The 45,115-nt window shown below is 28.8% G+C and carries 49 protein-coding genes (1 of these 49 cut by a window edge); 23 read left to right on the plus strand and 26 right to left on the minus strand.

Features of this window, described 5'->3' with window-relative positions; all coding sequences use genetic code 11:
* The 7 genes from proB to ACY2RW_RS07545 all read right to left on the minus strand — a co-directional run.
* Positions 1-477 carry the 5' portion of a glutamate 5-kinase gene (proB, locus tag ACY2RW_RS07515; RefSeq protein WP_490122098.1) on the minus strand. It extends 288 nt beyond the left edge of the window, so only the first 477 of its 765 coding nucleotides appear in the window; the start codon lies at positions 475-477; the stop codon falls past the left edge of the window.
* A 151-nt stretch (positions 478-628) separates the two neighbouring features.
* Positions 629-1,825 (minus strand): glutamate-5-semialdehyde dehydrogenase, encoded by a 1,197-nt coding sequence (locus ACY2RW_RS07520; protein ID WP_490122099.1) that lies wholly within the window; start codon positions 1,823-1,825, stop codon positions 629-631.
* A gap of 51 nt (positions 1,826-1,876) precedes the next feature.
* On the minus strand, positions 1,877-3,010 hold the full coding sequence (locus ACY2RW_RS07525) for an aspartate aminotransferase family protein (RefSeq protein ID WP_490122100.1): 1,134 nt from the start codon (positions 3,008-3,010) through the stop codon (positions 1,877-1,879).
* A gap of 34 nt (positions 3,011-3,044) precedes the next feature.
* Complete coding sequence (proC, locus tag ACY2RW_RS07530) at positions 3,045-3,839, minus strand: pyrroline-5-carboxylate reductase (RefSeq protein WP_490122101.1); 795 nt, start codon at positions 3,837-3,839, stop codon at positions 3,045-3,047.
* Between the two features lie 218 nt (positions 3,840-4,057).
* Complete coding sequence (argC, locus tag ACY2RW_RS07535) at positions 4,058-5,041, minus strand: N-acetyl-gamma-glutamyl-phosphate reductase (RefSeq protein ID WP_490122102.1); 984 nt, start codon at positions 5,039-5,041, stop codon at positions 4,058-4,060.
* Between the two features lie 93 nt (positions 5,042-5,134).
* Positions 5,135-6,310 (minus strand): argininosuccinate synthase, encoded by a 1,176-nt coding sequence (locus tag ACY2RW_RS07540; RefSeq protein WP_490122103.1) that lies wholly within the window; start codon positions 6,308-6,310, stop codon positions 5,135-5,137.
* The gene (locus tag ACY2RW_RS07545; RefSeq protein WP_490122104.1) at positions 6,307-6,924 is read right to left on the minus strand and encodes a GNAT family N-acetyltransferase; all 618 of its coding nucleotides are present in this window, start codon (positions 6,922-6,924) and stop codon (positions 6,307-6,309) included. The genes ACY2RW_RS07540 and ACY2RW_RS07545 overlap by 4 nt, the downstream gene beginning before the upstream one ends.
* Positions 6,925-7,533: 609 nt before the next feature.
* Between ACY2RW_RS07545 and ACY2RW_RS07550 the strand changes: the two genes are divergently transcribed.
* From ACY2RW_RS07550 to ACY2RW_RS07625, 16 genes are all read left to right on the plus strand, one after another.
* Positions 7,534-7,947, plus strand: coding sequence for a DUF2141 domain-containing protein (locus ACY2RW_RS07550; protein ID WP_490122105.1), 414 nt, complete (start codon positions 7,534-7,536; stop codon positions 7,945-7,947).
* Between the two features lie 31 nt (positions 7,948-7,978).
* Complete coding sequence (locus ACY2RW_RS07555) at positions 7,979-9,343, plus strand: 2TM domain-containing protein (protein ID WP_490122106.1); 1,365 nt, start codon at positions 7,979-7,981, stop codon at positions 9,341-9,343.
* Positions 9,343-9,666: a 2TM domain-containing protein gene (locus ACY2RW_RS07560; RefSeq protein WP_490122107.1), complete on the plus strand. Its 324-nt coding sequence runs from the start codon at positions 9,343-9,345 to the stop codon at positions 9,664-9,666. Before ACY2RW_RS07555 ends, ACY2RW_RS07560 begins: the two co-directional genes overlap by 1 nt.
* Entirely contained in the window at positions 9,644-9,955 is a 312-nt protein-coding gene (locus ACY2RW_RS07565; protein WP_490122108.1) for a 2TM domain-containing protein, read from the plus strand. The genes ACY2RW_RS07560 and ACY2RW_RS07565 overlap by 23 nt, the downstream gene beginning before the upstream one ends.
* 3 nt (positions 9,956-9,958) lie before the next feature.
* Entirely contained in the window at positions 9,959-10,546 is a 588-nt protein-coding gene (locus tag ACY2RW_RS07570) for a 2TM domain-containing protein (protein ID WP_490122109.1), read from the plus strand.
* Position 10,547: 1 nt separating this feature from the next.
* Positions 10,548-10,880 (plus strand): 2TM domain-containing protein, encoded by a 333-nt coding sequence (locus ACY2RW_RS07575; RefSeq protein ID WP_490122110.1) that lies wholly within the window; start codon positions 10,548-10,550, stop codon positions 10,878-10,880.
* Between the two features lie 88 nt (positions 10,881-10,968).
* On the plus strand, positions 10,969-11,424 hold the full coding sequence (locus ACY2RW_RS07580; RefSeq protein WP_490122111.1) for a DUF2306 domain-containing protein: 456 nt from the start codon (positions 10,969-10,971) through the stop codon (positions 11,422-11,424).
* A gap of 1 nt (position 11,425) precedes the next feature.
* Positions 11,426-12,181: a LytR/AlgR family response regulator transcription factor gene (locus ACY2RW_RS07585; RefSeq protein WP_490122112.1), complete on the plus strand. Its 756-nt coding sequence runs from the start codon at positions 11,426-11,428 to the stop codon at positions 12,179-12,181.
* Between the two features lie 243 nt (positions 12,182-12,424).
* Positions 12,425-13,840 carry a sensor histidine kinase gene (locus tag ACY2RW_RS07590; RefSeq protein WP_490122113.1) on the plus strand — a complete coding sequence of 472 codons (1,416 nt, stop codon included), beginning with the start codon at positions 12,425-12,427 and terminating at the stop codon, positions 13,838-13,840.
* Positions 13,837-14,577, plus strand: a complete 741-nt coding sequence (locus ACY2RW_RS07595) for a LytR/AlgR family response regulator transcription factor (protein ID WP_490122114.1) — start codon at positions 13,837-13,839, stop codon at positions 14,575-14,577. The genes ACY2RW_RS07590 and ACY2RW_RS07595 overlap by 4 nt, the downstream gene beginning before the upstream one ends.
* A gap of 250 nt (positions 14,578-14,827) precedes the next feature.
* Complete coding sequence (locus tag ACY2RW_RS07600) at positions 14,828-16,399, plus strand: helicase HerA-like domain-containing protein (protein ID WP_490122115.1); 1,572 nt, start codon at positions 14,828-14,830, stop codon at positions 16,397-16,399.
* 45 nt (positions 16,400-16,444) lie between these two features.
* Positions 16,445-17,011, plus strand: coding sequence for a hypothetical protein (locus ACY2RW_RS07605; protein WP_490122116.1), 567 nt, complete (start codon positions 16,445-16,447; stop codon positions 17,009-17,011).
* A 185-nt stretch (positions 17,012-17,196) separates the two neighbouring features.
* Positions 17,197-17,568, plus strand: coding sequence for a cupin domain-containing protein (locus tag ACY2RW_RS07610; RefSeq protein WP_490122117.1), 372 nt, complete (start codon positions 17,197-17,199; stop codon positions 17,566-17,568).
* Between the two features lie 5 nt (positions 17,569-17,573).
* Complete coding sequence (locus ACY2RW_RS07615; RefSeq protein WP_490122118.1) at positions 17,574-18,443, plus strand: LytR/AlgR family response regulator transcription factor; 870 nt, start codon at positions 17,574-17,576, stop codon at positions 18,441-18,443.
* 102 nt (positions 18,444-18,545) lie between these two features.
* Positions 18,546-19,112, plus strand: a complete 567-nt coding sequence (locus tag ACY2RW_RS07620; RefSeq protein WP_490122119.1) for a hypothetical protein — start codon at positions 18,546-18,548, stop codon at positions 19,110-19,112.
* Between the two features lie 81 nt (positions 19,113-19,193).
* Positions 19,194-20,225, plus strand: a complete 1,032-nt coding sequence (locus ACY2RW_RS07625; RefSeq protein WP_490122120.1) for an AI-2E family transporter — start codon at positions 19,194-19,196, stop codon at positions 20,223-20,225.
* Here ACY2RW_RS07625 and ACY2RW_RS07630 read toward each other — a convergent pair.
* The 12 genes from ACY2RW_RS07630 to msrB form a co-directional block, all read right to left on the minus strand.
* Positions 20,222-21,130 carry a YitT family protein gene (locus tag ACY2RW_RS07630; RefSeq protein ID WP_490122121.1) on the minus strand — a complete coding sequence of 303 codons (909 nt, stop codon included), beginning with the start codon at positions 21,128-21,130 and terminating at the stop codon, positions 20,222-20,224. The genes ACY2RW_RS07625 and ACY2RW_RS07630 overlap by 4 nt on opposite strands.
* 5 nt (positions 21,131-21,135) lie before the next feature.
* Positions 21,136-22,011 (minus strand): bifunctional methylenetetrahydrofolate dehydrogenase/methenyltetrahydrofolate cyclohydrolase FolD, encoded by an 876-nt coding sequence (folD, locus tag ACY2RW_RS07635; RefSeq protein ID WP_490122122.1) that lies wholly within the window; start codon positions 22,009-22,011, stop codon positions 21,136-21,138.
* Positions 22,012-22,075: 64 nt separating this feature from the next.
* Positions 22,076-22,447 carry a four helix bundle protein gene (locus ACY2RW_RS07640; protein ID WP_490122123.1) on the minus strand — a complete coding sequence of 124 codons (372 nt, stop codon included), beginning with the start codon at positions 22,445-22,447 and terminating at the stop codon, positions 22,076-22,078.
* 41 nt (positions 22,448-22,488) lie between these two features.
* Entirely contained in the window at positions 22,489-23,817 is a 1,329-nt protein-coding gene (gene ffh, locus ACY2RW_RS07645) for a signal recognition particle protein (protein WP_490122124.1), read from the minus strand.
* 77 nt (positions 23,818-23,894) lie between these two features.
* Positions 23,895-24,335, minus strand: a complete 441-nt coding sequence (locus ACY2RW_RS07650; RefSeq protein ID WP_490122125.1) for a hypothetical protein — start codon at positions 24,333-24,335, stop codon at positions 23,895-23,897.
* 3 nt (positions 24,336-24,338) lie between these two features.
* Positions 24,339-24,839: a hypothetical protein gene (locus tag ACY2RW_RS07655; RefSeq protein ID WP_490122126.1), complete on the minus strand. Its 501-nt coding sequence runs from the start codon at positions 24,837-24,839 to the stop codon at positions 24,339-24,341.
* Positions 24,817-25,359, minus strand: coding sequence for a DinB family protein (locus ACY2RW_RS07660; protein ID WP_490122127.1), 543 nt, complete (start codon positions 25,357-25,359; stop codon positions 24,817-24,819). The genes ACY2RW_RS07655 and ACY2RW_RS07660 overlap by 23 nt, the downstream gene beginning before the upstream one ends.
* A 134-nt stretch (positions 25,360-25,493) precedes the next feature.
* Entirely contained in the window at positions 25,494-27,200 is a 1,707-nt protein-coding gene (locus ACY2RW_RS07665) for a serine hydrolase domain-containing protein (protein ID WP_490122128.1), read from the minus strand.
* A 45-nt stretch (positions 27,201-27,245) separates the two neighbouring features.
* The gene (locus ACY2RW_RS07670) at positions 27,246-28,073 is read right to left on the minus strand and encodes a helix-turn-helix domain-containing protein (RefSeq protein ID WP_490122129.1); all 828 of its coding nucleotides are present in this window, start codon (positions 28,071-28,073) and stop codon (positions 27,246-27,248) included.
* A 66-nt stretch (positions 28,074-28,139) separates the two neighbouring features.
* Positions 28,140-28,694 carry a DUF1572 family protein gene (locus tag ACY2RW_RS07675; RefSeq protein ID WP_490122130.1) on the minus strand — a complete coding sequence of 185 codons (555 nt, stop codon included), beginning with the start codon at positions 28,692-28,694 and terminating at the stop codon, positions 28,140-28,142.
* A 4-nt stretch (positions 28,695-28,698) separates the two neighbouring features.
* The gene (locus ACY2RW_RS07680; RefSeq protein ID WP_490122131.1) at positions 28,699-30,192 is read right to left on the minus strand and encodes a YfcC family protein; all 1,494 of its coding nucleotides are present in this window, start codon (positions 30,190-30,192) and stop codon (positions 28,699-28,701) included.
* 55 nt (positions 30,193-30,247) lie between these two features.
* Positions 30,248-30,730, minus strand: a complete 483-nt coding sequence (msrB, locus tag ACY2RW_RS07685) for a peptide-methionine (R)-S-oxide reductase MsrB (RefSeq protein WP_490122132.1) — start codon at positions 30,728-30,730, stop codon at positions 30,248-30,250.
* A 150-nt stretch (positions 30,731-30,880) separates the two neighbouring features.
* Here msrB and ACY2RW_RS07690 point away from each other — a divergent pair, with 150 nt between their 5' ends.
* Together ACY2RW_RS07690 and ACY2RW_RS07695 are read left to right on the plus strand one after the other, a co-directional pair.
* Positions 30,881-31,705: a M48 family metallopeptidase gene (locus ACY2RW_RS07690; RefSeq protein WP_490122133.1), complete on the plus strand. Its 825-nt coding sequence runs from the start codon at positions 30,881-30,883 to the stop codon at positions 31,703-31,705.
* Between the two features lie 73 nt (positions 31,706-31,778).
* Positions 31,779-33,071: an MFS transporter gene (locus ACY2RW_RS07695; RefSeq protein ID WP_490122134.1), complete on the plus strand. Its 1,293-nt coding sequence runs from the start codon at positions 31,779-31,781 to the stop codon at positions 33,069-33,071.
* On the opposite strand, the gene ACY2RW_RS07700 is transcribed toward ACY2RW_RS07695, so the two are convergent.
* The 7 genes from ACY2RW_RS07700 to ACY2RW_RS07730 all read right to left on the minus strand — a co-directional run bounded on the left by ACY2RW_RS07700 (position 33,068) and on the right by ACY2RW_RS07730 (position 39,820).
* Positions 33,068-33,832: a CDP-alcohol phosphatidyltransferase family protein gene (locus ACY2RW_RS07700; protein WP_490122135.1), complete on the minus strand. Its 765-nt coding sequence runs from the start codon at positions 33,830-33,832 to the stop codon at positions 33,068-33,070. The two genes, ACY2RW_RS07695 and ACY2RW_RS07700, sit on opposite strands and share 4 nt — an antisense overlap.
* Positions 33,833-33,961: 129 nt before the next feature.
* Positions 33,962-36,199: a TonB-dependent receptor gene (locus ACY2RW_RS07705; RefSeq protein ID WP_490122136.1), complete on the minus strand. Its 2,238-nt coding sequence runs from the start codon at positions 36,197-36,199 to the stop codon at positions 33,962-33,964.
* A 107-nt stretch (positions 36,200-36,306) separates the two neighbouring features.
* On the minus strand, positions 36,307-36,579 hold the full coding sequence (locus ACY2RW_RS07710) for a hypothetical protein (protein WP_490122137.1): 273 nt from the start codon (positions 36,577-36,579) through the stop codon (positions 36,307-36,309).
* A 49-nt stretch (positions 36,580-36,628) separates the two neighbouring features.
* A complete protein-coding gene (locus ACY2RW_RS07715; RefSeq protein WP_490122138.1) occupies positions 36,629-37,396 on the minus strand; it encodes a TerC family protein in 768 nt (255 codons plus the stop codon).
* 1 nt (position 37,397) lies between these two features.
* On the minus strand, positions 37,398-37,841 hold the full coding sequence (locus ACY2RW_RS07720) for a hypothetical protein (RefSeq protein WP_490122139.1): 444 nt from the start codon (positions 37,839-37,841) through the stop codon (positions 37,398-37,400).
* A 39-nt stretch (positions 37,842-37,880) separates the two neighbouring features.
* Positions 37,881-39,224: an adenylosuccinate lyase gene (gene purB / locus ACY2RW_RS07725; RefSeq protein WP_490122140.1), complete on the minus strand. Its 1,344-nt coding sequence runs from the start codon at positions 39,222-39,224 to the stop codon at positions 37,881-37,883.
* Positions 39,225-39,268: 44 nt separating this feature from the next.
* Entirely contained in the window at positions 39,269-39,820 is a 552-nt protein-coding gene (locus ACY2RW_RS07730) for an adenylosuccinate lyase (RefSeq protein ID WP_490122145.1), read from the minus strand.
* Between the two features lie 133 nt (positions 39,821-39,953).
* Between ACY2RW_RS07730 and ACY2RW_RS07735 the strand changes: the two genes are divergently transcribed.
* The 5 genes from ACY2RW_RS07735 (at position 39,954) to ACY2RW_RS07755 (ending at position 44,960) form a co-directional block, all read left to right on the plus strand.
* Positions 39,954-40,613, plus strand: coding sequence for a toxin-antitoxin system YwqK family antitoxin (locus tag ACY2RW_RS07735; RefSeq protein ID WP_490122141.1), 660 nt, complete (start codon positions 39,954-39,956; stop codon positions 40,611-40,613).
* A gap of 209 nt (positions 40,614-40,822) precedes the next feature.
* Positions 40,823-42,010: a tRNA 2-thiouridine(34) synthase MnmA gene (gene mnmA / locus ACY2RW_RS07740; protein ID WP_490122142.1), complete on the plus strand. Its 1,188-nt coding sequence runs from the start codon at positions 40,823-40,825 to the stop codon at positions 42,008-42,010.
* Positions 42,011-42,064: 54 nt separating this feature from the next.
* Complete coding sequence (locus ACY2RW_RS07745) at positions 42,065-43,711, plus strand: S8 family peptidase (RefSeq protein WP_490122143.1); 1,647 nt, start codon at positions 42,065-42,067, stop codon at positions 43,709-43,711.
* Positions 43,711-44,652: an NAD(P)H-dependent flavin oxidoreductase gene (locus tag ACY2RW_RS07750; RefSeq protein ID WP_490122144.1), complete on the plus strand. Its 942-nt coding sequence runs from the start codon at positions 43,711-43,713 to the stop codon at positions 44,650-44,652. The genes ACY2RW_RS07745 and ACY2RW_RS07750 overlap by 1 nt, the downstream gene beginning before the upstream one ends.
* Positions 44,653-44,768: 116 nt before the next feature.
* Positions 44,769-44,960, plus strand: coding sequence for a cold-shock protein (locus tag ACY2RW_RS07755; RefSeq protein WP_015480027.1), 192 nt, complete (start codon positions 44,769-44,771; stop codon positions 44,958-44,960).
* Positions 44,961-45,115 lie beyond the last annotated feature (155 nt).

Genomic DNA, 45,115 nt, shown 5'->3' on the forward strand with positions numbered 1-45,115 from the left:
TAATAAGGATGCTGTTAGCGCTGCTAATTTATCGTTATCACCAAACTTAATTTCATCAGTGGCAACAGTATCATTTTCATTGATAATCGGAATGTAATTATTGTTTACCAAAACATTTATAGTATTGGTAATATTGGTTCTACTTTCTTCTTTTTCAAAATCAGAATAGGAGAGGAGGCACTGAGAACTCAACAAACCATATTCTCTAAAAATCTCTTGATAAATTCTGATTAAATGAGGCTGACCAATTGAAGCCAAAGCTTGTTTTACAAAAACTTCACTTTGCAAACTTTCTAATTTTACAAACTGTTTTGCCACAGCAATAGCACCAGAACTTACAATAATAAATTCGCAAGTATCTTTGAGTTTTGCAATCTGATTTGCAATATCTTCAATTTTTCCTCTTGAAATATTATTGGTCTCCTTTGTTAAGGTGTTAGAACCAATTTTTAGTAATATGCGTTTCTTTTTATCCATTTGTTAATTATGTAATTACGATTTTTCTATCCTGTCATTTCGAGTGATTTTTAATTTAGAGCTTAAGCGAAATATTAAAAATTGTATCGAGAAATCTTAGATTCCTCTGTTTCGCTATCGCTTCAATCGGAATGACATACCCTAAACCTCTTTAATTTCTAACTTGTCCTTCTCCATGAACATACCATTTATTAGTAACCAAATGTTGTAAACCAATTGGTCCACGTTGATGTAATTTGTCTGTACTAATTGCCAATTCTCCACCCAAACCTAATTGACCTCCATCTGTAAAACGAGTAGAAGCATTATGATACACAGCAGCACAATCAATATTTTCCATAAAAACCTTTGCAATAGCCTCATTTTTTGTGATGATTGCTGCAGAATGTCCTCCAGAATATTGGTTTATTTTAGCAATAGCTATTTCATTAGAAGCAATCTCTCCAATTACAATTTTATAATCTAAAAACTCTTCATACCAAACAGTATCAGAAGAAATTTGCTCTAAATTATGGTTTGTAGCAACAATCTCATCACCTAAAACCACAATTTTATAGTCTTTCAATTTTGATATCAATTGATTGACAAAGTCCTTTTTATTGGGAAGATTTTCATCAACCAAAACTTTATCGACTGCATTACAAGCAGATATTTTTGATTTTCCGTTCAAAATGACATCAAAAGCAATATCTATATCTGCTTCTTTTTCTACATATACAAAGTTATTTCCACGTCCGCTAATAATAACAGGACAAGTTGCGTGTTGCTTTACAAAAGCAATTAAACGTTCTCCACCTCTTGGCACAATTAAATCGACTTTTTGAGTTGGTTTTTCTAAAAATGCTTGGGTTTCTGTTCTGTTGAACTGCAAGTACTCAACCCAATCAGTGGCAGCATTATGCTCTTTTAAAGCTTGATGCCATAATGCTACAATTTTAAGGTTAGAATTTAAAGATTCTTTTCCTCCTTTTAATAAGATTTTATTTCCTGATTTAAAAGCAATTCCTGCAGCTTCAACTGTTACATCTGGTCTTGATTCATAAATGATTAAAACCGAACCAAAAGAAGCTGTTTTGTTGTACACTTGCATTCCGTTTTCGTGCAGAAAACTAAAAAGCTCCACACCAACAGGATCTTCTTGTGAAGCTAAATGTCTTGCAGCTTTTATCATTTCATCAACTTTAGCATCATTCACTTTTAAACGATCAAACATAGAAATGTCATCACCTTTATAAGCCTCTAAATCAGTTTTATTAATGTTGATGATTTCTGCTCTATGCTCTTCTAAAAGTTCTGCCATGGTTAGCAAAACGTTGTTTCTTGTTTCTATGGATAATAAGGTATTCATAATTTTGTTGTTGAATTAGACTTCGACAAGCTCAGTCTGACATCCTTATTTTTATTTTATTTGTAATGCATCAATTAAAGCTTCAAAAAACTGATTGATATGATCTTTTCTTACGGTTAATGGAGGTAAAATTCTCAGTAACTTTTTATTGGCTGCTCCACCTGTAAAAATGTGATACTCATAAATTAACTTCTTTCTTAAATCACTCACTTCAAAATCGAACTCTAAACCTAACATTAAGCCACGTCCTTTAATGTTTTTTATCTGTGGAATCGTTTTCGCTATTTTGATAAAATATGCAGACATTTCATTGACATTGTCTATTAAATTTTGCTCTTCAATTACATTTAAAACCGATAAACCAGCAGCACAAGCCAAATGATTTCCGCCAAAAGTAGTACCTAACATACCAAATTTTGCTTCTATACCTGGGTGAATTAAAATTCCACCAATAGGAAAACCATTTCCCATTCCTTTGGCAATAGAAATAATATCTGGAGTTACATTATAATGCTGAAAAGCAAAAAACTTTCCAGAACGCCCATAGCCAGACTGCACTTCATCAGCAATAAAAAGTGTATGGTTTGCTTTACAAAGTGCATCAACTTGTTCAAAGAATTCAGTAGTTGCTTCATCTAAACCACCTACACCTTGAATAAATTCTACAATTACAGCACAAACGTCACCTTTTTCTAATTCTCTTTTTATACCCTCAATATCATTTAAATCAAGAATTGTAACTTCTTGTTGTGCGTTAATAGGTGCAATAATGTTTTTATTGTCAGTGGCAGCAACAGCAGCAGAAGTTCTTCCATGAAAACCATTTTTAAAAGCAATCACTCTTTTTTTCTCTGTTTTAAAAGAAGCTAATTTTAATGCATTTTCATTGGCCTCAGCACCAGAATTGCATAAAAACAATTCGTAATTTGTACAACCAGAAAGCGTTTCAATTTTATCTGCTAATTTTTTTTGTAATGGATTTTGAATGGCATTCGAATAGAATCCTAATTTAGAAACTTGCTTTGTTATGGCTTCTACATATTTTGGATGTGCGTGACCAATAGAAATTACTGCATGACCACCATATAAGTCTAAATATTCAGTTTTATTTTTATCGTAAACAAATACTCCTTTGGCTTTAACAGGAGTGACATCATACAGAGGATAAACGTTAAATAATGGCATATTAAAAGTTTTAATTTTTGGTTGATGGTGTTTGTTATTTTGTTTTTATGTGATTGATTTTATCAAATGATTTGTTAATTCCTTTGATTAAAGATGAGCTTAAACCTTGGTGTTCCATTTCGTTTAAACCTTCTATAGTGCAGCCTCCAGGAGTAGTTACTCTGTCTATTTCTGCTTCAGGATGATTGCCAGATTCTTTTAACAAAGTAGCTGCCCCAAAACATGTTTGCATTGCTAATTCATGAGCTTCGTGAGCTTCAAAACCTAATTGAATGGCACCTTGAGTTGTTGCTCTGATTAATCGCATCCAAAACGCAATTCCGCTTGCACAAATTACTGTTGCAGCTTGCAATTGTTCTTCAGGAATTTCCATAGAAATACCTAAACTGTTAAAAATGGTTTTGGCAACATCTATTTTTTCTTTTCCTTTTACATTAGGAGAAAGACACGTCATAGACTGCCCTACAGAAGCAGCAGTATTTGGCATTGAGCGAATAATAAATTTATCAACCCCAACAATGGCTTCAATTTTGGCAATTGAAAACCCAGTAATTACAGAAATTAAAATGTGATTTTCTTTTAAAAGTGGTTTTACATTATTTAAAATTTTCTCTAAATGTCTTGGTTGAACTGCAAAAATTAGAATGTCAGCATTTTTTACTGCTTCAGTATTATCAGAAGTTAAGACAACTTCATTATAATCGTTAAATCCTTTAATAGAATTGGTGTTTCGTTTTGTTAGGTATAAAGAACTCACCACTTTATTTGTTAATAAACCTTTGGCTATAGATTGTCCTAAACTTCCAGCTCCAATAATTGCTACTTTCATAATAAAAAATATTTCAAAGTTGTAAACTTTATTCTTTAATTTGTCTTTCCTGCAAAAGCAGGAATCTATTTTATCCTGCAAGGTCTTTTTTTGACCTTGTAGGTATCGCTTTTTAACACCTACAAGGTTTTTAACACCTACAAGGTTTTTAACACCTACAAGGTTTTTAACACCTACAAGGTTTTTGAAACCTTGCAGGATTTTCCAACTTATTCTTCCTAAAAATAATTCGCTTTTAAATTTAAACCTAAGGTTTCTTCAAAGCCATACATTAAATTCATATTCTGGATTGCTGCTCCAGAAGCCCCTTTTAACAAATTATCAATAGTACTTGTAATTAATAATTTATTTCCGTGTTTTTCTAACTGCACCAAACATTTATTTGTGTTTACTACTTGTTTCATGTGAATGCTTTCATCAGAAACAAAAGTAAAAGCTGCATCTTTATAAAAATCTTTATATATTTTTTTTGCATCTTCCAATGAACCTTCAAATTTGGTATAAGTGGTTGCAAAAATTCCTCTTGAGAAATTCCCTCTATTTGGCATAAAGTTAATTTCTGAATCAAAATCAGCTTGTAATTGATTTACAGTCTGATTAATTTCACCTAAATGTTGATGTGCAAACGCTTTATAATGTGAAAAGTTATTATCTCTCCACGTAAAATGTGTGGTTTTCGATAACGAAGTTCCTGCACCAGTTGCACCAGTTACTGCATTAATATGAACATCATTTTTTAACAATCCATTTGCAGCTAAAGGTAAAATTGCCAATTGTAAAGCAGTAGCAAAACAACCAGGATTTGCAATGTATTGTGCAGCTTGAATGGCTTCTTTTTGCAATTCAGGTAAACCATAAATAAACTCTTTACCATCTATGACTTTATCTTTTACCAATCTAAAATCATTACTTAAATCAATGATTTTTGTGTTGTCAGAAAAATGATTTGCTTTTAAAAATGCTGTTGAATTTCCATGACCTAAGCACAAGAATAATACATCTACATTAGCATTGATTTCTTGGGTAAATTCAATTTCTGTATCTCCAATTAAATCTTGGTGTACTTTGTATAGCTTGTTTCCAGCATTAGAAGTACTGTACACAAAATTGATATTTGTTTTTGGGTGATTCAATAATAATCGAATCAATTCTCCAGCTGTGTAACCTGCACCACCAATAATTCCTACTTGTAATTTTTTCATTATTTACTATTTATCCTGCAAGGTTTCAAAAACCTTGTAGGTGTTTGATTTTATACCTACAAGGTTTTTGAAACCTTGCAGGAATATCTATAATTAAGAGTTTACTTGTTGATATATTTTATTCTGATTTCCTAAAATCTTGATAAATCCTTTAGCATCATCAGCTGTCCACGCTTTATTTTCTTCACCATAGGTACTGAACTTGCTTGACATTAAATCGTGTTTAGAAACAATTCCGTCTAAAGAGAAATGATACGGTTTTAAAGTAACAGTTACATCACCAGAAACCATTTTTTGAGAACTTTGTAAAAAAGCTTCCATATCTCTCATCACAGGATCTAAATATTGACCTTCGTGCAAATGCATTCCATAGAAACTCGATAAATATTCTTTGTGTTGTAATTGCCATTTGGTTAACGTGTGTTTCTCTAATAAATGATGTGCTTTTATAATAATTAAAGCAGCTGCAGCTTCAAAACCTACTCTTCCTTTAGTACCTACAATAGTGTCTCCAACGTGAATATCTCTACCAATTGCATATTTAGCAGCAATTTCATTTAGGTTTTCGATATTAATTTCAGGAACATTAGATTCGCCATTTAAAGCAACAAACTCACCATTTTTAAACGTTAAGGTTACTTTTTCTTCTCCATTTTTTTCAAGTTGAGAAGGGTAAGCTTCACTTGGTAAAGGTTTTTCTGAGGCTAAAGTTTCAACTCCACCAACACTTGTTCCCCAAAGACCTTTATTTACAGAATACTTTGATTTTTCCCAGTTCATATCAATCCCTTCAGATTTTAGATAATCAATTTCTTCCTGTCTGGTTAATTTTTGATCTCTAATAGGTGTAATAATATTGATGTTAGGAGCTAAAGTTTGAAAAATCATATCAAAACGTACTTGATCATTTCCTGCACCTGTACTTCCATGAGCAATATATTTTGCACCAATTCTTTTTGCATATTCTACAATTTCTATAGCTTGAATAATTCTCTCAGCACTAACTGATAAAGGATATGTTGCATTTTTTAATACATTTCCAAAAATTAAATATTTAACTACTTTATTATAAAAAATAGGAACTGCATTGATGTTTTTATAAGTAGTAACTCCCATTTTATAAGCGTTACTTTCTATATGATTGATTTCTTCTTTTGAGAATCCACCAGTGTTTACACTTACTGCGTGAACTTCATATTCTTTTGATAAACTTACAGCACAATAGGAAGTGTCTAAACCACCACTATAAGCAATTACTAATTTTTTCATTTTTTATCTTTTTTTAAAAACAAACTCTGTTTTATATTTTTTAACCTTTTAAATACGTTTTCTTTTACTTCTTTAGTAGCTTCTTTGTTATTATTTTTAGGGTCAAATAACATTCCTGTACACAAACACATTTTTCTATTTGTTCTTGTTAAAACATCAAAGTTTCTGCAAGTTTGGCAGCCATCCCAAAAGCTTTGGTCGTCTGTTAATTCAGAAAAAGTAACAGGTTTATACCCTAAATCGCTATTTAGTTTCATTACTGCTAAACCAGTAGTAATACTAAATACTTTTGCATCTGGAAACTTTGTTCTGGAGTGCTTAAAAACAACTTCTTTAATTTTTTTTGCCAACCCTATATTTCTATAATCTGGATGTACAATTAGTCCAGAATTGGCAACAAATTTTCCATGTCCCCATTTTTCGATGTAGCAAAATCCAGCAAATTTGCCATTGTCTAAAGCAATTACAGCATTCCCATTTTCCATTTTAGATTTAATGTATGCTGGTTTTCTCTTTGCAATTCCAGTTCCTCTAACTTGAGCTGCATCTTCTATAGTTTTACAGATGATTTCTGCGTATTTACTATGTTTTTCGTTAGCAATAACAATTTCCATTGTATTGTGTTTTATTCTTTATGTTATGTTGAAAATATTTTTATTGTAATGCGAAATTGGACTCACCTAATTTCATAATAATCTAAGCACCCAAAGGGCGTAGAGAAAAATTACGTCGAATATTGTTATTTTTTAAAATAACTGAAGTTTGTAAGTAAGTTTTGTAAGAAAGATTCACGATAAAAAAATAAATGGTTAAATACTGTAATAGGTTAATTTGTTGCTAAAGTAGAGTATTAGCGACGACGATTGCGCAAGCGCAAACAGGGAACTATTGTAGTACATAATTTATTTCTTCTTGAAGTAATCATGCTACAAAAGTATATATTTTTTAAATGAGAGTATCAAAAATGTAACGTTTTTTTGTAAGTTTTATGAAATTTAAACAAATTAGTAATCTTAGTTAAAAATTCATCAAAATAAAGGTAGAATATTGATTTTTTGATAATCTTTAAATTGATTTGTCTATTAGTGTTTTACAATTTATGATGTCATTTTGTTAAAAATAACAACTCATCCTACAAAAATTACAGTTGGGTATGGTTTAATTTTAAAAACTTGAGTTGTGTTGCATCTTTGTAGCATCAATAATCATTAAAACTTAAAATTATGAAACTTATAGTAGGACTTTTAGTAGCAACAATGTTATTTATTACAAACACAGTTACTGCACAAAATAGCACAATTACTGTTACTGTAGCAAATGTAACTTCTGATAATGGTAAAGTAGGATTTGCTTTATACAATAAAGAAAACTTTATGGGAACTCCAATTCAAGGAAAAGAAGGGAAAATTAAAAATGGAAAAACTACTGTTATTTTTGAAAACGTACCTCAAGGAGAATATGCAATTACTTGTTACCATGATAAAAATAATAATGGCAAAATGGATTTTTCAGCAAACGGAATGCCTTTAGAAGATTATGGAGCATCTAATAATGTAATGGCTTTTGCACCTCCAACTTTTGAAGGAGCCAAATTTTTATTGAAAGATAAAAACTTAAAATTAGAGATTAAATTTTAGTAAATTACAAGCAATTAATTTCTAATTTAGAATGATGGAAGACCAAGGGATATATACTATAAAAAGTGTTAAAAAAGGAGCGATACTTTGTTTGAAATTAACCATAATTTTTGGGCTACTTTTTGGAGTAGTATTTGGTCAGCGTACTTTAGAGGGCATTATTTGGTCTTTTATTATTTCTGGAATGTATTCTTTTGGTATTGGTTTTGGTAATGGGTTTATAAATAATTATTTATCAAAAAAATGGGATTGGATAACACAAACCAATCAAAGAGTTTGGGCTGGTATTGTTGCCACATTATTATATACTGTTCCTGTAGTTTTAATAATAGACTACATTGTTTTTATAATTATAAATGGTAATGACCCAAAAACTTTTTTTAATGGTAATTTTCTTTGGGTTCACCTGTTTTATATTATTCTGTCTTTAGGAATTTCTACTTTTTTACATGCAAGAGGTTTTATGCAGAATTGGAAATCTGCAATGACCAGAGAAACTACAAAACAAGAAATTGTAGCAAAAACAGAAACAGCGAAGTTCGAGTCATTAAAAAATCAATTAGACCCTCATTTTTTGTTTAATAGTTTAAATGTATTAACCAGTTTAATTGGCGAAAATCCGAATCAAGCAGAAAAATTTACCACGAAACTATCTAAAGTGTATAGATATGTTTTAGAACAAAGAAATAAAGATTTAGTTCCCATTTCTGAGGAATTGCTATTTGCCAAAACGTATATGCAATTATTAGGAATGCGTTTTGAAGATGCTATAAAATTTAATATTCCTGATACAGTTAGTAATGATGAACTTAAAATGGTACCACTATCATTGCAACTATTATTAGAAAATGCAGTAAAACACAATGTGGTTTCATCCTCTAAACCCTTAGTGATATCAATTTATGAGGAGAATAATCATTTGATTATAGAAAATAACATCAACCCTAAAGAAGCAATAGGAAAAAGCACCAAAGTTGGGTTACAAAACATTGCTGATAGGTATGGATTAATAACAGATAAACCTGTTAAAATAGAAAATAACAACACAACTTTTAAGGTGAGTTTACCTCTCCTTTATAAAATGAACAATATTATGTATTCAGACGATTTAGAAAATAGCAAATATGTAAAAGCTGTAGAAAGAGTAGAAAAGTTAAAAGAATTTTATCAAAATTTAGCTTCTTACTGTTTAGTAATTCCTTTTTTAATTTTTATCAATTTAAGATTTTCACCACAATTTCATTGGTTTTGGTTTCCAATATTTGGATGGGGAATAGGTTTAGTATTCCACTTTTTAGAAGTAAATAATTACAATATTTTCTTAGGAAAAAATTGGGAAGACAGAAAAATTAAAGAGTTGATGGAGAAAGAAAATCAACAAAAAAGATTACGATAATGAAACAAAAATTTACACAAGAACAAAAGTATGTTTTAGCTCGTAAAAGAGTAGAAAGAATAAGTAAATTTTATAAACATTTAGCCATTTATATAATTGTAAACATCTTTTTAAGTGCCGTTTTTATTGTAGGAGATATGAATGATGGAGACACATTTAAGGAAGCTTTTACAGACTATCATAACTATAAAATATGGATATATTGGGGAATAGGAATTATTTTCCAAGCATTAAATACTTTCGGGATTAATTTTATTTTTAATAAAGATTGGGAAGAAAGAAAGGTAAAAGAATATATGAATGATGATAAATACAGAAGATAAGATGGATGCAGGTTTTTCAAAAGAACAACGCTATTATAAAGCCCAAAAAAAAGTAAAGGAAATAAAAGGGTTTTACACACACTTGGCTATTTATTGCTTGGTAATTCCTGTAATTATTTTTGTAAATTTAAAATATGTACCAGAATTTTATTGGTTTTGGTTTTCTGTTTTAGGTTGGGGAATGGGTTTATTCTTTCATTGGTTAGGTATTTTCGGATTTAAATTATTAGGATTTGGAAATAACTGGGAAGAAAGAAAGATTAAAGAATTTATGAACGAGAATAAGTAAGTCATGAAATCAAATTATATACATTATCATTTAAACTTAATTGCTCAAAAACAAATTAAAGACATCAAAGGTTTTTATACCCACTTTTTTGCAACGTTTCTAATTTTGCCTTTTCTTGTTTTTATTAATTTGCAAACAGTACCACAGTTTTATTGGTTTTGGTATGCAATTATAGCTTGGTTTATTGGTTTGATTATACATTGGGTAAATGTATTTGCTTTTTCTAAAATGGGTTTTAAATCTGAATGGAAAGAGAAAAAAATAAATGAAATTGTAGACAGTAATGCTCTTAACGAAACTATTTTAGATGAAGAGTACCTTCAAGAAAAATATTATTTAAAAGCTAAAAAAGAAGCTGAAGAAATAAAAGAATTTTATGTTCATTTAATTGTGAATGTATTAGCTTTTCCAATCATCCTTTTTGTCAATTTAAAATTTGTACCAGGATTTCACTTCTTTTGGTTTGCTTTAGGAGGAATGCTAATTGCACTATTTTTTCATTGGTTGGGAGTGTTTGGTTTCGAGTTTTTAGGATTAGGAAAAAATTGGGAAGAAAGAAAAACAGCAGAAATATTAAAAAAATACAAATAAAATGCAACAAGATTTTAGACAAGAAAACAGTTATATAAAAGCAAAAAAAAGAGTAAAGGACATTAAAGGATTTTATATTCATTTAATGGTTTATGTTATTGTAAACCTATTTCTTAGTGGTATAATAATATTTGGGTTATCACAAAGTGGAGATAGTTTTGATGAAATAATTTCTAATTTTGGAGTGTATTCTACTTGGATTTTTTGGGGAATAGGAATGTTTTTTCATTGGTTAGGCGTTTTCGGTTTTAAATCTATTGGTTTTGGAAGAGATTGGGAAGAAAGAAAAATTAAAGAAATGATGGAGAAAGAAGAACAAAAGAATAGGTTTTAGTGTAAGGAAGAAGAAAGAAGAAAGAGTGAAGAAATTTCAAAAAAAATGAATTCAATATGATTTTTTTAATTTTCTAAAAACTAAAAATATGTTTTCTACAATAGGATATATTCATTTATTCTTTGCCATAGTTTCAATGGTAACAGGATTAGTCGTGGTTTTTAATACTAAAGGAACTCGCTTTCATAAAAGAGTAGGTTATATTTATGTAGCCAATATGTTATTGTTAAATGTTTCATCATTTTTTATATCTAATTTTAACGGATTTAGTATTTTTCATTTCTTTGCTATTGTAAGTTTAGTTACTATTTTTGGAGGGATGTATGCAGTACTAAAAAAACATAAAAATTGGATTTATTCACATTACTATTTTATGGCTTGGTCTGTAGTGGGTTTATACTGTGCTTTTTGGTCAGAAGTTGGGACACGTTTTGTAAAAAATATGCAACAATTTTGGTGGGCAGTTGCCATTGCTACATTTTTAACTGCTTTTATTGGAGCAAGAATTATAAATAAAAACGCAAAAAGATTAACAAGAAAATAAGATGAATGTACTAATTATTGAAGACGAAAAACCAGCAGCAAGAAGGTTAAACAGAATGTTGGCAGAATTGAGTATTGAGGTTCAGCAAATGCTACATTCTGTAGAAGAGTCTTTAAACTGGTTACAAAATAATGAACATCCAGATTTGATTTTTTTAGACATTCAATTGTCTGATGGTTTATCTTTTGAAATTTTTGAAGAAATTGAAGTTAATTCTGCTATCATTTTTACCACTGCTTATGATGAATATGCCTTAAAAGCTTTCAAGTTAAATAGTATCGATTATTTATTAAAACCTTTAGATAGTGACGAATTAGAAGCTGCCATAAATCAGTTTAAACAAAAACAACCTACGCAATCTGATGTACAAGTAAACTTGGATGATATTCGTAAATTATTGATAAACCCTGTAGACCGAAAATTTAAAAAACGTTTATCTATAAAGGTTGGTCAGCATATAAAAATTATTCATATTAATGAAATAGAGTGTTTTTATAGCGAAAACAAATCTACTTATATCCATACTAAAGAAAACAGAAATCACTTGTTAGATAATTCTTTAGAAAACTGGCAAGAGCAATTAGACCCAGAACATTTTTTTAGAGTAAATCGTACTTTTATTGTGCATATAAATGCGATAAAAGATATTGTAGCTTATTCTAATTCACGTTTAAAATTAATTTTGAATTCTTATAACGAACAAGAAATTATTGTGAGTAGAGAACGTGTAAAAGACTTTAAACTTTGGATTGACTAACGTAGTTCGTTTTTGTATTTTAGTTTCAAGGTTTCAAGGTTTCAAGGTTTCAAGGTTTCAAGGTTTCAAGGTTTCATGGTTTCAAGTTCAATGAATCCTAACGAATGTCATTTCGACTTTATGGAGAAATCTATTCTCAAAACTTCGTACAAAACCACAGTTCAATAACATAAAATAACAATTCACTATATTTCATTTTTTATTAAAGATGATAAACTTCATTTTTGATAAAAATTAGAAATTATGAGGAAAAAAGTAAAACAATCATTTATATCATTATTCATTTTTTTAGTGATAATTATTATTTCTCACTTTATATCTAAAGGAATAGAAAATTATGATGAAGAAGATTTTCATAGAGTTTATGTTTTATCATTTATAGTTTTTTATGTACCAGTAATAACTTCAATTTGTTTTTTTAAAAAAAGTAAAAAATGGAAGTTCTATTTAAAAAGTCCATTTTTTTCTTTTTTAATAACTTATTTATTAGTGTTTATTTACTTTAAACAAATGAAATTTAGGGAGAGTTATAGTTTTTTTGAATTAACTACATTTATGAATTCTCTAATGGCTTTTTTTGCATCGCTATTGGTGAATTTTATACTAATCATAAAATCAAAATTTAAAAAAAGCAAAAAAATAGTTTCTGAAAAGATAAACTATTCACTAAAAATTATATTATTAATTCCATTTTTAGCTACTATAATATACAGTACTTTAGTTTTTATTGGATCATCTAGTTTTATAAATGTCCTGCATATTTGGAGCAAATTTCTTTCACTTGGTATTGTATTAAGTTTTTTTACAATAAACTTTTTTAATTATTTACAGGTAGCAAATTCAGTAAATAATAATCCATATAAAATTATTAGTTATTATTTTTTTGGAACTCTAGTTTTTGTTTTATTAAGTAATATTCCATTTATTATCAATAGACCTAATGCAAATTTAGATAAGACGTTTTACAGAAATTTTATTATGTCAATAGTTCTCTTTGGCCCATATTATTTGTTTATTATTTCTGTAGTTCATATCTATTTTTTAAACTTAATTTCTAAAAAAGAAAAACTACATCTAACCCAACAATCATTAGAATCTCAACTCAATTATCAACAATTAAAAAACCAGTTAAGTCCACACTTTTTGTTTAATAATATAAATGTTTTAACCAGTTTAATTGAAGAAAATCCAAAAAAAGCTGTTGGGTTTTCAGAGAATTTATCAAATATTTACAGGTACTTTTTAGAACAAGAAAAACAAGATGTGGTCTTATTAAAAGACGAAATTGCGTTTGCCAAAAGCTATTTAGAATTACTAAAGGATAGGTTTGAAGTTGGTTTAAATTTCTCAATAGTAATTGATGAAAAAGTAAAAGAAAAATACATTGTTTCTACCATTTTACAGCAAGTTTTAGAAAATGTAGTAAAACACAATACTATTAACGAAACTGAAAAAGTTGAAGTAAAAATCTCGTCAAAAGAAAATTATTTAATTGTTGAAAATAATAAGAATCCGAAGTTAAAAACAGCAATTAATTCACTAAAAGGCATCGAAAATATTGAAAAGAGAATTGCTTATTTTACAGATGAAAAAGTTATTATAGAAAACACAGATAAAAAGTATAAAATTAAACTACCAATTTTAGAAACTGTTTCATGAAAGCGATTATTATAGAAGATGAACTGCCATCCGCAAGAAGATTAGAGCGTTTGTTGCAAGATTTCGAAATTGAGATTTCAGCAAGGTTAAATTCTGTGAAATCTACTATCAATTGGTTACAAAAAAATAAACACCCAGACATCATTTTTTTAGATGTACAACTTTCAGACGGATTGTGTTTTGAGATTTTTAATCAAGTAAAAATTACTTCAAAAATAATATTTACAACAGCATTTAGTAATTATAGCATTCAGGCTTTTGAGTATAATAGTATTTCGTATTTGTTAAAACCTATTAACAAAAACAAGTTAGAAAAAGCAATTGTAAAAGCAAAGCAAGTTTATCAAAAAGAGAAAGATTTAAAACAATTTAAAGAGCTGTTAACTAATTATAAAACAGAAATTTATAAAGATAGTTTTACAGTAAAAGTGGGTAAGAAAATTAAAATTATTTCTTCTAAAGAAATTATCTGTTTTTATAGTTTTGAAAATGCAACATATTTAAAAACAGATGAAGGAAATTACATTGTAAATTATTCACTAACCAATTTAGAAGCAAATTTAAACCCAAAAGAATTTTATAGAGTCAACAGAACTTTTATCATTCATATTTATAAGATAAAAGACATCATTACTTATTCTAACTCGCGTTTAAAATTAATTTTGAATTCTTATAACGAACAAGAAATTATTGTCAGCAGAGAACGTGTAAAAGACTTTAAACTTTGGATTGACTAACGCAGTCAGTTTTTTTATTTTAGTTTGTTTCTAAACTTATTTTCTGATAAATTCGCTAATTACAAATATAAAACATTGAAACGTTGCATATTTGTGTTAACGTCAGTGAATCTCTCCAAAACATTTCCAAAACAAAACGCACAAATAATTTCCTAACAATTAAACTTTGATTATTTTTATACTTTGCAATCTGAACTTTTTATGCTGAATTTATTTCAGTAGTTTCAGATTCTATTTAAAAATTATTTAAATGAGTCAGCACGAAGAATTTTTCGATTACATTAATAACGGATACAAAACAAAAGGAGATTTTTTAGAGTTAGGAGCAGCAATGTTGGGTGAAGAAACCATAACAAATGCCATTGTAAAAGTACCTTTAAAAACGTTAAACAGACATGGTTTAATTGCTGGAGCAACAGGTACAGGTAAAACCAAAACCTTGCAAGTTTTAGCAGAAAATTTATCAGAAAAAGGTATTCCTGTTTTGTTAATGGATATTAAAGGAGATTTATCTGGTTTGGCACAACCAAGTCCAGGACATCCAAAGATTGATGAACGTCATACAAAAATTGGTTTCCCTTTTACAGCTAAAAAATTTCCGATAGAAGTTTTAACTATTTCCGAACAAGATGGAACAAGAATGCGTGCTACAGTTTCAGAATTTGGCCCTGTTTTGCTATCCAGAATTTTAGATTTATCTGAAACACAAAGTGGTATTGTAGCTATTATTTTTAAATATTGTGATGATAACAAATTACCTCTATTAGATATTAAAGATTTTAAAAAAGTACTGCATTATGTTACCAATGAAGGAAAAGAAGAAATACAAAATGAATATGGACGTATTTCATCTTCTTCTACAGGCGCAATTTTGCGTAAAATTATAGAAATAGAACAACAAGGAGGCGATTTATTTTTTGGAGAAAAATCTTTTGAAGTAGAAGATTTAACTAGAGTAGATGAAGATGGTAAAGGAATTATTTCTGTATTACGTTTAACAGACATCCAAGATAAACCAAAATTGTTTTCAACATTTATGTTGCAATTATTGGCAGAGGTTTATGAAACTTTTCCAGAGCAAGGAGATGCTGGAAGACCAGAGTTAATCATCTTTATAGATGAAGCGCACTTGGTGTTTGAGCAAGCTTCTAAAGCCTTATTAGATCAAATAGAAAGTATTGTAAAATTAATTCGTTCTAAGGGAATTGGCTTGTATTTTGTAACCCAAAACCCAAAAGATGTACCAGAAGATATTTTGGCACAGTTAGGTTTAAAAGTGCAACATGCCTTAAGGGCTTTTACAGCTAAAGATAGAAAAGCAATTAAATTAGCTGCAGAAAATTATCCAGATTCCAAATATTACGATACTAAAGAGGTACTAACAAAATTAGGTATAGGAGAAGCATTTATATCTGTCTTAAATGAAAAAGGAATTCCAACTCCACTTGCAAGAACTATGTTGCGTGCACCAATGAGTAGAATGGATATTCTTACAGATAAAGAATTAAAACAAGTTATTAATAACTCTCGTCTTTATTACAAATACAACGAAAATTTAGACAGGCAAAGTGCTTACGAATTGCTTAATTCTAAGATAGAAAAAGTAAATTTGGCAGAAGCTAAAGCAATCGAAAAAGAAAAAGCGCAGAAAGAAAAAGAAAGAATAGCTAAAGAAAAAGAAAAACAAAGAAAGCAAGAAGAGAAAGAGAGTAGGAGTTACTCACGCAGAAGAAGCACTAGACAAAACCCAATTGTAAAGGTATTAACAAGTGCCACTTTTATTAGAGCCGCATTTGGTATCTTAAAAAAAGTATTAAAATAACAAATTCAAAAAAAGAACGTTTACATAACGAACAAAACTACCAAAATGATTAAAAAAATCAGCTTACCAATTATCGCAATTGTATTTTCATTATTTATCATCAGTTGCACCAACAACAGTAAATTTAAAATAGAAAAAGGTAAAGTAGGAGAACTTACTACAAAAACCACAATGCAAGACTTAAATACCATTTTTAAAAAAGATTCTTTAGTAAAAAACTTGAGCGAAGGTGCACAAGGAGATAATTATTTTCAAGAAGATGATGAGTATTTAGTATACGAAAAAGGAGGAAAACTACTTTTAAAAATCATGCCTAAAGAACAATTAGATTCTACGTCTACCATAAAAAGTATCGAAATTCATGATGCACGTTATAAAACCGAATCTGGCATCAGCTTAAAATCTACTTTTTCAGAGATAAATGCCAACAATAATGTAAATAAAGTAGAAAGAACTTTTTCATCTGCCACTTTGTTTATAGATGATTATAATGCAACAATTACAATAGATAATGAAGAGTTGGGTTTAAAAGATTTTAACACTCAAAAAGTAACTTTAGAGCAAATTCCAGATTTGGCTAAAATGAAATCTTTTATTATTTGGTTTCATTAGGGCGTATTTTGTCCATTTTATTTAAAGACAAAACCGCGCTTTCCATTATATCTTTTTTGTGCAAAAGCTGTTTAAAACCAATTAAGGTCATGTTTTTTTAACCATATTTTTAAGAAACGAAGTAAAGTAAATGTTTAAAGCACAAAAAAGGATGCCATTTCAATCGCTTACGCAAATAGTTTTCTATGATTAAAAAAAAATATACCATTCAAAAATCACCTTTTGTAGTACCAACTACAGATGGTAAATTAATAGAAGAACATTTTGGAAACGCAACAGATAAAAATTCTCAAATTAGTATAGCACACATGGTGGCTCCTCCTGGTTGGAGTGAACCTTTTCAAACCCCAGAGTTTGATGAGTATACTTATATTATCAAAGGAAAAAAGCAATTTATTATAGAGGGTGAAACTGTTATTTTAGAAGCTGGTCAATCTATCAAAATAGAAAAAAACACCAGAATTCAATATTCAAATCCTTTTAATAAAAAGTGTGAATACATTGCTATTTATCTACCAGCTTTTTCTATGGATTTAGTTAATAGAGAAGACAATTAATAATAATGGAGTTCACAAATAAAGTAATTAATAAAAGAAATATTCTATTAATTGCTGTTGTGTTAGTTTTGGCAATATGTTTTGAAACTTTTCAGCAAATATTTTACATAAAAAGATTTAATTTAAGCAATGATGTTGTTTTTTTGACTTTGTTTAAAAATCAATTTTACAGATGGGTTATCTGGTTTTTGTGTGGTATTCCACTTTTAGTTTCCTTAAAAAAGGAGGAACAAAAAACATTAAAAACCTCTCAAATAATTAAATATGCTATTTACATTTTTATACTTGTTCTAATAAATATTCTAATTATTGCTACCATTTCTTTAGTTGCAAATAATGGTACTTTATCAAGTTTTTATTCAGAATACTTTCTGTTTTATTTTTTTCAAAAATCCCCAATTTATATTTTAGGTTATATAGCAATTACCATTATTTTGTTTTTAAATTTTACAAAACAATTATTGGAAATTGAGGTTCAAGACTTAATTGATTTAAAGAAAGAGAATGATAAAATTTATAAGAAACTAAGTCTAGAAAACTCAGACAAAGCAAAAGTATTAAATATAAAAATAGGCAATAAAAGAAAAATTATTCCTATAAAAAATATAACTTGGTTAGAAGCAGATGATTACTGTGTAAATGTGCATACATTAGACAGTCCTTCATATTCTATGCGAGTTTCTTTAAAAGCATTGCAAGAAAAATTAGAGGTTCATTTTTTGAGAGTCCATAGAAAAAGCATTGTAAATATGACTATGGTAAAAGAGTTAAAACTAAACTCAAAACCCTATTTACTTTTAAATAATAATGAAGAAGTAAATATTTCTAAAAGTAATTTAAAAAAAGTAAAAGATTTTTTAGCAAGTACTAAGTAATATTTAAACAAGCTTACTGCAATTTCTTATTTGTTTACTGCAAAAAAAAGTAAATGCCCTATTTTTTTTAGTTTTTTTGTAAAACACTAAACTATTTTACTAATGAAAACTCTTTTTTTATCACTCAGCTTATTTGTTTCTTTTTCTACTTTTTCTCAATTTAATTTTGAAGCTTCAAAAGAAAATCCTTTTGGTAAATACAACCCTAAAGCACCAAAACAATTGCAAGATTACAAAGATTTAATAGGTGAATCTAAATGCACATCACAATCTAGAAAGCCAGATGGTTCTTGGGCAAAACCTGTAAAAATGATTTGGCGTTGGAAATATATTATGAATGGAATGGCTGTACAAGATGAAACATTAAAAGAAGATGGTTTACATTCTGGAAGCATTAGGCAGTTTAGTAAAGACAGTTTACAATGGAGTGTGCATTATTATTCGTCTTCTGCAACTCCAAAAACATTATCTTCTTGGACAGGTAACAAAACCGAAAAAGGAAAAATTGTTTTATATAGAAAACAAAATGCTCCTAATGGTACTAAAGGTTTTTACAGGCTTACCTTTTATGATATTTCTAAAAAAGGATACAAATGGATTGGAGAATGGACAGATGTAAATGAGAAAATTGTGTATCCAACTTGGAAAATTTCTTGTAATAAATTGTAAAAAAGTTAATTTATATTGTAATAATTACAATATGATAGTAATAAGTTCTTTAAATTGCATTAAAATCATCTTTTAATGAAAATGAAAGCTACAATTGCGCCAAGAACTATAAGACAAATATTTGTCTTATTACTAATATTATTTATTGGTGTTCTCATTTTTAGAGAAATGATGCCTTATTTATCAGGTGTTTTAGGAGCAATTACTATATACGTATTGTTAAGAAGATGGATGGTTTTTTTAGTAAGAAAAAAATGGCACCCAGATGTAGCCGCATTTTTTTTAATGATACTTTCTTTTATATGTATTCTTCTGCCAGTTACAGGTATTGTAATGATGCTAGGAAGCAAAATAGGTGAAGCAGTAAATAATTCTGAACAAGTTGTAGAAGTTATCAAAAGTCAGTTAAGTAAAATAGAAAATAACTACGGTTACGATTTATCATCTAAAATAAATGTTTCTGAAGTTTCTGATTGGATAACAAGTAATTTAGAAGGTTTAGCTGGTGGAACATTCGATATTTTTATAGCAATCGGTTTAATGTATTTTATGTTGTATTATATGTTAACCAACAGGTCTGAACTAAGAAGTTCTTTGTATGAATACATACCAATTAGTGAGAAGAATTTAAGAATTATTGGTGCAGAATCTCAAGCTATGGTTAGATCTAATGCACTTGGTATTCCTTTAGTAGCTCTTGCACAAGGTATTATTGCATTAATTGGTTTTTTAATTTTTGATATTAAAGACCCTTTCTTTTGGTTTATTATAACCACAGTAGGTTCTATGATACCATTTGTAGGGACTTTGGTTGGTATTTTGCCTGTTTTTATTTTAACAATGGCAACTGGAAATAGTTTTGCAGCATGGGGTATTTTGCTGTATGGATTTGTTGTTGTAGGCTCTACAGATAAAATCATCAGGCTTTATGTATTAAAAAAGTTAGACAATGTACATCCACTAATTACTTTAATAGGTGTTATTGTTGGTGTTCCTTTATTTGGTTTTATTGGTCTTATTTTTGGGCCTTTGTTAATCAGTTTGTTTTTGGTAATCGTTAGGATTTACAGAAAAGAATTTGGAGCAAAAAAAGACAAAAAAGCAGTGCTTTAAAGTTGTTTAGTTGTTTTATGATTTGCTAATTTTCGATTCTTTTTCTTATCAATATAATGTCTTAAAACACCACCTTTAACATTGTTTACATCAAATTCTATAATAAAGGCATCACTATCTATATTTTGAACTATTCTGTACATTTTTTTAATATCAATTCTATTTACAATAGAATGAATAATATCAAAATCTTCTATTTTTCCATTATTACCAAAACCAGAAGAACCCTTATAAATTGTTAAACCAACACCTAGTTCTTCTAAAATTGCTTTTTTAATTAATGAATGTTGTTTTGAAACAATGGTCACCCCAATAAAATCTTCAAAACCTTCTATAACTGTGTCTGTAACTTTTGCTGCGATAATGTAGGTTAAGATAGAGTAGAGTGCCACTTCTAAAGACACTACAAATGCTGTAATACTAAAAAGAACGATATTAAAAAATAATACAATTTTACCAATACTTACTCCAAACCTATCATTTAAATAAACACCTAATATTTCAGAGCCATCTAAAACAGATCCGTTTCTGATGGCAATTCCTATCCCAGATCCAACTAATAAACCTCCAAAAATGGATATAAGTAACTTGTCATTGGTAATTGTCTGAAAATTTTCGAAATAGATAAATAAAGCGACCCCTAAAATACTAATAATAGATTTTATAACAATTCTTTTTGAAACTGTAAAATAGCCTAAAATTAAAAAGGGAATACTGAAAATTATTAGTAAGTAAGACATGTTTATATCTACTTGCGTCCTTACCAACAAAGCAATTCCTGTTACTCCACCATCTAAAAAACCATTTGGTAACAAAAAAGCTTTTAAACCTAAACTAGTTAATACTATGCCTATAAATATTTGAAAATATTCATAGAAATAGTTTAATGCTTTTTTGTTGCCCATAAAATTTAGCTTCTTCTTTTACAAGATAACAAAGTATTTTTTAATAGCATAGCAATTGTCATTGGTCCAACTCCACCAGGAACTGGAGTAATAAATTGAGATTTTGCAGCAACCTCATTAAAAGCAACATCACCAACTAACCTAAAACCGTTTTTCTTTGATGGGTCTGCTAAACGTGTAATACCAACATCAATAACTGTAACATTATCTTTAACCATGTCTGCTTTTACAAACTCTGGAATTCCAATTGCAGCAACAATAATATCTGCTTGCAAAGTAATTTCCTTTAAGTTTTTAGTTCTGCTATGGCACATTGTTACTGTTGCATTTCCCACTTTTCTTTTTTGTGATAATAAAATGCTCATTGGGCTACCTACAATATGACTTCTACCTAAAACAACAACGTGTTTTCCAGAAGTTTCTACATTAAATCTATCCAATAATTCTAAAATACCAAAAGGAGTTGCAGAAATAAAAGTAGGTAAGTTTAGAGCCATTTTCCCAACATTTGTTGGATGGAACCCATCTACATCTTTATCAGGATCTACTGCCATTAAAACTTTTTGTTCATCAATATGTTTTGGTAAAGGCAATTGAACGATAAATCCGTCAATATCTTTATCAATATTTAAAATGGCAATTTCATTTAATAAATCTTCTTCTGTTATTTCTTCTGGTAAACGAATTAAAGTAGATTCAAAACCAACACGTTCACAGGCCTTAACTTTTGCATTTACATAAGTAATACTTGCACCATCATTACCCACAATAATTGCTGCTAAATGAGGTGTTTTTTTTCCTAAATCTTTTAATTCTCTTACTTCTAAAGCAATTTCTTCTTTAATCTCTGCAGCCGTTTTTTTTCCGTCTAATAATGTCATAATTTAATTTTCAGTCTCAGTCTCAGTCTCAGTCTCAGTTTTCAGTTGTAATTGAGATTTTATTTTAATCTGTTTTAACTCCAAATTTACCTGGATTATTTATCATAAAATTGATTAGTTTTCCAATTTCTTTATTTTTTTCTGAATAGGTAAGATGCTTTTCTTTTGATAAATATTCACAAGCAAATGCAAAATCTAACCAAGTACTGGTTTCAGAATTTTCTCCATCAGAATCTGTTAATTTACTGATAAAATGTTTTGGATATCTTCTTTTTCTATATGCTTCTGCAATGTTTGCACATACAGAACGTGAACTTCTTCTTATTTGATCGGTTAAAGAATATTTTTCTTCTTTAGGAAATGATTTAGATGTTTCAAAAATATACATTGACAAATCAAATGCTTTCTTGTAAGCCAATAATTGTTTGAAATCCATAGTTTTACTGATAACTGTTACTGAAAACTGTGACTAACTCACTATTTCATCCCTTTCATCATTTGCATCATCTTTCTGCCTCCACCACCTTGCATCATTTTCATCATTTTACTCATTTGGTTGAATTGTTTCATTAACTGATTTACTTCTTGAATAGAAGTTCCAGAACCTTTTGCAATTCTCTTTTTTCTACTTGCATTTATACTTGATGGTGTACTTCTTTCTGATGGTGTCATTGAGTGAATAATTGCTTCAATCCCTTTAAATGCATCATCATCTATATCTACATCTTTCATTGCTTTTCCAGCCCCAGGAATCATACCCACCAAATCTTTCATTGATCCCATTTTTTTAATTTGCTGAATCTGATTTAAGAAATCATCAAAACCAAACTGATTTTTGGCAATCTTTTTCTGTAATTTTCTAGCTTCTTCCTCATCATATTGGTCTTGTGCTCTTTCTACTAAAGAAACAACATCTCCCATTCCAAGAATACGATCTGCCATTCTATCTGGATGGAAAACATCAATTGCATCCATTTTTTCTCCAGTACCAATAAATTTTATTGGTTTATCTACTACAGATTTTATAGATAAAGCTGCTCCACCACGTGTATCACCATCTAATTTTGTAAGAACAACTCCTTCAAAATTTAAAATATCGTTAAATGCTTTTGCAGTATTTACTGCATCTTGACCTGTCATAGAATCTACTACAAACAAGGTTTCTTGTGGATTAACGGTTTTATGGATGTTAGAAATTTCTGTCATCATTTCTTCATCCACAGCTAAACGTCCAGCTGTATCAATAATTACAACATTTTTACCATTTGCTTTGGCATGTTTAATTGCGTTTTGAGAAATTTCGACTGGATTTTGATTTCCAACTTCTGCATATACTTCAACTCCAATTTGTTCTCCAACAACTTGTAATTGATTAATGGCAGCAGGTCTATATACATCACAACCTACTAAAAGTACTTGTTTAGATTTTTTAGTTTTTAGGTAATTAGCTAATTTTCCAGAAAAAGTAGTTTTACCAGAACCTTGTAAACCAGACATTAAAATCACGGTTGGAGATCCTCCTAAGTTTATACCAACAGTTTCTCCACCCATTAATTCGGTTAGTTCATCTTTTACTAACTTAACCATTAATTGTCCAGGGTTTAATGTAGTTAATACATCTTGTCCTAGTGCTTTGGTTTGTACTCTTTTGGTAAATTCTTTGGCAATTTTAAAGTTAACATCGGCGTCTAACAAAGCTCTACGAACTTCTTTTAGTGTTTCTGCAACATTTACCTCAGTAATTTTTCCATGCCCTTTTAGGGTGTGTAAGGCTTTATCTAATTTATCGCTTAAATTATTAAACATAATTTGTCTTCTTTTTTAGGAAGCACAAATATAAGAATTAGTGATGGTTTTTGTAAGTAATGAAAGTAGTTTTTTGATTATTCTGACTTTAAAAATAAACTTGTAAAAAAGTTAATTAGATGAAAAAGCATTGATAAAATGAAAATTAAGAAAGACAAAGCTAAAACTAGATTTAATTGTGTAAAACCTAAAAAATTATTGTGTAAAAAATTATTTTTAGAATCTACAAATAAAATAGCGTATAAAAGAGGTATTAAAGCTATAGTTTGTAAAAGTAAATGTATAATTGTTAACCCCTTTTTAGGGTGTTTTTCTGCCCAAAATAGAGAGAAATAATTAATGCCAATCATTGCAAAAAATATTGCAGAAAATAAGGCAATATGATAATTGGCTATTACAAAATAGGTGTCGTAGATGTTAATATCAATAACTTTATCTCCATTTAAGAATGCAATAATCAAAAATAAAGGAACCAAGCTAAAGAAAAAAAGATGAGGTTTAGTTATAATTTTTTTCATTTTTTAATTTATATCTGGTATTATAAATGGATACTTTTTTTTATTGATTACTATAAAAATGGTATCTTTTTTTAACTTTCGTAAAGAGTTTTTTGTTCCAATTATTTTCTGAAAATGAAAAATATTATTTGTATCAATTTCTTTTTTAAAATAAGAATGATAAGAGTGTTTAATTTCAGAATAATCAGAAGGAATTTTTATGTTGCTTAAATTGCCAAATTTTGAAGATATAATTTCAATGCTATAGTTACTTTTTGAAATAGAATTTTCTGATAAAAATTTAAGAACAGCAATGAGTGAATTTCTTTTTTTATTACCAAAAAAATGGATATAACTTAAATATACATCAATAGAATCTTTTTTATAATTTATGATGCTATTTTTATTGATATCAGAAATATCATTTATCTTTTTGTATTTATGCGATATTGCTTGAGGGCATCCATATAAAAATATTATAAAAATTAATAAATAATATGGCCTAACAATAACTTTCTTCAGCATAATTACTAATTAAAATTTGTATATGATGTTCTGTATGATAAGCAGTCCACATGATAATTTCTCTAAGAGTCATTTTTCCCATTAAAGGATGTGGTATTACCAAAGTGTCTAAATTAATATCACTAATTTTTTTGAGTTTGTATTGTAGTTTTTTATTTTGAATTTGGAGTTTTGTTAATAACCTTTCTCTATCTTTTTGCAGGGGTTTCTTTAATTTCTGATTAAAAATTCTTGCTCTTTCTTGGTTAGCAATTAATTTTTCTTGATATTTTTTAGCAACAGTTTTATAATCTCTTGGTTCTCTATTACAGGTGCCAAATTTATATTTTAGAAAAAAACGAGGGTAGCTTAAAGCATTATTTAATAGCTGCAAACTATTTACTAGATGAAGAATTTGCTGACCAACAGTCCATTTTCCATCAGGACCTTTTTCCCAATTATCATCTGGTTGACTCTCTAACCAGCTAAACAAAATTTGATGTTTTTCTTCTAATAAATCTGCGATTGCATCTTTTTCCATTATTATTAATTAAATGAATTTGAAATATACAAAAATGAACAGTAATAATTTAATATTGTTATTACTGTTCATTTTATTATGTAATTATTTAACTATTTTTTTTACTTTAAAATGTACATTTATACATAAAATAGTTATTTTTTAATTAATGTAGGTAAAATATATTTTTCAAAAATAATTTCTGGCTGCTTTGTTTTTCCATTTCTATAATTTCCAGCTGTAATTACAGAAACGATATCTAATTCTGGAACTATAAAAATATATTGTCCGCCATTTCCACGAGCTTCAATCGATTTTATTTTCTTGCCATTTATAGAATACATTTTATGCCACCATAAATAACCATAGCCATTTTTCTCTATAGTATTCTCTAAATTCAAATAGTTTTTAAAAGATTTTTCAACCCATTTTTTTGATAGTATTCTCTTTCCATTCAGTTTACCTTTGCATAAATATAACTGCCCAAATTTAAGCATATCTCTTGGACTGATGTATATACCACCACCAAAATATGGTTTTCCTGTCATTTCTTTTTGAATGGCATAATTCTTTATTCCTAAGGGATTTAATAATTTTTGATCCATATACAATTGCAATGGGATAGGAGTAATGTCGTTCAAAATAACACCTAATAAATAAGGGTTTGCAGAACCATAATTGGCAACAGTTCCTGGTTTGTTTATCATTGGAGCATTTAAAACTGTTTTTAACCAATTTCTAGAATTTTGATAAGCTTGTTCTGATGCTTTAGATTTTCTTTTAGTACCAAAATCTACAGCATCTAATCCAGAACTCATTGTAAGTAAGTCTTTTATCTTTATTTCCGATTTAAGAGCATCTTTTGGGTTTTGATATTCTTTTGGTAAATAATTGTATAACAAATCAGTATCACTCTTTAGTAAACCTTCTTCAATTGCAATTCCTGTAATTGCAGAAGCTATGCTTTTGGATGCAGAACGTTGGTCGTGAATAGTTTTATTTGTGTGCCCATCAAAATATTTCTCATAAACTATTTTTCCTTTTTTGGCGATTAAAACTGAGTGGGTATTTATTAGTTTTTTTTGATGAATGCTATCCTCAATCTTTTTAAGAAGAGAAGTATTTCTTAAGGGATTCATTTTCCAACCATCATCTAATTTAGAAATTTTGTTATGATTGGTTTTATAATCTCCAAATTTCCAAGGAGTTTTTGTTTTTTGTAAAGAAACTTTTGTAAATGCTGTATTGGCTACTAAAGCTTCCAATTCTATAGTTTCTTTTAAAAGCGTAGCTCTAAAATGGATACCTGTTCTAAAATCTTGAAAAGTAATTATGTTTTTATTTAGTTTAGCATTAAAAGCATGAGTTCCAGCAAAACGTTGATCTCCAAAAAAAGGAAATGCATCAAACCCATTTTCAATAACATTTTCAATGCTTAAAAAGATAGATTTTGAAAGTAATTCTTCCAACAGAAAAACGTTCCATTTTCCAATATATTTTTCATTTTTATCTTTAGTAAGCTTTGTGTGATAAAAGTACATTCCAGAGCTTATAAAACCAGAAATTTCTTTTTTCTTTTTGTTTAAAATTCCACTAAAAGAAGTATTATCATCAATATTAAATTCAATAAATTCTTTGGAACTAGAACTTACATTTTTTGAGAAATTAAAATTCTTGTTATATAAAGAAAGTTTATATTCGTTGTTATTAAGAATTTCAATAGAAACATAAAAATTAAATGCATTTTTGTCATTTAATTTCCCTTCCCATTGCATTTCGTAATCTTTGATATTTGTTTGAGATTGAATAGATGAAAATGTAAATACAAAAAGTAGTACTAGTGTTTTAAAATAAGTATTCATTAAAATGTTTTTAAATTCATTACAAAAGTAAATTGATTAATTTTTTTAAAATTGTAATAAATTAACATTGCCTATTTTTTTTGAAATTTTTAAAGGTGTTTGTTGATATACTTTTTTTAAAGAAGTCGTAAAATGACTTTGGTCGTAAAAATCGCATTCATAACAAATTTCAGTCATAGAAAGTTTATTTTCTGCAATTAGCAGTAGTGCTTTATTCAGTTTTTGAGTTCTTATATAATTTCCAATTGTGGTTTTAAAATATTTAGGAAATTCTCTAGATAAATGCACAGGATGAATGTTTAAAATAGCGCTTAAATTACTTAAAGAAGTACATGTTTTAGGTGAATTGTGTAATATTTCCTTGAGTTGCTTTACCCAATTTGGAGTTTGATTATCAATAATATCATCCTTGAGTTTTATGGTATTAAAAATATCAATCAGCAACATATCTATGGTGAGTTGGCTATTAGTATCTTTAATTTTGCTTTCTAAAAAAATGGCATTCATTTTTTGCTTAATTAAAGGATTTTCTAAATGTAAGCTTCCTTCAAAATCAAAAGATTTGATGCTGTATAAATCAAACCAATCATTAGTCATTTCTATGTGAAAACCTCTTGTAAATTCGGGCGGTTTTATATTATGATGCGCATCTTGCCAATTATGAAACAGCAAACTGCCACTATTTAGATAATAGTTTTCTTTCTTGTTCTCTTCAAATAATTTTCCTTGTAATAAATAGGTAAAGTATGGGTTTTGATGATAATGCCAATCTACTTTATCATGAGTGTATTCTGTATCTGTAATCAACAAATCATTAAACTGATTTTTGTTATAATGATTTCCAAAATATTCTCCTTTTAATAGTTTTTTCATCTAAATAAAATTTCAAATAACTTGTATATTTTGAAGACGAAACAAAATCTATTTTGTTACTAAATTCTACAAATCTTCGGTAAAATGTGTTCTTCTTTTTTCTTTAGAGAATTTTTCTACATTGTATTCTTTAGACGTTCCTTTAGCAACAGATAATGATTGCCAATTATTTCCTAATAAAAATTTACCTAAAAATACAATCTGACCAATATGATAAGAGTAATGACATAATTGTCTATTAACAGCTTCAATAACTGTATGTCCGTGATTTCTGATAAAGACAATAGTATTCAAATCTTTTTCAGTTAACGAGTTAATCGCATTAAACAAACAATCCCAACCCATTTCCCAATAAGCAATTATTTCTTCTTTGGTGGTAAATGAATTTATGAATTCATCATCTCTATTTCTCCATTCTTTTTCTCCATCTTCAGTTAAAAAGTTTGTCCAACGAGATTTCATATTACCAGCAATATGTTTAACAATAATAGATATAGAATTATCGTCTGCATTTGGTAACCAAAAGAATTGTTCTTCTGTTAATTGCAGAAAAGTTTTATCTCCTAAAGATTTATAATATTCAAATTGTTTTTTAATACTTGGTAAATAAGAATTATTCATAATTCTATAAATAAACTGAAATTGTTAAAAATAACATAGATGTAACTGCTAAAATAATTACTAATGGCATAACAAATTTCAACCATTTATCATAACTAACTTTTACAATAGCTAAAGAGGCTAAAATTAATCCAGTTGGATTTATAAATTTAAACAATCCCATTCCAAACATATATGCGTTTACAACCAATTCTCTACCAACACCAACACCATCTGCTAAAGGAGATAAAACTGGCATTGTTAAAACAGCCATTCCAGAAGAGGATGGAATAAAGAATGATAACCCACTATATACATACATCATTGTATTAATAAACAAGCCTTTGTTCATTCCGTTTGTTATTGAGCTAGAATAAAATAAAAGTGTATCACTAATTAGGCCATCTTCCATTAAAATAGTTACCCCTCTTGCTAAGCCTATAATAAAAGCGACACTTAGTAAATCGCTAGCTCCTTTCATAAAAGTATTTACAAAAACAGTTTCATTGATTCTAATAATAGTTCCTATTAAAACAGCTGCAACAAAAAATACAGCAGTCATTTCTAAAAACCACCAGTGTAAATTACTTACGCCATAAACCATTATCATAAAAGAAACAATAAAAATTAATAATACTAATTTTAGTTTTCCAGTTAATTTAAATGATGCATTATTTTTATTTAAAAAAAGTGCTTCTATTTCTTCTTTTTGATCAAAAATAATAGATTTAGTTGCATCTTTTTTTACACGTTGTGCATATCTAATAATGTATAAAAGAGAAATAATGATACCTAAAAACAACATTCCAATTCTTCCATACATTCCGTTTGTCCAATTAACGCCTGCAGAATTCGAAGCAATAATAACACTGAAAGGATTTATGGTGGATATCATTGTTCCTATAGATGAGCCAATATAAATACACGCTAAAGCTACAATAGCATCATATTTTGCAGCTAAAAAAATGGGGATTAAAATAGGATAAAATGCAATGGTTTCTTCTTCAAGACCAAAAGTTGTACCTCCAATAGCAACTAAAGTTGTAACTATAATAATTAAAAAGAATTCTTTTCCTGTTAATAATATTGATAATTTAGAAATTCCTGCTTCAAAAGCGCCAGTATAGTTTACAATTGCAATTAGACCTCCAATAAATAACACTAAAATAATGATATCTGCTGTTTGAATAATGCCTTTTAAAGGTGCTTGTACAAATGATTTAAATCCTTGTGGATTTGGCTTTAATTCTCGGTAAGTTTCTGGTATACTAATAGGTTTATTAATTGCTCCAGAAGTAAATTTTTCTAAAGGAATTTTAATTTCTAAAGAGGCTAGTGTTTCTTCTGTTGCAGGTAAAGAAATTGTTTTTTCTTGGCTTGTTTGTACAAATGTATTGTTTTCTTTGTTATATGCCAACCTATCATATTGGCCAGAAGGTATTAACCAAGTTAATAAAGCTACAAACGCAGCTATCATCAATAGAACACTTTGCGCACTTGGAAATTTAAATCTCTTCATATTTAAAATTTGAATTTTAAATAGCTAAAGATACTTTTTTTATAGTTTTTAGAGATTATTTTTTAGCAATAAACTTTAAAGCAACTCCATTTATACAATGTCTTTTTCCTGTTGTGTCTTGAGGACCATCATCAAAAGAATGTCCTAAATGACTACCACATGTACTACATTTTAATTCAGTTCTTGCATATCCTATTTTGTAATCTACATCTAATTCTACACTTCCTTTAATGGCTCTATCAAAAGAAGGCCAGCCAGTGCCAGAATCAAATTTATGTTTAGATTCATATAATGGCGTTTTACAAGCTGCACAAACATAAACTCCTTCTTTGTAATTTTTATTTAATGGGCTTGTAAATGCTCTTTCTGTTCCTGCCTCTCGTAAAACATAAAATTGTTGTGGTGTGAGTATTTTTTTCCATTCTGCAGATGTTTTTTCTACTTTATAAACTTTTTTTTCTTTTGCAGGTGTTTGGGCTTTGCTATTGCAACTAATTAATATAATAAAACTTAAAATAGTTAAAAATTTATTGATCATATTTTATTTCTTTAAAATTTCTTAATTCGTCGTTTTGTAAATGTAAGCCTTACAGTTTAAATTTTAAATAAGTTATTATAAAAATGATTTGAGTGCAATAGTTTATTTATAAATTTATAAATTGCTTCATCTAATTAAAAATATAAAAAAATGAAGAAAATAGTTTTTTTAGTACTGTCAGTATTTTTGTTTACAGAGTGTAGCACAGTGCCAATTACAGGAAGAAAAAGAGTAAATTTTGTAAGTGATGCTCAAGTATTACCAGCAAGTTTTGCTCAATATAGAGGTTTTTTGCAAGAAAATAAATTATCTAGTAATAGAGCTATGACCAATCAAGTAAAAGAAGTTGGTAAGAATATTTCTGCTGCTGTAGACAGATTCATGAGAGCAAATAACATGGTTGCAGAAGCTAATTCATATAAATGGGAGTTTAATTTAATAGAAGACAAAACTGTAAATGCTTGGTGTATGCCTGGAGGTAAAGTTGTTTTTTATACGGGTATTATGCCAATTTGTGCGAATGAAAATGGAGTTGCTGCAGTTATGGGGCATGAAGTAGCGCACGCATTTGCAAAACATGGACAAGAAAGAATGTCTCAAGGACAATTACAACAATTAGGTGGTTTGGCAGTGGCTTTAGGTACATCTGGTAAAGATCCAAAAACACAGCAACTATGGAACATGGCTTTTGGTATTGGCTCTGGTTTAGGAATGTTAAAGTTTAGTAGAACTCATGAACAAGAAGCAGATAGACTAGGTCTAGTCTTTATGATAATGGCTGGTTATGATGGTAGAGAAGCTGCAGAAGTTTGGGTAAGAATGAGCAAGAGAGCAGGAGGTAAGCAAGGTCCAGAAATTTTGAGTACTCACCCTACAAATGCATCTAGAATAAAAGATTTAAGAAATTATTTGCCAACAGCAAGAAAATATGCTGCGCAATTTAACGCGCAAGGAAATAATCAAATCAAAAAATAGCAAATAAAATAGTTTCGCTATATTGTAGCCGTTCAATTTTTTGTTGAACGGTTTTTTTTATAAAATACATTCTATGTTAAAAATTGGAGATAAAAAATTAATAAATGCCTGGGCTTTTTATGATTGGGCTAACTCAGTGTACTCTTTAGTAATTAGTACTGCAGTTTTCCCACTATTTTATAGTGCAATTACAGATGGCAAAACTGTAAATTTTCTTTGGATGAAATGGGATTATCCAGATACATTATACAGCTATGCTTTGTCATTCTCCTTTTTAGTGGTTGCATTTATGTCGCCAATACTATCTGCAATCGCAGATTATACTGGAAATAAATTAAAATTCATGAAATTTTTCTGCTGGTTAGGAGGTTTATCTGTAATGAGTATGTATTTTTTTAAAGATATAAACACGGCTTGGATTGGTATTATTTGTACAGTTTTAGCAAGTATTGGTTTTTGGTCAAGTATTGTATTTTACAATTCTTATTTACCAGAAGTGGCACATCCAGAACAACAAGATGCTGCTAGTGCAAAGGGTTTTATACATGGCTATGTAGGTTCTATCATTTTATTAGGAATAAGTTTGTACTTAATTATGTCTCAAGAAGATGGTGATATGAAACTTATTATGATGCGCTATTCTTTTGTAATGGTAGGCCTTTGGTGGATTGGTTTCGCACAAATAACATTTAAAAAATTACCCAACAATATACACAACAGAAAACCAGAAAAAGATTATATATGGAAAGGTTTTAAAGAGTTGAAAAAAGTTTGGAATGAATTAAGACACTATCCAACTTTAAGAAATTTTTTAATTGCTTTTTTCTTGCTGAGTGTAGGTGTACAAACCATCATCTTATTAGCAACTATTTTTGGATCTTCAGAGTTGGGTTTAGAAACTATAAATTTAATTATTACAGTTTTACTAATTCAAGTTGTGGCAATTTTTGGGGCTTGGTTTTTTTCAAGATTGTCCTCTAAAGTAGGCAATTTTAAAGCCATAAAAATTACTATATTTATTTGGATTCTTGTTTGCTTTAGTGCTTTTTTATTAGAAAAAGATTTACCAAATGTAGATATTTATTTTTATGCATTAGGTGGTTTATTAGGTTTGGTTTTAGGTGCAATACAATCTTTAACAAGGTCTACCTATTCTAAATTATTGCCTAAAACGTATGACAATGCAACCTATTTTAGTTTTTATGATGTAACAGAAAAAATAGCAATTGTTTTAGGAACTTTTGTTTTTGGTTTCTTAATTTATTTAACGGAATCTATGCAATATAGTGTCTTAAGTTTGGCATTATTTTTTGTAGCTTCTTTAGTTGTACTAAGTAGATTAAAGAAAACAGAATATGTACATTAATACAATAATTTTCTAATTCCTATAAAAAGAAAAACGAGCAAAGAATACCCAATAAAAAAAGGAATAATAAAAGTTTTTAATTCTAAAACTAAGAATATACTTATTATTAAAAGTTGAAAACCCAAACCAAAAGTAGAAATTAGCGTCATTAACCAATTTGGAAAAGGTTTTCCTTTGGGTGCATTTCTGTCTAATGCATAAATTATTTCATCAAAAACGCCATATAAAGTTTTATAAATAATATAAAGTATAGTTACATTTTTTTGTTTTTCTCCAGGTAAAGCTACTGGTGTTTTGTCTTCAAAAATACGACTAGTAATATCACCATTAAAACGATTTCTAAGAATTACATAATAATAATTGTATAAGGTTCCTTGTAGCTGAAGTCCGAAAAAAGCGAATAACGCATATAAAATATGGATTTCTGTAAGTTGCCAAAGTGTAATAAATATGATAAAGTTAAGGACAATATCTGCAACAGAATCTAAAAAACGCCCTGTATAAGAAGGTGTTTCTTTTATTCTTGCCAACTCACCATCTGCAGCATCTAAAATAGATTTAAATATCAAAAAAAAAGCTGCAGCCCAATAATATTCTATAACAATACTATAAATACCAATTAGACCAGAAATAAAAAATGCAATAGTAACATCTACAGGTGTAAAAGAGGTGTTTTTTAGAGACTTTGCAATGATTTTTGCAATGGGTCTTCCATAATCAGATAAATCTAAAAATTGATGTTCTTTTGGTAATTTAGACATAAAAATGCAATTGGGTTAAGAGCATTTTTATCACCAATAAAAGGATCTAAAACAGCACTGTTTAATGACAACAAAAATAAAAAAAAGTGCTACAATTAAGTAACACTTTTTTCTATCTTTTTTAAAGATTTAGATATTAAAATTAACACCTAAAACAATATTTCTGCCTTGGTTTAAAATAGCATCTGGTTTTAATCTTGATAAATGATTGATATACTTTTTATCTAACAAATTATTTACAGTTAAGTTTGTGGTAAATTTTAAATTGCGCATATTTATTTCTCCACCAAAACCAAAATTAAGTAAACTGTATGCAGCAGTTGGTGTCTCGAATGCACTTACATTATTTTGTGAAAATGTACTTTGTAAAGTAAGAGATGTATAACCTTGTTGTAACCATTTGTTAATAGTAAACTCAGTTCTAAATGTATTTCTCCAAGTATTTGCAGGAATTAATGGTAAATAGCTTCCATTATTTTGTTTACCAATAACAGTTTCGAAAGTACTTTCTAAATGCAACCAGTCTAATGGATGTGGGTGTAAATGTAACCCAAATTCTCCACCATATAATTTTGCATCTTCTTGTGTGTAGGTAAATACACGTTCTCCATCTTCAATTTCATTTGTTGGAGTTATGTATATATAGTCATTAAGTATGTTGTAAAAACCATTTGCAAAAAACTCAAAATGTTCGGTTTTATATTCTAAAGAAAGATCAATTTGCGTATTTTTTTCATTTACTAAATTGCTATTTCCTTTTTCAAATCTATTTGTTCCATGATGCACTCCATTAGAAGATAACTCAGCTAAGTTTGGAGCTCTAAAACCAGTAGAAACATTAATTCTTGATGTAATTTTATCTGTTATAGCATTTTTTAAACCTAAAGAAGTTGTAAAACTATTGTAAGATTTATCAATAGCTTCAAAAATATGTGTGTCATTATCATGAGTAATTTCGTGTCTTTCTGTTGTAATATTTCTATTATCAAAACGGATTCCTGCTTGCAAAGTATTTTTATTCCATGTGTAATTTGCTGTTGTAAAAATCCCAAAATCATTCATTCTAGCATTTGGTATTAATATTTCTTCACCAAAGTTGGTATTTGTTTGATGCAATCCTTGGATGCCTGATAAAATTTCAAAATTTCCAATTTTAGGGAAATGGTATTTTGCATTGTATGTAAAGGTTTTTAGCTTCATTCTTAATGCAGCTTCTTCATCTTCTTTATGGTCTGCCTCATCTTCATGCTCTTCAAATTCTTGTCTATCATTAAAAGTATACCCCAAATCGATATCTAATTTAGAGTTTCCAAAGAAAAAATGATTGTGAGAACTCAATATATGATTGTCAATTTCTTGATAAGGTTCTAACAATGTTCTACTTTTAGATTGTTCTGCTATTCCTTCTTCTGGTAAACCTAAATTAGATCTGTTAAAGTTATACCTAATTTCTGAAGAAAAATTATCTTTAGAATAGCCTATTCCTGTTTTAAAGTCTTTCTCATTAAAACGTGTATTTGTAACTCTTTTTCCTGTAGGAATCTTATAATCAGCATGTGATGCATAAGTTCCTCTTGCTAAAAACTTCCATTTATCATTAGAAACTTTATAACCTAAAGACGAATTTGTACCTAAAGTATTGCTAAAAAAACGTTGGTTAAAACTTATATCACTATTATTTTGTGATGCAAATTTTTCTGGATTTAGATATAAAACACCACCCAAAGCATCAGAGCCATATAATAGGGAAGCAGGCCCTTTTATAACTTCTACACTGCTAATTCCAGCATCATTAATTCCTAAACCATGTTCACTACCAAATTGTTGATTTTCTAAACGAATTCCTTGTGTGTATACCAAAACTCTATTTCCGCTTAAACCTCTTATTACAGGTTTTCCAATAGAAGCTCCTGTAGATATTTGAGAAACTCCTGCAATATTTGTAATCCCTTCAGACAGTGTTGTAGAACCTAATTTTTGAATAGATTTTATAGACAGTCTTTCTACTTTCATTACATTTTCTGATTGTAATTTATTAAAAGGTGTAGAAACAATAATCTCATCCATTTCAAAAGGAGATTCTTGCATTTTAATATTTAAAGTAGTGTCTGAATTTATGGTAATAATTTTTGAAACAGTTTTAAAACCTAAATAAGAAAAAGTAATTTTAATCTTTCCATTAGGAATGTTTTTTAAGATATAAGTTCCGTCTTCTAAAGAAATTGTTCCCTTATGAAGTTCTGGAGTTTGAATTTCTACTTGATATAGTGGATTGTTTTCTAAATCTGTAATTTTTCCTGAAATACTATTTTGAGCATTCGCAGAATATATTGCTATAAAAAATAGCAGTTTTATAAATGTTTTCATCGATGTTGTTTTACTAATTAAAAATATGTGTTACTATAAATTGCCTGAAACAATCTTTTTAATTCTTACGATTGTTACAAGATTCATTTTATAATAATAAATTGATTTTAAGCAGTAAAACTTGGTGGTCCTCTTGTAGTTTTTGCAGATTGATAAAACGCTGCAAATGCCTGAGGTTTATCAATAAAAATTGATGTATAGTAATGTGTAGGAATTACATCATAATTAGAGGCAATATTTGTAGAAAAGACGTTTAATTGTTTGTGAATTTCATCACAATCTATATCCTGTTTGTGAATGTGATGCTCGCCAACTGCACTACAAATTGTATGTTCATGGCTTTCTAATTCATGCATTACTTGTATTGATGTTGGTATCATCAACAAAAACAAGAAAATAAAACTGATATGTCTTTTAAAATTTTTGATATTACTTCTTTTTCCTGATTCTTAAATTCAGCATTTCTACACCTAACGAAAATGCGATGGCAAAATACAAATATCCTTTTGGAATAGCTCCTACTGTTTTGTTAAAAATTTCAGTATGTGATAAATGAGCACCTTCAGTAATTAACATAAAGCCAATTAAAATTAAAAAGGAGAGTGCCAACATTTGTATGGTTGGATTTCTATTTACAAAACTACTTATTGGATTTGCAAAAATCATCATAATTAAAATAGAAACAATTACAGCAATAACCATAATTGTAAGAGCACCATCTACACCATTTGTCATTCCAACAGCTGTTAAAATACTATCAAAAGAAAAAACAATATCAATTAATATAATTTGAATAATTACATTGGTAAAAGATACTTTTTTAGGAGTTTTTAATACTTCATCTTCATTAGTACCTTCCATTTTTTCTCTAATTTCTTTGGTACTTTTATATAGCAGAAAAAGCCCACCTAAAAATAGAATAATACTTTGCCCAGTAAAACTGGTTTTAAACCAACCAGTATCAATTTTTAAAAAAGGGTCTTTTAAAGCAATTAAATAAGAAACTCCAAAAAGTAATATAATTCTGGTAACCATTGCCAAAGCCAAACCTAATATCGTGGCTTTTTTAACTTGATTTTCTTGGAGCTTATTTGCAGATATAGATATAAAAATTATATTATCAATTCCTAAAATAATTTCAAGAAAAGTTAGTGTTAATAGTGCAACCCAAGTATCAGCATGTGCAAATATTTCCATCTTATTTTACTTTATAAATAGTGCCATCTGTAGCAAATTTGCTAAAACCTATTTTAGCTGTAAAATTATAAGAACTATCTTTAACCTCTGTAATTTGCACATAAATTGGGTCTTTATCTAACTCCTTTTTGGGTGTTTTCATCTTTAAAGTATAGAAAAAATTATTTTTCCATTTAATATATAATGTATCTATATGTTTAGTTCTTTTAATGCCTGAAGTACTATCATTAGAAATACTTACAATCTTTTCATATTCCTCAATCTGCAAACTATCTACTCTTGTAATAATGGTTTTGCTATACCCTTCTCCAGCAGGAATTTCGAAAACTCCAACTTTAAATCTATCTGAATTGTCTTTAATTTCTGATTTACAGGAAATAAAGAGAAAAAAGAAAAGAGAGAAAAGAATAAAGTAATTTCTCGATAAAATTTTATTTACAACCATTTTTTAATTACATTTTTATTTCAATCTAACCACTAAAACCTAAATCCCTGTATAATTAGCAGGCGTTATTGCTTTTAATTCTTCTTTAATTTCTGATGAAACATCTAAAGTATCAATAAAATTGGCAATTGATTTTTGGTTGATTTTCTCATTGGTTCTTGTCAGCCCTTTTAAAGCTTCGTAAGGATTTGGATACGCTTCACGTCTTAAAATAGTCTGAATTGCTTCTGCAACAACAGCCCAATTATTTTCTAAATCTTGTTCAAACTTTTCTTTGTTTAACAATAATTTATTCAATCCTTTTAAAGTAGATGTAAAAGCGATTATTGTATGCCCAAAAGGAACTCCAACATTACGTAAAACTGTACTATCTGTTAAATCGCGCTGCAAACGAGAAATAGGTAATTTTGCAGATAAATGCTCAAAAATGGCATTTGCAATTCCTAAATTTCCTTCAGAGTTTTCAAAATCTATAGGATTTACTTTGTGTGGCATTGCAGAAGAACCTACTTCACCAGCTTTAATTTTTTGTTTAAAATAATCCATAGAAACATAGGTCCAAAAATCTCTGTCTAAATCTATAATTATTGTATTGATACGTTTTAAGGTATCAAACAATGCTGCTAAATGATCATAATGTTCTATTTGTGTAGTTGGGAAAGAATGTTGCAAACCTAACTTTTCTTGTACAAATTCACTTCCAAATTTTTTCCAATCAATTTTTGGATACGCTACTTTATGTGCATTAAAATTACCTGTTGCTCCACCAAATTTGGCAGCACTTGGTATGTCATTTAGTAAATTAAATTGCTCTTTTAAACGAACCACAAAAACATCAATTTCTTTTCCTAAACGTGTTGGAGAAGCTGGCTGTCCATGCGTTCTTGCCAACATAGAAACGTCTTTCCACTCAATTACTAATTCTTGTAAACGTTTTAAAAGCTCTAAATAATGAGGTACATAAATAGTATTCATTGCCTCTTTAATAGACAAAGGAACTGCAGTGTTGTTAATGTCTTGAGAGGTCAATCCAAAATGAATAAACTCTTTATATTTTTGTAAATTTAGTGCATCAAATTTTTCTTTGATAAAATACTCAACAGCTTTCACATCATGATTGGTTATTTTTTCGATATCTTTAATTTTTTGAGCATCTTCTGCAGTAAAATTCGTATAAATATTACGTAACTCATCAAATAAATCTGTCTTAAAATCTGCCAATTGTGGCAAAGGAATTTCGCACAAAGCAATAAAATATTCGATTTCCACTCGAACTCTGTACTTTATTAAAGCTTCTTCCGAAAAATAATTAGCTAAACTCGATATTTTACCTCTGTAACGTCCATCTATAGGAGAGATGGCATTTAATTGTGTTAAGTTCATTTTTTGTTCTGTTGTGAATTGCAAAAATAGGCATTTCAGCAGATTTATAAAGATGATTTTTGATGTTTTTCTATCAAAGCCAAAATGTGTTTTCCACGTGCTTTGCAGCCTTTACTTTCGTGAATAATTTTACTTTCTATAAGGTGTTTCAACTCTGGATGAATCCAATCTTTTTCTAAGCCAAATAAATACAAAGTATTCATTGTATACGCTCTTACTGCTATTTTTTGAGGGGTTATCAACCAATCAAAACCAGTTTCTACAATTGCATCAATATGAGCTATTGTTAAGTTGTTTTTAATTTCATTATCGGTTTTAGAGTAATAGGCTGTTGCTAAATGTTCGCAAATTTTTGCACAAGGTCTAATTGCACTGTCAAATTTTAGGGCATTTATTTTTTTTGAAAATTCATCTAAATGTAAAACCATCCAATTTAAATGATGATGTGTACAAATCCATTCTAAAATCCAAGCTGCTTTTATAGACACTTTATTATCAACATCAAAAGTTATAGCAACCAATTCTTTAAATAAAGTTTTATTTTCTAACACAATATTTGCCACTCTTTGTCGGTTTTCCCTTTTAGGGTTTTCCATATTATTGAGTTGCTCTGTAAGGAAAAGTAGATTTGTTTTTGGCACTATTAATGTATATTTGTATAAAAATACTATTGAAATGATAAATATAAAAAGACTGTTTTTTGTTTTTGCTTTTTTTGCTTGTTTTTTTATGAGTGAAACTGTTAGAGCACAAAAAATTAATCAGTTTGATAAAAATAAGAAAAGAACTGGTGTTTGGAAAAAATATTACCCAAATAAAAGAATTCGCTATACAGGTCAGTTTAAAGACGGAAAAGAAGTAGGCGTTTTCAAGTTTTATGATATTACAAACTCTGACCATCCTGTTATTATAAAAACTTTTTTTCAAGACTCAGATTCTCTTTTTGTACAGTTTTATACATTAAAAGGTACAATTGAAACAGAAGGAGTTTTAAACGGAAGAAAGCGAGTTGGAAACTGGAAATATTTCTATCCAGATGGAACATTAATGTCTGAAGAAAATTATAAAAATGGTAAATTAGAAGGAGAACAATTGGTTTATTATCCTGATGGACAAGTAACAGAATTTGCAGTTTATAAAAATGGTTTGTTAGATGGAGTTGTAAGTAAATATTCTAGCAAAGGCATTCTAATAGAGGAGGTTACGTATAAAAAAGGAGTGCAAAATGGTTTGGCAAAATACTTTGAGTTAAATGGAGATTTAAAAGAAACTGGACATTATAAAGATGGAAAAAGAGTAGGTAAGTGGGAGTATTATATGGATGGAGAAATTGCAACAGAAGCAGATAAAAAGAAAGAAAATAAGTTTAAAAAGAATAAAGACAATTAACTTTAAATGTTATCTCTAAGTAAGAAGTAAAGAATTAAAGCTACAAATTTAAGATTTCTCCATAAAGTTGAAATGAGATTCATTATAATCACTATTCAATAATCACTAATCAAAAAATAATTCAAATCAATAAATACATCAATTCTTTCAATATATATCACTTATCTTTTCCTTACAAATTCATAACTTTGCATCCTCAAAAATAAATAATGAAACGAGTTGTTGTTGGTCTTTCTGGTGGTGTAGATTCTAGTGTTACAGCATATTTACTTAAAGAACAAGGTTATGAAGTGATTGGTCTTTTTATGAAAAATTGGCATGATGATTCTGTAACCATTTCTAATGAATGTCCTTGGTTAGAGGATAGTAATGATGCTATGATTGTTGCAGAAAAACTCGGAATTCCTTTTCAAGTGGTAGATTTAAGTGAACAATACAAAGAACGTATTGTAGATTATATGTTTGATGAATACTCAAAAGGAAGAACACCAAACCCAGACGTACTTTGTAATAGAGAAATAAAGTTTGATGTTTTTATGGACATTGCTTTAAAACTAGGAGCAGATTACGTTGCTACAGGTCATTATTGTAGAAAAGCAGAAGAAATTATTGATGGAAAACCTATCTATAAATTATTAGCTGGTAAAGACAACAACAAAGATCAATCGTATTTTTTATGTCAACTTTCTCAGCAGCAATTGGCAAAAGCCTTATTTCCTATAGGCGAGTTAAAAAAGCCAGAAGTAAGAGAAATAGCCAAAGAAGCCGATTTAATTACAGCAGAAAAGAAAGATTCGCAAGGGTTGTGTTTTATTGGTAAAGTTCGTTTGCCAGAGTTTTTGCAACAAAAATTACAGCCTAAAGAAGGCGAAATTGTTCAAATTCCTGTAGATTTTAATCAATATACAAAATCAGCACCAAAATTTGAAAATAAGGAAGCAGAACTAAATTACTTGGCAACAAAGTTTTCTTATCAAAAAACAGATGGAAAAGTAGTTGGTAAACATCAAGGAGCACATTATTTTACCAAAGGACAAAGAAAAGGTTTAAATGTGGGGGGTACAAAAGAAGCTTTGTATGTGATTGAAACTGATGTAAATAAAAATATAATTTATACTGGTGAAGGAAAAAACCACCCAGGTTTGTATAGAAATGTTTTATTCGTATCTAATGAAGAAACACATTGGATTCGTGAAGATTTGACACTAAAAAATGGTGAAAATTTACAAGTAGAAGCAAGAATTAGATACAGACAACCTCTTGAAAAAGCAACATTGTATAAGGTTGAAAATGGCTTGTTTGTAGCGTTTGAAAACAAACAATCTGCAATCCAAGAAGGGCAATTTGTAGCTTGGTATCAAAACGAAGAATTGTTAGGCTCTGGAGTAATTTCTTAAAAACTTTTTTTTAGCATTTTTAAAGTAGTATTTTTATGACTCATTATAAGAGTTATGAAAAATATAGTATTTTTATTAATTGTTCTTTTAACTACAAATTTTTACTGTCAGCAACAAGATGCTTGGGTATTTTTTAAAGACAAACCTAACAAAACCACTTTTTTAGCAAACCCACTAACCATGCTTTCTCAAAAAGCTTTGGATAGAAGAAATACACAAAATGTTTCTCTAGATGAAACTGACGTTCCTATAGAAAAAAATTACTATAATTCTCTTAAAAGTACTGCTAATATTACTGTTTTAGGAAAATCGAAATGGTTGAATGCAGTTCATATTCAAGGAACAAAAAGAGATATCGATAATTTAAAGTCGGTCTTTACATTTATTGATAAAATTGAATTTGCAGACAAGTCTTTAAATGAAAACAGTAAAAAAACATCAGCAAAACAAAAAAGACAACATTATAATAAGTTCGAAAATTCTAATACTGATTTTACGTATGGAAATACAGAAAATCAGATAACAATGTTAAAGGCAGATTTTCTTCATAAAGAAGGTTTTACTGGAAAAGATCAAATTATAGCTGTTATTGATGCAGGTTTTCCAAATGTAAATACATTATCCGCATTTAAAAGATTACGAGATAACAATCAAATTTTAGGTGGCTATGATTTTGTAGAGAGAAGTGATAATTTTTACACAGGTCATAATCATGGAACCAATGTTTTATCAACCATTGGAGGTTATATAAAAGATGAGTTTGTGGGATCTGCACCAGATGCATTTTTCTATTTATTTAGAACAGAAAATGCGCCTGTAGAAGTTCCTCTAGAGGAAACTTTGTGGGTAGAAGCTGCAGAAAGAGCAGATAGTTTAGGAGTTGATGTTATAAACACCTCTTTAGGTTACACCACTTTTGATAATCCAAAATATGATTATTCTTATAATGATATGGATGGAAAAACAACATTTATTACAAGAGGAGCAGAAATGGCTGCAAACAAAGGAATTTTGGTGGTAAATTCAGCAGGAAATGAAGGAAATAAAACATGGAAATATATTTCTGCTCCAGCAGATGCAAAATCTGTAATTGCAGTTGGAGCAGTAGATAAAGATGGAAATGTAGCTTCTTTTAGTTCTTTTGGACCAAGTTTTGATGGTCGTATAAAACCAGAAATTGCTGCAAAAGGAGCAGGCTCAGCTGTAATTAATCATACAAATGGTTCGATTACTACTTCTAGTGGAACCTCTTTTTCGGCGCCAATAATGGCTGGAGTTATTGCTTGTTTGAATCAATATGAAAATTTAGAAACCAAAAAGAGAAATAATAACTTTTTAAAAGAAGCAGTTTATAAATCTGCGAATAAATATGCGAATCCTACATCACAAATGGGGTATGGAATCCCTAACTTTCAAGAAGCATTTGCATTATATAAATCATCACTTTCTGTTGAAGATATTTTTTTTAAAGATTTAAAAATAGTTCCAAATCCTATTTCAACTAATTTTAAAATAGAAGGAATTGAAAATAATTTAAAAAATATTAGAATTGATATTTTCGATATTTTGGGAAAAAGAGTTTTTCAACAAAATAAAGTTCTTTCAAAAGAAATAAACATTTCAATTTTAGAAAAAGGAATCTATTTTTTAAAAATTGAAAAAGAATCTAAAATAAAAACAATTAAAATTATAAAACAATAATGACGAATAAGATTACTAAATTATTCAACATAAAATACCCTGTAATACAAGGAGGAATGATTTGGGTTTCTGGTTGGAGATTGGCTTCTGCAGTTTCTAATGCTGGTGGTTTAGGCTTAATTGGAGCAGGATCTATGTATCCAGAAGTTTTGCGCGAACACATTCAAAAATGTAAAAAAGCGACAGACAAACCTTTTGGTGTAAATGTACCTATGTTGTATCCTCAAATAGAGGAAATTATAAATATTATTATAGAAGAAGGAGTAAAAATTGTTTTTACATCTGCTGGAAACCCAAAAACATGGACTTCTTTTTTAAAGGAAAATAATATTACTGTGGTTCATGTAGTGAGTTCTGTAAAATTTGCCCTAAAAGCAGAAGCAGCTGGTGTTGATGCAGTTGTTTGTGAAGGTTTTGAAGCTGGTGGACATAATGGACGTGAAGAAACTACCACTTTTACTTTAATTCCTATGGTTAAACAACAGGTTCAAATTCCTGTAATTGCAGCTGGTGGTATTGGATCTGGAAGAGGTATGTTAGCTGCAATGGTTTTAGGGGCAGATGGAGTTCAAATAGGAAGTAGATTTGCAGCTACTGTAGAATCTTCTGCGCATCAAAACTTTAAAAATACAATTGTTGAAGTGAAAGATGGAGGAACACATTTAACATTAAAAGAATTAGCACCTGTACGTTTGGTGAAGAATAAATTTTATCAAGAAGTTCAGGAGTTATATCAGCAAAATCCATCAATAGAACAAATTAAAGAATTATTAGGAAGAGCCAGAGCAAAAAAAGGGATGTTTGAAGGCGATTTAGAAAATGGAGAGTTAGAAATTGGTCAAATTGCGGGTTTAATTAACGAAATAAAACCTGCTAAAGCTGTTTTAGAAGAAATTATGGAAGAATTTAATCAAGTTAAAGCCTTTATACATAAGCTTTAAGGTAGCTAAGTAAAAGAAAATGAATAATTTATGCTCTATTTGTTTTATTGGCACTATCTTTGCAACTTAAATAAACGTTGTTAGGAATGAATTTAACAACACAATAATTTTTTATAATGAATAAAGGTACCGTAAAATTTTTCAATGAATCTAAAGGATTCGGATTCATCACTGAAGAAGGAACAAACAAAGAACATTTTGTACATGTGTCAGGATTAGTTGACGAAATTCGTGAAAACGATGAAGTTGAATTCGACTTACAAGATGGAAGAAAAGGATTAAACGCAGTAAACGTAAGAGTATTATAATATATATTTATTACTAGTTAAATTTTTATCTAAAAGCCTATCAAATTTGATGGGCTTTTTTTATTTTCGTTTTTTTATAAAAATGGCTTAATGGCAAAAAATGGTTGGTAAAAACCTCTGAATCCCTTTGTAATACTGATTAAATTAAAAGTTTA

It is taken from the genome of Polaribacter sp. 2305UL8-11, from assembly GCF_058147165.1.

Excerpts from the sequence above, each read along its gene's own strand:
- ACY2RW_RS07520 (WP_490122099.1), bottom strand. The coding sequence starts at position 1,825 with ATGAATACCTTATTATCCATAGAAACAAGAAACAACGTTTTGCTAACC.
- ACY2RW_RS07525 (WP_490122100.1), bottom strand. The coding sequence starts at position 3,010 with ATGCCATTATTTAACGTTTATCCTCTGTATGATGTCACTCCTGTTAAA.
- proC (WP_490122101.1), bottom strand. The coding sequence starts at position 3,839 with ATGAAAGTAGCAATTATTGGAGCTGGAAGTTTAGGACAATCTATAGCC.
- argC (WP_490122102.1), bottom strand. The coding sequence starts at position 5,041 with ATGAAAAAATTACAAGTAGGAATTATTGGTGGTGCAGGTTACACAGCT.
- ACY2RW_RS07540 (WP_490122103.1), bottom strand. The coding sequence starts at position 6,310 with ATGAAAAAATTAGTAATTGCTTATAGTGGTGGTTTAGACACTTCCTAT.
- ACY2RW_RS07545 (WP_490122104.1), bottom strand. The coding sequence starts at position 6,924 with ATGGAAATTGTTATTGCTAACGAAAAACATAGTAAATACGCAGAAATC.
- ACY2RW_RS07550 (WP_490122105.1), top strand. The coding sequence starts at position 7,534 with ATGAAACTTATAGTAGGACTTTTAGTAGCAACAATGTTATTTATTACA.
- ACY2RW_RS07555 (WP_490122106.1), top strand. The coding sequence starts at position 7,979 with ATGATGGAAGACCAAGGGATATATACTATAAAAAGTGTTAAAAAAGGA.
- ACY2RW_RS07560 (WP_490122107.1), top strand. The coding sequence starts at position 9,343 with ATGAAACAAAAATTTACACAAGAACAAAAGTATGTTTTAGCTCGTAAA.
- ACY2RW_RS07565 (WP_490122108.1), top strand. The coding sequence starts at position 9,644 with ATGATGATAAATACAGAAGATAAGATGGATGCAGGTTTTTCAAAAGAA.
- ACY2RW_RS07570 (WP_490122109.1), top strand. The coding sequence starts at position 9,959 with ATGAAATCAAATTATATACATTATCATTTAAACTTAATTGCTCAAAAA.
- ACY2RW_RS07575 (WP_490122110.1), top strand. The coding sequence starts at position 10,548 with ATGCAACAAGATTTTAGACAAGAAAACAGTTATATAAAAGCAAAAAAA.
- ACY2RW_RS07580 (WP_490122111.1), top strand. The coding sequence starts at position 10,969 with ATGTTTTCTACAATAGGATATATTCATTTATTCTTTGCCATAGTTTCA.
- ACY2RW_RS07585 (WP_490122112.1), top strand. The coding sequence starts at position 11,426 with ATGAATGTACTAATTATTGAAGACGAAAAACCAGCAGCAAGAAGGTTA.
- ACY2RW_RS07590 (WP_490122113.1), top strand. The coding sequence starts at position 12,425 with ATGAGGAAAAAAGTAAAACAATCATTTATATCATTATTCATTTTTTTA.
- ACY2RW_RS07595 (WP_490122114.1), top strand. The coding sequence starts at position 13,837 with ATGAAAGCGATTATTATAGAAGATGAACTGCCATCCGCAAGAAGATTA.
- ACY2RW_RS07600 (WP_490122115.1), top strand. The coding sequence starts at position 14,828 with ATGAGTCAGCACGAAGAATTTTTCGATTACATTAATAACGGATACAAA.
- ACY2RW_RS07605 (WP_490122116.1), top strand. The coding sequence starts at position 16,445 with ATGATTAAAAAAATCAGCTTACCAATTATCGCAATTGTATTTTCATTA.
- ACY2RW_RS07610 (WP_490122117.1), top strand. The coding sequence starts at position 17,197 with ATGATTAAAAAAAAATATACCATTCAAAAATCACCTTTTGTAGTACCA.
- ACY2RW_RS07615 (WP_490122118.1), top strand. The coding sequence starts at position 17,574 with ATGGAGTTCACAAATAAAGTAATTAATAAAAGAAATATTCTATTAATT.
- ACY2RW_RS07620 (WP_490122119.1), top strand. The coding sequence starts at position 18,546 with ATGAAAACTCTTTTTTTATCACTCAGCTTATTTGTTTCTTTTTCTACT.
- ACY2RW_RS07625 (WP_490122120.1), top strand. The coding sequence starts at position 19,194 with ATGAAAGCTACAATTGCGCCAAGAACTATAAGACAAATATTTGTCTTA.
- ACY2RW_RS07630 (WP_490122121.1), bottom strand. The coding sequence starts at position 21,130 with ATGGGCAACAAAAAAGCATTAAACTATTTCTATGAATATTTTCAAATA.
- folD (WP_490122122.1), bottom strand. The coding sequence starts at position 22,011 with ATGACATTATTAGACGGAAAAAAAACGGCTGCAGAGATTAAAGAAGAA.
- ACY2RW_RS07640 (WP_490122123.1), bottom strand. The coding sequence starts at position 22,447 with ATGGATTTCAAACAATTATTGGCTTACAAGAAAGCATTTGATTTGTCA.
- ffh (WP_490122124.1), bottom strand. The coding sequence starts at position 23,817 with ATGTTTAATAATTTAAGCGATAAATTAGATAAAGCCTTACACACCCTA.
- ACY2RW_RS07650 (WP_490122125.1), bottom strand. The coding sequence starts at position 24,335 with ATGAAAAAAATTATAACTAAACCTCATCTTTTTTTCTTTAGCTTGGTT.
- ACY2RW_RS07655 (WP_490122126.1), bottom strand. The coding sequence starts at position 24,839 with ATGCTGAAGAAAGTTATTGTTAGGCCATATTATTTATTAATTTTTATA.
- ACY2RW_RS07660 (WP_490122127.1), bottom strand. The coding sequence starts at position 25,359 with ATGGAAAAAGATGCAATCGCAGATTTATTAGAAGAAAAACATCAAATT.
- ACY2RW_RS07665 (WP_490122128.1), bottom strand. The coding sequence starts at position 27,200 with ATGAATACTTATTTTAAAACACTAGTACTACTTTTTGTATTTACATTT.
- ACY2RW_RS07670 (WP_490122129.1), bottom strand. The coding sequence starts at position 28,073 with ATGAAAAAACTATTAAAAGGAGAATATTTTGGAAATCATTATAACAAA.
- ACY2RW_RS07675 (WP_490122130.1), bottom strand. The coding sequence starts at position 28,694 with ATGAATAATTCTTATTTACCAAGTATTAAAAAACAATTTGAATATTAT.
- ACY2RW_RS07680 (WP_490122131.1), bottom strand. The coding sequence starts at position 30,192 with ATGAAGAGATTTAAATTTCCAAGTGCGCAAAGTGTTCTATTGATGATA.
- msrB (WP_490122132.1), bottom strand. The coding sequence starts at position 30,730 with ATGATCAATAAATTTTTAACTATTTTAAGTTTTATTATATTAATTAGT.
- ACY2RW_RS07690 (WP_490122133.1), top strand. The coding sequence starts at position 30,881 with ATGAAGAAAATAGTTTTTTTAGTACTGTCAGTATTTTTGTTTACAGAG.
- ACY2RW_RS07695 (WP_490122134.1), top strand. The coding sequence starts at position 31,779 with ATGTTAAAAATTGGAGATAAAAAATTAATAAATGCCTGGGCTTTTTAT.
- ACY2RW_RS07700 (WP_490122135.1), bottom strand. The coding sequence starts at position 33,832 with ATGTCTAAATTACCAAAAGAACATCAATTTTTAGATTTATCTGATTAT.
- ACY2RW_RS07705 (WP_490122136.1), bottom strand. The coding sequence starts at position 36,199 with ATGAAAACATTTATAAAACTGCTATTTTTTATAGCAATATATTCTGCG.
- ACY2RW_RS07710 (WP_490122137.1), bottom strand. The coding sequence starts at position 36,579 with ATGATACCAACATCAATACAAGTAATGCATGAATTAGAAAGCCATGAA.
- ACY2RW_RS07715 (WP_490122138.1), bottom strand. The coding sequence starts at position 37,396 with ATGGAAATATTTGCACATGCTGATACTTGGGTTGCACTATTAACACTA.
- ACY2RW_RS07720 (WP_490122139.1), bottom strand. The coding sequence starts at position 37,841 with ATGGTTGTAAATAAAATTTTATCGAGAAATTACTTTATTCTTTTCTCT.
- purB (WP_490122140.1), bottom strand. The coding sequence starts at position 39,224 with ATGAACTTAACACAATTAAATGCCATCTCTCCTATAGATGGACGTTAC.
- ACY2RW_RS07730 (WP_490122145.1), bottom strand. The coding sequence starts at position 39,820 with ATGGAAAACCCTAAAAGGGAAAACCGACAAAGAGTGGCAAATATTGTG.
- ACY2RW_RS07735 (WP_490122141.1), top strand. The coding sequence starts at position 39,954 with ATGAGTGAAACTGTTAGAGCACAAAAAATTAATCAGTTTGATAAAAAT.
- mnmA (WP_490122142.1), top strand. The coding sequence starts at position 40,823 with ATGAAACGAGTTGTTGTTGGTCTTTCTGGTGGTGTAGATTCTAGTGTT.
- ACY2RW_RS07745 (WP_490122143.1), top strand. The coding sequence starts at position 42,065 with ATGAAAAATATAGTATTTTTATTAATTGTTCTTTTAACTACAAATTTT.
- ACY2RW_RS07750 (WP_490122144.1), top strand. The coding sequence starts at position 43,711 with ATGACGAATAAGATTACTAAATTATTCAACATAAAATACCCTGTAATA.
- ACY2RW_RS07755 (WP_015480027.1), top strand. The coding sequence starts at position 44,769 with ATGAATAAAGGTACCGTAAAATTTTTCAATGAATCTAAAGGATTCGGA.